This window comes from Kinneretia sp. DJ1R-11, from assembly GCF_025717595.1.
In the GTDB taxonomy this organism is placed as follows: domain Bacteria; phylum Pseudomonadota; class Gammaproteobacteria; order Burkholderiales; family Burkholderiaceae_C; genus Paucibacter_A.
Genome location: NZ_JAJIRR010000006.1, coordinates 112,896 through 169,921 on the forward strand (window position 1 = coordinate 112,896; position 57,026 = coordinate 169,921).

At 66.8% G+C, this 57,026-nt stretch carries 46 protein-coding genes and 1 other RNA gene (2 of these 47 cut by a window edge); 19 read left to right on the forward strand and 28 right to left on the reverse strand.

The genetic code is table 11. The annotated features are described in order from the left end of the window. Positions 1-422, reverse strand: partial view of an alpha/beta hydrolase family protein gene (locus tag LNV23_RS12255; RefSeq protein ID WP_263563230.1) — the 5' portion only. It extends 826 nt beyond the left edge of the window; only the first 422 of its 1,248 coding nucleotides appear in the window; its start codon is at positions 420-422; its stop codon lies off the left edge, out of view. Positions 423-454: 32 nt separating this feature from the next. Then, positions 455-2,068 (reverse strand): carboxyl transferase domain-containing protein, encoded by a 1,614-nt coding sequence (locus LNV23_RS12260; protein WP_263563231.1) that lies wholly within the window; start codon positions 2,066-2,068, stop codon positions 455-457. A gap of 282 nt (positions 2,069-2,350) precedes the next feature. Between LNV23_RS12260 and LNV23_RS12265 the strand changes: the two genes are divergently transcribed. Together LNV23_RS12265 and LNV23_RS12270 are read left to right on the forward strand one after the other, a co-directional pair. Continuing rightward, entirely contained in the window at positions 2,351-2,983 is a 633-nt protein-coding gene (locus tag LNV23_RS12265; protein WP_263563353.1) for a TetR/AcrR family transcriptional regulator, read from the forward strand. A 180-nt stretch (positions 2,984-3,163) separates the two neighbouring features. Then, positions 3,164-4,825, forward strand: coding sequence for a M20/M25/M40 family metallo-hydrolase (locus tag LNV23_RS12270; RefSeq protein WP_263563232.1), 1,662 nt, complete (start codon positions 3,164-3,166; stop codon positions 4,823-4,825). A gap of 57 nt (positions 4,826-4,882) precedes the next feature. Here the strand turns inward: LNV23_RS12270 and LNV23_RS12275 are convergent, their stop codons facing one another. The 3 genes from LNV23_RS12275 to LNV23_RS12285 all read right to left on the reverse strand — a co-directional run bounded on the left by LNV23_RS12275 (position 4,883) and on the right by LNV23_RS12285 (position 8,257). Then, positions 4,883-6,175, reverse strand: coding sequence for a hypothetical protein (locus LNV23_RS12275; RefSeq protein ID WP_263563233.1), 1,293 nt, complete (start codon positions 6,173-6,175; stop codon positions 4,883-4,885). Between the two features lie 69 nt (positions 6,176-6,244). Further along, entirely contained in the window at positions 6,245-7,093 is an 849-nt protein-coding gene (locus tag LNV23_RS12280; RefSeq protein WP_263563234.1) for a LytR/AlgR family response regulator transcription factor, read from the reverse strand. A gap of 36 nt (positions 7,094-7,129) precedes the next feature. Further along, complete coding sequence (locus LNV23_RS12285) at positions 7,130-8,257, reverse strand: sensor histidine kinase (RefSeq protein ID WP_263563235.1); 1,128 nt, start codon at positions 8,255-8,257, stop codon at positions 7,130-7,132. A gap of 138 nt (positions 8,258-8,395) precedes the next feature. Here LNV23_RS12285 and argH point away from each other — a divergent pair, with 138 nt between their 5' ends. The 3 genes from argH to LNV23_RS12300 are packed head-to-tail and all read left to right on the forward strand — an operon-like array spanning position 8,396 to position 12,211. Beyond that, positions 8,396-9,823: an argininosuccinate lyase gene (argH, locus tag LNV23_RS12290; RefSeq protein WP_263519753.1), complete on the forward strand. Its 1,428-nt coding sequence runs from the start codon at positions 8,396-8,398 to the stop codon at positions 9,821-9,823. A 31-nt stretch (positions 9,824-9,854) separates the two neighbouring features. Next, on the forward strand, positions 9,855-11,486 hold the full coding sequence (locus LNV23_RS12295) for a sensor histidine kinase (protein WP_263563236.1): 1,632 nt from the start codon (positions 9,855-9,857) through the stop codon (positions 11,484-11,486). A 17-nt stretch (positions 11,487-11,503) separates the two neighbouring features. Continuing rightward, a complete protein-coding gene (locus LNV23_RS12300) occupies positions 11,504-12,211 on the forward strand; it encodes a response regulator transcription factor (protein ID WP_263563237.1) in 708 nt (235 codons plus the stop codon). Between the two features lie 35 nt (positions 12,212-12,246). On the opposite strand, the gene LNV23_RS12305 is transcribed toward LNV23_RS12300, so the two are convergent. After that, the gene (locus LNV23_RS12305) at positions 12,247-12,834 is read right to left on the reverse strand and encodes a metal-independent carbonic anhydrase family protein (protein WP_263519749.1); all 588 of its coding nucleotides are present in this window, start codon (positions 12,832-12,834) and stop codon (positions 12,247-12,249) included. A 322-nt stretch (positions 12,835-13,156) separates the two neighbouring features. Here LNV23_RS12305 and LNV23_RS12310 point away from each other — a divergent pair, with 322 nt between their 5' ends. After that, on the forward strand, positions 13,157-13,822 hold the full coding sequence (locus LNV23_RS12310; RefSeq protein WP_263563238.1) for a hypothetical protein: 666 nt from the start codon (positions 13,157-13,159) through the stop codon (positions 13,820-13,822). Between the two features lie 107 nt (positions 13,823-13,929). After that, entirely contained in the window at positions 13,930-14,415 is a 486-nt protein-coding gene (locus LNV23_RS12315; protein WP_263563239.1) for a hemerythrin domain-containing protein, read from the forward strand. 16 nt (positions 14,416-14,431) lie between these two features. On the opposite strand, the gene LNV23_RS12320 is transcribed toward LNV23_RS12315, so the two are convergent. The 4 genes from LNV23_RS12320 to LNV23_RS12335 are packed head-to-tail and all read right to left on the reverse strand — an operon-like array spanning position 14,432 to position 18,851. Next, positions 14,432-15,601, reverse strand: coding sequence for an ABC transporter permease (locus tag LNV23_RS12320; protein WP_263563240.1), 1,170 nt, complete (start codon positions 15,599-15,601; stop codon positions 14,432-14,434). Between the two features lie 54 nt (positions 15,602-15,655). Continuing rightward, a complete protein-coding gene (locus LNV23_RS12325) occupies positions 15,656-16,816 on the reverse strand; it encodes an ABC transporter permease (protein WP_263563241.1) in 1,161 nt (386 codons plus the stop codon). Positions 16,817-16,860: 44 nt separating this feature from the next. Further along, positions 16,861-17,568 carry an ABC transporter ATP-binding protein gene (locus LNV23_RS12330; protein ID WP_263519744.1) on the reverse strand — a complete coding sequence of 236 codons (708 nt, stop codon included), beginning with the start codon at positions 17,566-17,568 and terminating at the stop codon, positions 16,861-16,863. Beyond that, positions 17,565-18,851 carry an efflux RND transporter periplasmic adaptor subunit gene (locus LNV23_RS12335; protein ID WP_263563242.1) on the reverse strand — a complete coding sequence of 429 codons (1,287 nt, stop codon included), beginning with the start codon at positions 18,849-18,851 and terminating at the stop codon, positions 17,565-17,567. The genes LNV23_RS12330 and LNV23_RS12335 overlap by 4 nt, the downstream gene beginning before the upstream one ends. A gap of 239 nt (positions 18,852-19,090) precedes the next feature. On the opposite strand from LNV23_RS12335, the gene LNV23_RS12340 reads away from it, so the two are divergent. Further along, entirely contained in the window at positions 19,091-20,287 is a 1,197-nt protein-coding gene (locus LNV23_RS12340) for a DNA polymerase Y family protein (protein WP_263563354.1), read from the forward strand. 239 nt (positions 20,288-20,526) lie between these two features. Further along, positions 20,527-22,794 carry an ATP-binding protein gene (locus tag LNV23_RS12345; protein WP_263563243.1) on the forward strand — a complete coding sequence of 756 codons (2,268 nt, stop codon included), beginning with the start codon at positions 20,527-20,529 and terminating at the stop codon, positions 22,792-22,794. A gap of 21 nt (positions 22,795-22,815) precedes the next feature. On the opposite strand, the gene LNV23_RS12350 is transcribed toward LNV23_RS12345, so the two are convergent. After that, positions 22,816-23,214, reverse strand: coding sequence for a YbaN family protein (locus tag LNV23_RS12350; RefSeq protein ID WP_263563244.1), 399 nt, complete (start codon positions 23,212-23,214; stop codon positions 22,816-22,818). 68 nt (positions 23,215-23,282) lie between these two features. Between LNV23_RS12350 and LNV23_RS12355 the strand changes: the two genes are divergently transcribed. Then, positions 23,283-24,446: an alpha-hydroxy acid oxidase gene (locus LNV23_RS12355; RefSeq protein ID WP_263563245.1), complete on the forward strand. Its 1,164-nt coding sequence runs from the start codon at positions 23,283-23,285 to the stop codon at positions 24,444-24,446. A gap of 31 nt (positions 24,447-24,477) precedes the next feature. On the opposite strand, the gene LNV23_RS12360 is transcribed toward LNV23_RS12355, so the two are convergent. Both LNV23_RS12360 and LNV23_RS12365 read right to left on the reverse strand, forming a co-directional pair. Next, entirely contained in the window at positions 24,478-26,664 is a 2,187-nt protein-coding gene (locus LNV23_RS12360; protein ID WP_263563246.1) for a S46 family peptidase, read from the reverse strand. A 172-nt stretch (positions 26,665-26,836) separates the two neighbouring features. After that, the gene (locus LNV23_RS12365; RefSeq protein WP_263563247.1) at positions 26,837-28,993 is read right to left on the reverse strand and encodes a S46 family peptidase; all 2,157 of its coding nucleotides are present in this window, start codon (positions 28,991-28,993) and stop codon (positions 26,837-26,839) included. A gap of 181 nt (positions 28,994-29,174) precedes the next feature. On the opposite strand from LNV23_RS12365, the gene LNV23_RS12370 reads away from it, so the two are divergent. Further along, a complete protein-coding gene (locus LNV23_RS12370; RefSeq protein ID WP_263563248.1) occupies positions 29,175-30,419 on the forward strand; it encodes a hypothetical protein in 1,245 nt (414 codons plus the stop codon). Between the two features lie 86 nt (positions 30,420-30,505). On the opposite strand, the gene LNV23_RS12375 is transcribed toward LNV23_RS12370, so the two are convergent. The 7 genes from LNV23_RS12375 to LNV23_RS12405 all read right to left on the reverse strand — a co-directional run bounded on the left by LNV23_RS12375 (position 30,506) and on the right by LNV23_RS12405 (position 39,588). Continuing rightward, positions 30,506-30,847, reverse strand: a complete 342-nt coding sequence (locus LNV23_RS12375) for a hypothetical protein (RefSeq protein ID WP_263563249.1) — start codon at positions 30,845-30,847, stop codon at positions 30,506-30,508. 347 nt (positions 30,848-31,194) lie between these two features. Continuing rightward, positions 31,195-31,764 (reverse strand): dCTP deaminase, encoded by a 570-nt coding sequence (dcd, locus tag LNV23_RS12380; RefSeq protein WP_263563250.1) that lies wholly within the window; start codon positions 31,762-31,764, stop codon positions 31,195-31,197. Between the two features lie 59 nt (positions 31,765-31,823). After that, complete coding sequence (locus tag LNV23_RS12385; RefSeq protein WP_263563251.1) at positions 31,824-33,428, reverse strand: ABC transporter substrate-binding protein; 1,605 nt, start codon at positions 33,426-33,428, stop codon at positions 31,824-31,826. A gap of 391 nt (positions 33,429-33,819) precedes the next feature. Further along, positions 33,820-36,879 carry an efflux RND transporter permease subunit gene (locus LNV23_RS12390; protein ID WP_263563252.1) on the reverse strand — a complete coding sequence of 1,020 codons (3,060 nt, stop codon included), beginning with the start codon at positions 36,877-36,879 and terminating at the stop codon, positions 33,820-33,822. A gap of 13 nt (positions 36,880-36,892) precedes the next feature. Then, on the reverse strand, positions 36,893-38,092 hold the full coding sequence (locus tag LNV23_RS12395) for an efflux RND transporter periplasmic adaptor subunit (RefSeq protein WP_263563253.1): 1,200 nt from the start codon (positions 38,090-38,092) through the stop codon (positions 36,893-36,895). A gap of 141 nt (positions 38,093-38,233) precedes the next feature. Then, on the reverse strand, positions 38,234-38,728 hold the full coding sequence (gene rnhA / locus LNV23_RS12400) for a ribonuclease HI (RefSeq protein ID WP_263563254.1): 495 nt from the start codon (positions 38,726-38,728) through the stop codon (positions 38,234-38,236). A 23-nt stretch (positions 38,729-38,751) separates the two neighbouring features. Continuing rightward, entirely contained in the window at positions 38,752-39,588 is an 837-nt protein-coding gene (locus LNV23_RS12405) for a class I SAM-dependent methyltransferase (RefSeq protein WP_263563255.1), read from the reverse strand. 144 nt (positions 39,589-39,732) lie between these two features. Here LNV23_RS12405 and gloB point away from each other — a divergent pair, with 144 nt between their 5' ends. Together gloB and LNV23_RS12415 are read left to right on the forward strand one after the other, a co-directional pair. Beyond that, a complete protein-coding gene (gene gloB, locus LNV23_RS12410) occupies positions 39,733-40,551 on the forward strand; it encodes a hydroxyacylglutathione hydrolase (RefSeq protein ID WP_263563256.1) in 819 nt (272 codons plus the stop codon). Beyond that, on the forward strand, positions 40,548-42,221 hold the full coding sequence (locus tag LNV23_RS12415) for a transglycosylase SLT domain-containing protein (RefSeq protein ID WP_263563257.1): 1,674 nt from the start codon (positions 40,548-40,550) through the stop codon (positions 42,219-42,221). The genes gloB and LNV23_RS12415 overlap by 4 nt, the downstream gene beginning before the upstream one ends. Before the next feature lie 70 nt (positions 42,222-42,291). On the opposite strand, the gene LNV23_RS12420 is transcribed toward LNV23_RS12415, so the two are convergent. From LNV23_RS12420 to dnaX, 4 genes are read right to left on the reverse strand one after another with little or no spacing between them, the layout of a single operon-like run. Continuing rightward, complete coding sequence (locus LNV23_RS12420; RefSeq protein ID WP_263563258.1) at positions 42,292-42,690, reverse strand: MAPEG family protein; 399 nt, start codon at positions 42,688-42,690, stop codon at positions 42,292-42,294. Between the two features lie 28 nt (positions 42,691-42,718). Beyond that, positions 42,719-43,318: a recombination mediator RecR gene (recR, locus tag LNV23_RS12425; RefSeq protein WP_263519723.1), complete on the reverse strand. Its 600-nt coding sequence runs from the start codon at positions 43,316-43,318 to the stop codon at positions 42,719-42,721. A 10-nt stretch (positions 43,319-43,328) separates the two neighbouring features. After that, entirely contained in the window at positions 43,329-43,655 is a 327-nt protein-coding gene (locus LNV23_RS12430) for a YbaB/EbfC family nucleoid-associated protein (protein ID WP_263519722.1), read from the reverse strand. 41 nt (positions 43,656-43,696) lie between these two features. Then, positions 43,697-45,817 carry a DNA polymerase III subunit gamma/tau gene (gene dnaX, locus LNV23_RS12435; RefSeq protein ID WP_263563259.1) on the reverse strand — a complete coding sequence of 707 codons (2,121 nt, stop codon included), beginning with the start codon at positions 45,815-45,817 and terminating at the stop codon, positions 43,697-43,699. Between the two features lie 80 nt (positions 45,818-45,897). Here dnaX and LNV23_RS12440 point away from each other — a divergent pair, with 80 nt between their 5' ends. From LNV23_RS12440 to ffs, 5 genes are all read left to right on the forward strand, one after another. Further along, positions 45,898-47,031, forward strand: a complete 1,134-nt coding sequence (locus tag LNV23_RS12440) for an AIR synthase related protein (RefSeq protein WP_263563260.1) — start codon at positions 45,898-45,900, stop codon at positions 47,029-47,031. A 58-nt stretch (positions 47,032-47,089) separates the two neighbouring features. Continuing rightward, on the forward strand, positions 47,090-47,752 hold the full coding sequence (locus LNV23_RS12445; RefSeq protein ID WP_263519719.1) for a response regulator: 663 nt from the start codon (positions 47,090-47,092) through the stop codon (positions 47,750-47,752). Then, complete coding sequence (locus LNV23_RS12450; RefSeq protein WP_263563261.1) at positions 47,749-49,107, forward strand: sensor histidine kinase; 1,359 nt, start codon at positions 47,749-47,751, stop codon at positions 49,105-49,107. The genes LNV23_RS12445 and LNV23_RS12450 overlap by 4 nt, the downstream gene beginning before the upstream one ends. 72 nt (positions 49,108-49,179) lie before the next feature. After that, positions 49,180-50,382 (forward strand): serine hydrolase domain-containing protein, encoded by a 1,203-nt coding sequence (locus LNV23_RS12455; RefSeq protein ID WP_263563262.1) that lies wholly within the window; start codon positions 49,180-49,182, stop codon positions 50,380-50,382. 74 nt (positions 50,383-50,456) lie between these two features. After that, an RNA gene (gene ffs / locus LNV23_RS12460) (signal recognition particle sRNA small type) lies at positions 50,457-50,553 on the forward strand. Between the two features lie 555 nt (positions 50,554-51,108). On the opposite strand, the gene LNV23_RS12465 is transcribed toward ffs, so the two are convergent. Beyond that, positions 51,109-51,465 (reverse strand): hypothetical protein, encoded by a 357-nt coding sequence (locus LNV23_RS12465; RefSeq protein WP_263563263.1) that lies wholly within the window; start codon positions 51,463-51,465, stop codon positions 51,109-51,111. Positions 51,466-51,505: 40 nt separating this feature from the next. Between LNV23_RS12465 and LNV23_RS12470 the strand changes: the two genes are divergently transcribed. After that, positions 51,506-52,258: a LamG domain-containing protein gene (locus tag LNV23_RS12470; protein WP_263563264.1), complete on the forward strand. Its 753-nt coding sequence runs from the start codon at positions 51,506-51,508 to the stop codon at positions 52,256-52,258. 34 nt (positions 52,259-52,292) lie between these two features. On the opposite strand, the gene LNV23_RS12475 is transcribed toward LNV23_RS12470, so the two are convergent. The 3 genes from LNV23_RS12475 to LNV23_RS12485 all read right to left on the reverse strand — a co-directional run. After that, positions 52,293-54,164: a glycoside hydrolase family 35 protein gene (locus LNV23_RS12475; protein ID WP_263563265.1), complete on the reverse strand. Its 1,872-nt coding sequence runs from the start codon at positions 54,162-54,164 to the stop codon at positions 52,293-52,295. Positions 54,165-54,172: 8 nt separating this feature from the next. Beyond that, positions 54,173-55,555 carry a Gfo/Idh/MocA family protein gene (locus tag LNV23_RS12480; protein WP_263563266.1) on the reverse strand — a complete coding sequence of 461 codons (1,383 nt, stop codon included), beginning with the start codon at positions 55,553-55,555 and terminating at the stop codon, positions 54,173-54,175. Between the two features lie 120 nt (positions 55,556-55,675). Further along, positions 55,676-57,026, reverse strand: the 3' portion of a protein-coding gene (locus tag LNV23_RS12485) for a DUF3472 domain-containing protein (RefSeq protein WP_263563267.1). The gene runs 50 nt beyond the window's last position; only the last 1,351 of its 1,401 coding nucleotides appear in the window; the start codon falls outside the window, past its right edge; it ends in the stop codon at positions 55,676-55,678.

Genomic DNA, 57,026 nt, shown 5'->3' on the forward strand with positions numbered 1-57,026 from the left:
GCCTCGGCCAGCTCGCCATAGCCCAAACGCAGAGGCACAGCCACGGCAAAGCCTTTGCGCACAAAGTAGCGGGCGGCCGTCTCGAAACGCTGGCGCTTGTACTCGGCACGTTTGTCGGTCGAGCGGCCATGACTGATCAGGACCAGAGGGAAGGGCCCCGGGCCAGCCGGCCTGAAGGTGGTGACCAGCAGATCGCCCTTGCTGGGCTTGCCAAAGGCATCCTGCACCTCGACCGGCACGCGCAGGATCTGCTCGCGCACATCGAGATGCAGGCGCTCGGCGTCCGCAGCGGGAGCTGTGACCGCAGTGTCGCTGGCTTGCGAATGCACAACGCCCACGCCGACCAGCAGCGGGGCCGCCAAAAGGCACTTCAGAGCGGCCGGCAGAAAAGCGATGCGGCGCAGGCGTTCTATCAAGGTCATGGGGGTCAGGTCTTGCCTAGCCTTGCGGCCCATCACATGCGGAAGACGCCGAACTTCGTCTCGCCAATCGGCGCATTCATCGCCGCCGACAGGCCCAGAGCCAGCACCCGGCGGGTGTCGGCCGGGTCGATCACGCCGTCGTCCCAGAGTCGGGCGCTGGCGTAGTAGGGGTGGCCTTGGTCTTCGTACTGCTGCCGGATTGGCGCCTTGAAGGCTTCTTCTTCCTCGGCACTCCAGCTGCCGCCCTTGCCTTCGATGCCGTCACGCTTGACCGTGGCCAGCACCGAAGCGGCTTGCTCGCCGCCCATCACCGAGATGCGCGCGTTCGGCCACATCCAGAGCCAGCGCGGGCTGAAAGCACGGCCGCACATGCCGTAATTGCCGGCACCGAAACTGCCGCCAATGATGATGGTGAACTTGGGAACACTGGCGCAGGCCACCGCCGTCACCATCTTGGCGCCCGCGCGGGCAATGCCTTCGTTCTCGTACTTGCGGCCAACCATGAAGCCGGTGATGTTCTGCAGGAACACCAGCGGGATCTTGCGCTGGCAGCAGAGCTCGATGAAATGCGCGCCCTTGTTGGCGCTCTCGGCAAACAGGATGCCGTTGTTGGCGACGATGCCGACCGGCATGCCCTCGATGTGCGCAAAACCGCAGACCAGGGTGGCGCCGTAGCGGGCCTTGAACTCGTCGAACTCGGAGCCATCGACGATGCGGGCGATGACCTCGCGCACATCGAAGGGCTTGCGCGTGTCGGTGGGGATCACGCCGTGCAGCTCGGACGCGTCGAAGAGCGGCGCGCGCGGCGCTTGCAGGCGCTGCTGCTGCGCGCCTTCCTTGCGCCAGTTCAGCGCCGCCACCGACTGCCGGGCCAGGGCCAGGGCATGGGTGTCGTTGTGAGCCAGATGGTCGGCCACGCCCGAGAGCCGGGTGTGCACATCGCCGCCGCCCAGGTCTTCGGCCGTCACCACCTCGCCGGTGGCTGCCTTCACCAGCGGCGGGCCGCCCAGGAAAATGGTGCCCTGGTTCTTGACGATGATGGTCTCGTCGCTCATGGCCGGCACGTAGGCGCCGCCGGCCGTGCAAGAGCCCATGACCACGGCGATCTGCGGAATGCCCTGGGCACTCAGGTTGGCCTGGTTGAAGAAGATGCGGCCGAAGTGATCACGATCCGGGAAGACCTCGTCCTGGTTGGGCAGGTTGGCGCCGCCCGAGTCGACCAGGTAGACGCAAGGCAGGCGGTTCTGCGCCGCGATCTCCTGCGCGCGCAGATGCTTCTTGACCGTCATCGGGTAATAAGTACCGCCCTTCACCGTCGCGTCGTTGCAGACGATCATGCAGTCCACACCCGAAACTCGGCCGATGCCGGCGATCATGCCGGCGCCAGGCGCAGCGTTGTCGTACATATTGAGCGCAGCCAAGGGCGCCAACTCAAGAAAAGGCGTTCCCGGGTCCAGCAGCATCTCAACGCGGTCGCGCGGCAGCAGCTTGCCCCGGGCAGCATGCTTGGCACGTGCCGCGTCGCCGCCGCCCAGCGCGATCTGCGCCAGCCGCGCATTCAAATCATCGAGCAGGCCCCGCATGGCCTCGGCGTTGGACTTGAAATCTGCCGAACGGGCATTGAGCTTGGTGGTCAGCTGGGCCATGGGGTCTCCGAAAAACAGCGGCCCGCAGCGACGATGCCAGGGCCACGGGTGAGTTCAACTCAAATTCTTCTCAGGGCCTCGCACACCAATTGCGAGAGGCAGCGAGGCGCGAAGAATAGGCCAGACCGGAAAGACTGGCAAGTCCGACTTGAGTTCTACTCAATTATTACGCAGAATCCCGCCGTGACTGCCTCAAAGCCCTCCCCCACCGCCGCCGTCACCAAAGCCGCGGCCACGCAGCCCGCCCGCCGTGCGCCCGCCGGCGCCAAGGCCGAGCAGCGCGTGCGCGACATCCTGCGCGTGGGCCGCGAGGTGTTTGCCGAGCGCGGTTTCGAGCGTGCGACGACCACCGAAATCGCCGAGCGCCTGGGTGTATCCGAGGCCACGGTGTTCACCTACTTCCGCGGCAAGCGCGAGCTGTGCATGCGCGTGATCGCCGATTGGTACGACGAGATCATTGGCGAGATCGAGGCCGGCCTGCCGCGCGAAGCCTCGGTGCGCGAGCAGCTGGAATTCATGGTCCACACCCATTTGCGCCTGTTTCTGATCCAGGGTACAGGCTTGTGTGCCCTGGTGCTCTCGGAAGGCCGGCGCAGCGGCGACGACAAGCTGGGCGACGGTTTTGTCGAGCTGCAGCGCCGCTACACCGCGCCCCTGATGGACCTGCTGGCCCGCGGCCAGGCCAGCGGCGAGCTGCGCGCCGACATCCCGCTGCGCCTGCTGCGCTCCCTGGTCTTCGGCCCCATGGAGCACATGCTCTGGGAAGTCATCCTGACCGGCCGCCAGATCGACACCGACGCCAGCGCCCGCGATCTGGTCGCCCTGCTCTGGCCGGCCTTGCAGGCCCCCGAGCAGGAGCTGCTTGGCCTGCGCGCCCTGAGGCAAGAGCTGGAAGCGGCGTTGGCACGCCATTGAACTGAGGCGAACTCAAACTTTTCTCCAGGCATTGCCAGGGAATACCCGCAAGCCGCACCGACACCACGCGCACAAACGCACACGAAAACCCTCTCGCTGCCGGCTGCGCCGCCTCCTAAGATCTCTCGTTCCAACGCAGGGCTGTGCACTCTGCGAACTACGAGACGAGGAGAACCCCCTATGAACAAACCATTTCTGGCCGCCCTGGGCCTGAGCCTGGCAGCGCTGAGCCACGCCAGCCAGGCCGGCGAAAAAATCTGGATCAGCCTGGGCGACGCCGCCCTGGCCCAGTTGCAAAAGCACAGCGACAGCGCCCGCCCCCGACTGAGCGTCAGCAGCGGCCTGAGCCGCTCCGGTGAATTCACCTCCGCCAGCGGAGCACGCAGGCCCGGCCTGAGCAGCGGTGCCGCCAGCACTGCGGCAGCCGCCCAGCCCGAATCCATCCACCTGCTGCAAATCGACGAAGACCTGCTCGGCCAGCTGTCCGATTCCATCCACGAAGAGCTGCGCCGCTGCGGTGGCTATATGTTCCACGCCAGCCTGGAAGACGGCCTGGCCACCCTGCAAGCCCACAGCGCCGAAGCTGCCAAGACCCGCGGCCAACTGAGCAGCACGGGCGACGCCACGGCGGCAGGCCGCGCGCCCCTGCTCTCGCGCCCGAGCTATGTGATTGACCAGCAAGCCCTGGTCACGCCCATGCTGACGCAGATGCAGGCCAGCCGCATCGGCCAGACCATTGTTGACCTGTCCAGCTTCACCAATCGCTTCTACAAGACCAGCTCGGGCGTGGCCGCGTCGAACTGGATCAAGCAGCAATGGGCGAATCTGGGCGCCGGCCGCAGCGACTATTCGGTGGTGCAGTTCAACCACCCGACCTGGGCCCAAAAATCGGTGATCGCCACCCTCAAAGGCAGCGACAACAGCCGCGAGGTGATCGTGCTGGGCGCGCACATGGACTCGATCAACGGTTCCAACACCACCGAAACCACGGTGGCGCCGGGCGCTGACGACGACGCCTCGGGCGTGGCCAGCCTGACCGAGATCATTCGCACCCTGATGGCCAACAACTACAAGCCGCGCCGCACCATCCAGTTCATGGCCTACGCGGCCGAGGAAGTGGGCCTGCGCGGCTCGCAGGAAATCGCCAAGAGCCACAAGCGCCTGGGCGCCAATGTGGTGGGCGTGATGCAGCTGGACATGACCAACTACAAGGGCTCGCCCAAGGACATCTACATCTACACCGACTACACCGATGCCGCGCAGAACCAGTTCGTCAACAACCTGATCCAGACCTACCAGCCCGAGCTGAGCATCGGCACCGATGTCTGCGGCTACGGTTGCTCGGACCACGCCTCCTGGACCGCCCAGGGCTTCGCAGCGTCCATGCCCTTTGAAGCCGCCTTCAACCAGGACAACCCCAAGATCCACACCGCCAACGACACCTACGCCAACACCGGCAGCCAGGCCGACCATTCGCTGAAGTTCGCGCGCCTGGGCCTGTCCTATGCGGTGGAGCTGGGCAGCGACGGCCCCGGCAGCAGCGTGCCCAGCGACAAGACCGAAATCCTCAAGGGCCGCCTGGCCACGGGCGCCAGCCAGGTGCTCGGCCCCTTCAAGGCCAAGGCCGGCGCCTTCAAAGCCAGCACCATCGGCGAAGGCGATATCGACCTCTACGTCAAGGTCGGCGCCGCACCCACGACCAGCAGCTTTGATTGCAAGTCCGACGGCAGCACCTCCAGCGAAAACTGCGCTGTGAATCTGAGCGGCAACAGCGAGGTCTATGTGCTGCTCAAGGGCTACGCCGCCGGCACTTACAAGCTGACGGTCAGCTACCAGCCCTGATGACGGTGTTTATGAATCCCTGACGAGTGAAACTTCGGCCAGCCCTTGGGTGCGAACTCAGGGCTGGCTTTTTTTATTCGTCAGCGACAAGGCATCGGCTTGGGCAGCGGAGAGCTTGCGGGCTTGCAAAAGCTGCAGTTCGCCCAGGGTCGCCAGATCGGCAAAGTACTGCACGAAATCGGGCCGACTTGAGCATTCCAGAGGCTGGCCCGCGGCGGCTTCGTAGAGCTTTCCACCTTCAGAAAGTGCGCCGGCTTGAAGACCCATGCGCTCCTGCCCACGAGCAATCCAGTCGGGTGTGGCACCGTCCGCACGCCTGCCGAGAGCTTCGGCCAAGGCGAGTGCGCCGAGGTCCTCACTCTCTTTCCAAAGTTGCTGCGCCAGGGTCGAGCAGGCCTGCTTCAACTCTAGGTCCGCCGCAGCTTCTTGCACTGTGCACAAGCGCATCAGGCCGCTGCGATGAAACAGCCCCGTGTCAACGGCGAACAGCACCCACAGCGATTGCTGCGCCGCCTTGCGCAGGCCTAGGGTCTGAATCAAGGGCAGGCTCAGCAAGGACTGCAAGGCGTGGCGGCCGTATTCGATGGACCGAGGCGCTTGTACAGCCCGCATCAAGGCCGCACGCTGGGCGCTCGCCGCGGGCATTTCTCCCAGGGCCGCCAGCCAGGCCAGGCGATTGTCCGGATCGACCTCCGCCCACAGGGACGCCGGGACACGTGTACAAGCCGCCGCACCCGAGCAATGCGCCTGCAAGGCCTGATACACGGCGAAGGGCTGGCGACTCTGACGAGCCAGCTCTTGCAGCCGGGCCTGGGCCCGAGTTTTCATGGCCTCGTCGGCCGGGTAGCGAAACTGCAGCCACTCCGCCACCACCTGAGATTGCGTATCAGCCCGCAAGCGAAGCTGCCGCGCCGACTCGTCGACCAAGCGACGCATCGCACGACTGCGGCTGCTGTCGGCTGAAGCGTCCTCGCCTTCGCCCTGACGCCAAGCTTCATCGGCACACCAGCGCGCATCGACCCGCCGGGCTTCCCACTCCACTGCGTCGATGCGCGAGCCCGGCGGCGGCGTCAGCGTGGCCACACCGGCACGACGGTATTGCTCGGCCAGCACCTGGTCCTCGGCTTCGCGAGCCAGGCTCCAGAAAGGGCTGATCGACGCGCCCGAAGCCGCAGCGGACTGGGCTGTCGCCGTGCGCGCAGCGAGCTCAGCCGCCGCCTCAGCCGGCGCGTGCACGGGCCAGTACAGCCAGGCGACCAGGCCCAGCCCGGCCAAGCCGACCAGCAGGCCGAGCCAGCGGCGCCGGCGATATGGATGACGATGAATTCGAACGCCTGGCTCTGTGGCCATGTTTCCCCTCCCCGGGTCCCTCTGACGATTTTGTCTGTTCAGTCGGGACGCAGATGATAGGGGCCTAACTCAGCTGCCTCGGTCGGCCAGCGCTTCCCGCACGGCCGCCACCTGGCGGCGCGAGACCGACAGCCATTCGTTGACATGGGCAATGCGCACCGCCCAGCCATCGGCCACCTCGGCGTTCACCAGGTCCAAGCCGCCGAGCTGGGTATCGCTGCCATCGTCCGGGCTGGCTTGGCTGGGCGCATGGCGCTCCAGCTGGCGCACCGCCGACTTGGCCACCAGGGCATTGCGGTGCACGCGCAGAAAGCGCTCGCCCAGGCGAGGCTCCAGCTCCGACAGGCTGCCGTCCATCACCAGGCTTTGGGTGGCGGTGCGCAAGGTCAGGTACTTCAGCTCGGCCTTGAGGTACAGCACTTCGTTCAGCGGCACGCGGATCAAACGGCCTCGGTCGCTGACCACAATGACCGGCTGCTCCGGCTCCAACTCGCCGGGCTGGGTGGCCTGGAAGGTCTGCATGGCCGAGCGCTCAGCCAGGCGCTGGGCGACACGGGTCAGCGCCGCCTGCAAACGCTCGCGCCGCACCGGCTTGGTCAGGTAGTCCATGGCCTCCAGCTCGAAAGCTCGCAAGGCATGGCCGGCATGGGCGGTGACGAAGACGATGGCCGGTGGCTGGGCCATCTGCTGCTGCAGGCTGTCGGCCAGCTGAAGGCCATCGGCACCAGGCATCTGCACATCAAGCAGGATCAGGTCACAGCTGTGATCGCGCAACCAGTGCTGAGCCTGGGTGGCGCTGCCCGCCTCGGCCACCACCTCGGCGCGCGGGTCCACACAAGCCTCGAGCAGGCTGCGCAGGCGCAAGCGGGCCAGGGGTTCGTCATCGACGAGAAACACAGTGAGGGCAGCGGACTGCATGGCGTAAAACTGAAAAACGGCAAGACAAGGCAAGGGTCAAAGCGGCAGGACGATGCGCACGGCAAAGCGCCCCGGCGAAGGACTCAGCTCGAAGCTGGCCGCGACATCATGCATCAGGCGCAGGCGCTGGCGCACATTGCGCAGAGCCAAACCGTGACCAGATGTTTGCGCCACGCGGCCGACGCTGTTGCTGACGGAAATCTCCACCTCGGCTCCGCGCCGGCGCGTTCGGATCTCGACGTCACCGCCCTCGTCATTGGGTTCGACGCCGTGGCGCACGGCGTTCTCGACCAAGGGCTGCAGCAGCAGGGGCGGCACGCGCGCGCCGCTGGCGGCGGGGTCCAAGTCCCAGTGCAGGCGCAGGCGTTCGCCGAAGCGCACCTGCTCGATGTCGAGGTAGCGCCGCGCCAGCTCGACCTCCTCATCCAGGCGCACCACCGTGGTGGCATCGGCCAGGGCGACACGAAACAGCTCGCTCAAGTCTTCCAGCAAGCCCTCGGCCTTGAGCGGGTCCAGGCGCACCAGAGCGATGGCGCTGTTCAAAGTGTTGAAAAGAAAGTGCGGGCGGATGCGTGCCTGCAGCTCGACCAGCTGGGCCAGGGCGTCGGCCGGGCGCTGCGAGCGCTCGCGCAGCTTCATCCAGGCCAACATCAGGGAAGCCACGGCGGCGCCGGCCACGAAAATGCTGACCAAGCGAAACAGCGTGCTCGCCTCGAAGGCCGCAAAGCTCAGCAGCTGCCAGCCCATGGACGAACACAGGCCGCCCAAGCTCAACAAGCTCAGCCACTGCGCGGGTTCGCTGAAGCGGGCGAGCAGACGTTTGCTGGCACAGACCAGCAGCAACCAGAGCAGCACGGCCGACAGCGTCACCACCGTGCCGCTGGCCACCCAGCTCATCCACTCGTCCAGATTGCGCGCCGCCAGCGCCAGGCCCAGGCCCAGCAGCCCTTGCACGCCCAACACCGCGCGCAGCACCAGGCCGACATGGCAGACATCAAAGACCCGCTGTGGGTCGAACAGAGGCAGGACCTCGGTCTCCTCGGCCGGCTGGGTGGGCAGGCCGAGGATGCTGGTCAGGCTGGTGGTGTCCGGCCAGACGCTGACGCGGCTGGGCGTGCCGCCTTCGGCATCGGTGGAGGAAGGCTTGGGGCGAGGCGAGGACACGAGGGACACAGCTCCTGAAGTCATGCGAGCCGCGCGGGGCTGCGGCCGGTGCGGCTCGATAGAATCGGGCGCCCTCGGATTGTGCGTCAGCCCCGAGGGCCCCAGCCTCTTCTTCAGCAGCAAAGCGCCCTTCTGCCCATGTCCTCCTCCGCCCAAGCCCCCGGTCAGCCCAGTGACAACCAGCTCGCCAACAAGGCACAAGCCTGGTCCGCGCTCTTCTCCGAGCCCATGAGCGATCTGGTCAAGCGCTACACCTCCAGCGTGTTCTTCGACAAGCGCTTGTGGGCGGCCGACATCCAGGGCAGCCTGGCGCACGCCGAGATGCTGCATGCCCAGGGCATCCTGGCCGCCCAGGACCTGGCCGACATCGAGCGCGGCATGGCCCAGATCAAGAGCGAGATCGAAGCCGGCCAGTTCGACTGGCAGCTCGATCTGGAAGACGTGCACCTCAATATCGAAGCCCGCCTGACCGCCCTGGTCGGCCTGGCCGGCAAGCGCCTGCACACGGGCCGCAGCCGCAATGACCAGGTCGCCACCGATGTGCGCCTGTGGTTGCGCGGCGAGATCGACGAACTGCTGCTCCTGCTCAAGGCCTTGCAGACCGCCTTGGTCGATGTGGCCGAGAAGAACGCCGAGACCATCTTGCCGGGCTTCACCCATCTGCAAGTGGCCCAGCCGGTCGCCTTCGGTCACCACCTGCTGGCCTATGTGGAAATGTTCGCCCGTGACGCCGAGCGTCTGGTCGATGCACGCCGCCGCGTCAACCGCCTGCCCCTGGGCGCGGCCGCCCTGGCCGGCACCAGCTACCCGCTGGATCGCGAGCGCGTGGCCCGCACGCTGGGCATGGAAGGTGTCTGCCAGAACAGCCTGGACGCCGTGTCCGACCGCGATTTCGCCATCGAGTTCAGCGCCGCCGCCTCGCTGGTGATGGTGCACATCTCGCGCCTGTCGGAAGAACTGATCCTGTGGATGAGCCAGAGCTTCGGCTTCATCGACCTGGCCGACCGTTTCTGCACCGGCTCGTCCATCATGCCGCAGAAGAAAAACCCCGATGTGCCCGAGCTGGCACGCGGCAAGACCGGCCGCGTGGTCGGTCATCTGATGGGCTTGATCACCTTGATGAAGGGCCAGCCCCTGGCCTACAACAAGGACAACCAGGAAGACAAGGAACCGCTGTTCGACACGGTGGACACCTTGAAAGACACGCTGCGCATCTTTGCCGAAATGGCCGGCGGCATCACGGTCAAACCCGAGGCCATGGAGCGCGCGGCCCTGAAGGGTTATGCCACCGCCACCGACCTGGCCGACTACCTGGTCAAGAAGGGCCTGGCCTTCCGAGATGCGCACGAGATCGTCGCCCACGCGGTCAAGACCGCGATCGCCAGCGGCGTCGATCTGTCCCAGCTGCCCCTGGCCGAGCTGCAGAAGTTCGATGCCCGCATCGGCGACGATGTGTTCGAGGTGCTGAGCCTACGCGGCTCGCTCAACGCCCGCAACATCCTCGGCGGCACGGCGCCGGCCCAGGTGCGGGCCCAGGTGGCCCGCCACCGCGCCCGCCTGGCGTAAATCCGAGCGAGCCAGCACCGAGACCTCGTTCATGTTTAAAGCCCGCTTGAGCGTCTGGCTGGGCGTGCTGGTGGCCGTGGTGGCCACCCAGTTCGCCGTGGTGGTCTGGCTGGTCAACCAGTCGGAGCTGGAGCGCTCGCGCAGCCTGCGCGCCAAAGACGCCCTGGTCCAGTACCTGGACCTGGCCGCCAACAAGCAGCGGCTCAAGGTCTGGTTTGCCCAGTACCTGCTGACCGATGCGGCGCCCGTGCCCTTGCGTGACAGCTATCTTCAGCGCATGCAGGCCAGCCTCACCGAGCTGGAGCGCTTGCACGCCTTGGAGTCCTCTGACCCTGGCGACCGCGCCATCGAAACCGTGTCGCGCCAGACTCTGGCCGCGCTGCAAACGAACTTCGAGGCCTTGCGCGCCCAGATCCTTCAGGCCCAGCCACACACGCCCCACCCCAACCCGAGCAGCGAACGGGCCACGGTCTGGGACGAGATGCTGGGTGTGTTCGACATCTCCCAGGGTCAGGACATGCGCACCCTGATCGCCGAGGCAATCCGCCTGCAGGAGGCGCACAGCCGCGCCACCGAGGCCGCCGCGCAGACCGCGCTGGAGCGCTCGCGCCGCCTGGCCATCTTCAGCATCCTGTCCACCATCGCCCTGTCCATGGGCTTTGTCGCCTACTTCGCCTGGGACATACGCCGCCGCATGGCGCCCTTGCTGGATGGCACCCTGGCCTTGCAGGCCGGCCGCATGGAGCACCGCATCGCCGTGCATGGCCGCGACGAATTCGACCGTCTGAGCCTGAGCTTCAACCGCATGGCCGAGGAGATCCAGCTGCACCGCGCCAACGAAGCCAGCCAGCGCCAGCGCCTGGAAGACGCCGTGGCCCAGCGCACCCAGGACCTGCACGCCGCCAACCAGCAGTTGCTGGAGATCGACCACTCACGCCGCCAGTTTTTCGCCAACATCAGCCACGAGCTGCGCACGCCCACCACCGCCATCCTCGGCGAGGCCGAGATCAGCCTGCGCCGCAGCGGCCATGCCGAGAGCGTCTACCGCGAGGCGCTGGAACGCGTGGCCGCCACCGCGCGCCAGCTGGGCGCTCGCATTGCCGAGCTGATGAGCGTGGCCCGCCAGGGCGAGGACAGCCTGCAGGGCGAGCGACAGCCCATCGATGTGCCGGCCCTGCTGCAGCAAGCGCTGGAGCAGCAACGCGGCGCGGCGGCCGCGCAAGGCCTGGATCTGCAGCTGCAGGGCGATGCGCTGGAGCTGCTGCAGGCCCTGCCCGGTCAAGGCCTGCAGCTGCGCGGCCAGGCCGCCAAGCTGGGCCAGGCCCTGACCATCTTGCTGGACAACGCCCTGCGCTACACGCCCGCGCCGGGCTCGGTCTTCCTGGGTGCCAGACTGGATCTGGCCACGCCCCAGCCTCGCCTCGTGCTGTGCGTGGAAGACAGCGGCATCGGCATGGCCCCCGAGGAACTGGGCCGCGCCCAGGAGCGCTACTGGCGCGCCGAGGCCGCGCGCCGCCTGCGCCCCGAAGGCATGGGCCTGGGCCTGGCGATCGCCGCGGACATTGCCGCCGCACATGAGGGCCGGTTGGAATTGCAAGCCCGGACCGAGGGCGGCTGCCGTGCCTGCCTGATCCTGCCGCTGGATGCGGCGGCGCAAGACTGAGCAGCAAGGCCCACGACATGCCCCATCTCCTGATCGTCGAAGACGACCGCCGGGTCTCGGACTTTCTCAACCGCGGCCTGCGGGCCGAGGGCTACCAGATCACCGTGATCGAGCGCGGCGACCTGCTGCAAAAAAGCGTGGAACAGCTCGAGCCCGATCTGATCCTGCTCGATGTGATGCTGCCCGGCATCAGCGGCGTGGAAGCCTGCCAGCGCCTGCGCGCCGCGCGCTGCCGCACACCGGTGCTGATGCTCACCGCCATGGATGCGCTGGAGGACAAGGTCAGCGGCCTGCGCTGCGGTGCCGACGACTACCTGACCAAGCCTTTTGCCTTCGAGGAGTTATTGGCCCGCATCGAGGCCTTGCTGCGCCGCGCCGAAGCGCCCGGCGAAGACGCGGGCGGCAGCAGCGTCCGCCAGCGCCAGCTCAGCCTGGCCGATCTGGTGCTGGACCTGGAGCGCATGCAGGTGCGGCGCGATCAGCAGCTGGTGGCCATGACGGCGCGCGAGCTGGCCTTGCTGGAGCTTTTGATGCGCCACCCGGGCCGGGTGTTCAGCCGCGAGCGCATCCTCAACGCCGTCTGGGGTTACAGCGAGGATCCACTGACCAATGTGGTGGATGTCTACATCCGCCGCCTGCGCGCCAAGCTGGACGAGGGCCGCGAGCAACCCCTGATCCAGACCGTGCGCGGCCTGGGCTACAAGATCGACAACGAGCCGGCCTGAGCCTTTTTGCTTCTGGCCGGACCCGCTGCCGCGCCTCAGTTCGCCGTGTAGGGCAGCGAGGAGTGGTGCAGCACGATGCGGATCACGCCGCTGTCGTCCTTCTTGAAGGTCCAGGTCTTGTCCACGGTGGTGACCTTGCCGTTCTTGTCGGTCATGCTGACCTTGCCCATGGTGTTGGCCACATCGCCATTGATGTGCACAGCGGCGTTGCTGACCTCGACCTTCTTCCAGCCCTTGAGCGCGAAGCCGCTGTCCTTGGGGAAGTTGGCGTCGCCGCCGACGAAGTAGGACAGCGCGCCCTCCTTGGTGGTGCGGAAGGTTTGCGGCTCCACCGTCAACGTGGGCTTGAACAGCACCGGGCCCAGCTTGTAGCCGTAGGCGCCGTCCAGCACAGCGCTGGCCGTGGCCTTGGCCTTGGCGAGGCCACCGCTTTGGTAGTCATCGCTGATCTTGACCAGGGCCTCGCCCCAGGCCTTTTGTGCGGCCTCGACCTCGGCCAGGCTGATATTGCTGTTGTAGACACGCGCTTCGCCGGTCTGGGCCAGGGCGGCGTTGGTGCCGAACAGGGCCAGCGAGGCGGCCAGGGTCAAAACACCGGTGGAGAGCTTGGATTTCATATTCATGGCGAGCTTTGCGGTCGCGCTGCAGACGCAGGCGGGTTGAGGGGAGTGGTTGGCATCGTGAGCGAGGCCGACCGGTCGATTTCTCTGCTTCATTCAGCGCCGCACCCTGGGGTGCTGCACGGCCTCCATTCCATCAAGCCGGCCTGATCGCTCCATGAACTGCAGATGAACCGCAGCGCACGCGCAGATGAACCTCAGATGAACAGCCTGCCCGGCGCTACCCCACGGCGCGGATGCCGCTACGGCCACGGGCTGGCAAGGAGCCGCTGCACGCACGGCCACAATCGCGCGCCATCACCACCCGGCTTCGGCCCCACGCCCCATGCCACGCGCACTTCTGCTCGCCCTGTCCCTGGCCCTGCTGCCGGTCCTGCAACTGCTGCCCCAGAGCAGCCAGGCGGCCGACCCGCTGTGGCTCAAGACCCTGGCCCACCTGGAAGCGCAAAAGCAGGTCGTGCCCGATGAATCGAGCACCCGCATCGAGGCCACCAGCAACTACACCGACACCACGCTGACCCGCCGCAAGCTGGACCATTGGGAAGGTGGCAAACCCATCTACCGCATCACAGCCGCCGAGCCGCCACTGGCCCCGGGCGACGCCGAGCGCGAAGGCCAGAACCAGCAGATCAGCGAAACGATGGGGCGCGGCCAGGAATGGCTCAAGCCCGACACCCCGGTGCGCCGCAGCGAAGGCGTCATGCTGGACGGCAAGGCCTGGACCCTGTTCGAGGCCGAGGACAAAAGCTTCACCCGCAAGGTGCAGTTGCGCGCCTGGGTCGACCCCGAAACCGGCCGCCCGCAGCGCATCGACATCCAGGGCCGTTTCATGATGGTGATCCAGCTGGACGTCAGCTCGCGCTACCAGACCGACGCTCGTGGCCGCAGCCTGGCCCAGAACGTGGCCGGCACCCTCAAGGTGGACACCCTGGGCAAGGGCATGAATCTGCGCTTTGACATCGCCGTTGATTCCTGGGCCGAGCGACCCTGAACCCAGGACCGCAGCGGCAGGGCCCAACGGCAGTCTGATTGATTTGCGACAAGAAAGCCGCGAACCGGCCGCGCCCGAGCCGCCAAATGCGCTACCCTGCCGGCCCTATGAGCACCACCCTTGCATGGACCGACGCCCTGGTCCTGAACCAACCCCAAATCGACCAGACCCACCAGGAGTTCGTCGCCCTGCTCAATGAGCTGGGCGAAGCCCTGGCCCAGCCCGAGCCCGATCCCCTGCCCTTGTATGCGCGTCTGCTGAGCCACACCGAGGCCCATTTCGCCATGGAGGAAGGCTGGATGGCCGCCACCGGCTTTGCCGCCGACAACTGCCACAGCAAGCAGCACGCCATGGTCTTGGATGTGATGCGCCAGGTGCTGGCTCACACCCATGCCCATGCCGACCTGGAGCCCATGCGCAATCTGCTGCCCGAGCTGGTGAACTGGTTTCCGGCCCACGCCGACATGATGGACGCGGCCCTGGTCTTCCACATGAGCCAGGTCGGTTACGACCCGGTCAGTGGTGCGATCGCCCAGCCCCTGGCCACCGAAGCCAGCGGCATCAGCTCCTGCGGCAGCCAGGGCTGCAGCTGAGGGGTCGGCGGCCGCTTCAAGCGGCGCGCAAGCAGTCGACGATCTTGAGCCGGGCCGCCCGCCAGGCGGGGATGAAACCACCCACAAAGCCCATGAACAGGGAGAACAGCAAGGTCTTCCAGACAATGGCGGGCGTCAGGCGAAACTGAAACGCCAGCTCCGAAAAGGTCTGGAAATTGGTGGTGCTGATGTTGACGGTTTGCATCAACGAGGCTGCCGCCAGGCCGAGCAGCCCGCCGATCAAGGACAGCAGCATGGCCTCCAGCAGGAAGGCCAGCAGCACCGCACCGCGGCGAAAACCCAGCGCGCGCAAGGTGCCGATTTCGCCAATGCGTGAGGCCACGGCCGCGAACATGGTGATCATGGCGCCGACGATGGCGCCGATCGAGAACACCACCGACAAGGATGTGCCCAGGATGCTGATGAAAGTGGCCAAGGCTTCGCTCTGCTCGGCGTAGAAACGGATCTCGGGCTTGGCCTCCAGCTGCAGGCGCGGGTCGGCCTCGATGGCGGCGCGGATCGCCTCGAACTGGGCCTGGTCCTGCAAGCGGAACACCACACTGGAAAAGGCGTCGCGCCGGAAGGCCTGCAGCATCTGCTCGCTGTCGCCCCAGATCTCGGAATCGAAAGCGCTGCCGCCGGCATCGAAGACGCCGACCACGGTCCAATCGCGCCCGGCGAAGCGAAGCGTCTCGCCCAGGCCCGCACCCTGGAAGCCCTGAGCGACCGCGCGGCCAGTGATGATCTCGGAGCTGCCGGCCCGGAACATGCGCCCCTCGATCAGGCGCAAGCTCGGGCGCAGCTGCAGGCCCAGCTCAGAGCTGCCACGCACGGTCACATTGCTGGGCTTGCCGCTGCCGCGCTTGGGCAGGTTGTTCAACACCACAGGCTCTTTGCTGAGCAGCGGCAAGCCGGCGGCGTCCGTGGCGATGCCGGGCAGGCTCTCGACGATGGCGGCCTGGCCACGCGAGATTCCGCTGTTGATCTCGGCGCCGGCGCCCTTGCGCAGCACGATCACATTGTCCGCCTGCCCGGTGGCCACCAAGGTGCTGCGTATGCCCTCGCTCATCATCAGCACGGTGGCGAAGACATAGACCACCAGGGCCATGCCGCCGGCCGTCAGCAAGGTGGTGACGCGGCGCACCCAGAGGTTGCGCGCGATGTAGCTGAGTGGAATGGCTTTCATGCAGCCGGATCCCGCCGATTCAGGCGCGCCCCCATGGCCGAGCCCGGCTGCGCCTCAGCCCACATGGCGCAGGCCCTGAACAATGTCGATGCGGCTCATCCTCCAGGCCGGCCAGGCAGCAGCCACCGCACCCACGACCAGGGCCGCCGCCAATTGCAAGCCCATGGTCAAGGGCGAGACCTGGAACACCGGGAACAAAGTGCCTGCGGCCTGAGCAAAGGCAGCGGCCATGGGCAGGGTCAGGGCCACCGCCAGCAGGCCGCCCGCCAGGGCGATGGTCAGGCTCTCGCCGAGCAGCAGCTTCACCACGAAACCGGGGCCGAAGCCCAGGGCCTTGAGGGTGGCGTACTCGGCCAGCCGCTCACGCGCCGTCATGCTCATGGTGTTGGCCATCACCGCCATGATGATGATGACGATGATGTAGCTGACCGCCTGCACCGCCACCAGGATCGCCTCGCTCATGGACACAAAGCTGAGCTGAAACGCACTCTCGGTTTCGGTCAGAGTTTCGGCCAGCGAGTTTTTGAACTGGGCGTCAACGCGCTGCGACACCAGCGGCGCCTGCTGCGGCTCCTCGATGCCCAGCACATAAACGCCGACGAAATCAGCCCGGTTGCCATAACGCTTGCGTAGGCTCTCGTTGATCAGGCCCCAATGGAACAGCATCTGGCTTTCGTCGGTCTTGGCCTCGGCGCCGTCCCAGATGCCGCGCAGGGTGAAGCTCCACGTGCCCGGATAAATCGTGCCGCGCAGCGGAATCTGGTCACCGATCTTCCAGCCGAACTTGTCCGCCAACTTGCGCCCGACAACGGCGCCTTGCCGATCGCGAATGAAGGCCAGGCGCTGCTCATCGCTGAGGCGGTACTCGGGGTAGAGCGCCAGGTAGCTGGCGGGCTCGACCGCGAACTGGGGGAAAAAATTGCGCTCGGTGATGTAGATGCCACCGAACCAGTTGGCCCAGGACACCCGGTTCACCCCCTCCACCGCCTTGAGCCGCTGGGCATAGGCCAGGGGCAGGGGGAAGGTCAGCGAGATCGCGCTGCGCGAGACCAGGCGCGTGCTGCTGGAGGCCTCGACACCGGCATACCAGGCGTCGACGATGGTGCGTAAAAGGCCAAAGGCCGACAGTGCCACCACCAGACCGACCAAGGTCAGCAGCGTGCGCAAGCGATGCCGGAAGGCATTCTTCAGCAGGAGCTTGAGCAGAAAGGGCATGGCAGGCGGCTGAACTCGAGGGCGGACGCGGTTTCGGGCTCGGCTTAAGGCGCAGGGGCGCCGGCCACATCGGGCACCAAGACGCCCTTTTCCAGATGGATGAGGCGCCGGGCCCGGGCTGCGGCCTTGGGGTCGTGGGTCACCATGACGATGGTCTTGCCCAGCCGGCGATTGAGGTCCTCGAGCAAGTCCAGCACCTCCTGCCCGGTCACACGGTCCAGGTCGCCCGTGGGCTCATCGGCCACGATCAGGCTGGGGTCGCTGACCAGGGCGCGGGCGATGGCCACACGCTGCTGCTGGCCACCCGACAACTCGTTGGGAAAGTGATCCATGCGGTCATCCAGCCGCACCAAGGACAAGGCCGCTTCGGCATGCAGGCGGCGTTCGCGGGCCGACAGCCCCGTCAGCAACAAGGGCAGTTCGACGTTCTCCAAGGCCGTCAACACCGGCATCAGGTTGTAGAACTGGAAGATGAAGCCCACCTGCGCCGCGCGCCAATCGGCCAGCGCGCCTTCGCCCAGGGTGGCAATGTCCACGCCCCCGATCACGATGCGGCCGCTGCTGGGCTGATCGATGCCAGCGATCAGGTTCAACAAGGTGCTCTTGCCCGAACCGCTGGGGCCCATCAAGGCGACGAACTCGCCGGCCTGCACATCGAGGCTGACATCGAGCAGCACCGGGATGTCCTGCTGGCCGCGTCGGTAGGCCTTGGACAGGGCCTCGATATGAATCAGCGGGGCCTTGTCGCTCATGGCTTGGCTGACAGGGTGACCTGGCTGCCCGCGGCCAATTTGGGCCCTGGCTCCAGCACCACGCGGTCCCCGGACTTCAAACCCGCCGCGCTCACTTCCAGGACATCGCCCAGCACCCGCCCCTTGCGCACCTCCAGCGCCTCCAGCAACTCCTTATCGCCCTGGCGGCTGAGCCGCAGCAACCAGAACTTGCCGTCCTTTTCCTGCAGTGCCTTGGGGTTCACGGCCAGCACCGGCAAGAGCTCCGCAGGCGCGGGCTTCTTGGACAGGAACACGACCTTGGCGCTCATCTCGGGCAGCATGCGCGCGTCGAGTTGGTCGAAGCGCACCTTGGTCATCACCGTGGCCTTGGCCCGGTCCACGGTCGGCACAATGCCCACGACCTGGCCTTGAAAGCGCTGGCCCGGCAAGGCATCCAGGCTGATCTCGACCGGCTGGCCGCTGGCGACCTTGGCCAGGCTGGACTCGGACACATCCGCCTCCACTTCCAGCGTGCCGAGGTCGGCCATGGTGACCACCGCGCCCTGCGAACCGGCGGCGTTCGAGAAGGGCGTGATGATGTCACCCACATTGGCGTTCTTCACCAACACCACGCCATCAAATGGCGCCCGGATCTCGGTGAACTCCCGGTTCACCTGCTGCAGATTCAGCTGCGCCTGCGCTTGCTGCACGGCCGCCTGGGCCGAGGCCACGCCCGCTTGGGCTGAGACCTGGGAGGCGCGCGCGGCGTCGAGGCGGCGCTGGGCGGCGTCGAGCGCCTGGCCGGAGACAAAGCCCTGCTTTTGCAAGCTGAGGCTGCGCTGGTACTCGGCCTCGGCATTGTTCCACTCGACCTGCGCCTGTTGCACCGCACTTTGAGCCTGGCGGGCACCGGCCTCGGCCAGACGCACGCCGGCCGCGGCGGCAGCGATGGACGCCTGCACATCCGAAGCATCGATGCGGGCGATCAGCTCGCCTTTTTTGAGCACCGAGCCCTCGCGCACATTCAGCTCCATCAGCCGGCCGCTGGCCTTGGAGGCCACCGCCGCACGCCGCTGCGCAACCATATAGCCCGAAGCGGTGAGCTGCGCATACTGGGCCGCCGGCGTGCTTTGCAGCACCGAGCTGACCCGCACCTCGGTCGGGCGCGGCATCAGGGCCACAGCGGCCACCCCCAGCAGCAAGAGCAGAGCGAGGATCCAGCGCCAAGGCAGGCGGCGGCGCTTGCCCGAGGCCGGCGCTACCGTTCGGTCGATCTTCAATTGAGCCAGGCCGGCAGCGGGAGCAGGAGAAGAATCAGCCATGGTGTGGAGCGTCGCCTCTTGGTGATACAGCCCTGAACTCTCGGGCTCGCGCATTGTGCACAAACTCCATGAAGCCCAGATTTCACCGGACCCATTGCTGCCACGGCCTGTCAGTACCCAGGGCGGACAATGCCGGCATGGCTGCCGCCCCCGATCCTCGTCCCTCCGACGCCTCCGCCCTCGCCGCACTCCAGGCCAACTCTGGTTCCTTGCCCGAGCGCCTGATCGCGCATCTGGACATGGACGCCTTCTATGCCTCGGTTGAGCTGCTGCGCTACCCCGAGCTCAAAGGCCAGGCGGTGGTGATCGGCGGGCGGCGCATGCACGAGCCGCGCACCTTGGCCGATGGCACGCGCGAGTATTCACGGCTGCGCGACTACACCGGCCGCGGCGTCATCACCACTTCCACTTACGCCGCGCGCGACCTGGGCGTGTTCTCGGGCATGGGCATGATGAAGGCCGCCCTGCGCGCGCCCGATGCCATCCTTCTGCCCACCGATTTCGAGGCCTACCGGCATTACTCGCGCCTGTTCAAGGCGGCGGTGGCCGAGATTGCGCCGGTGATCGAAGACCGCGGCATCGACGAGATCTACATCGACCTGGGCGAGATCGCCGGCATCCGCGAAGCAGTCGGCTTCGACCCGCTGGGCGGCGTGCGGGCGGTGGCGCGGGAGATCAAGAACTCGGTGCTGCGCGCCACCGGCCTGACCTGCTCGATCGGCATCACGCCCAACAAACTCTTGTCCAAGATCGCCTCTGAGCTGGACAAGCCCGACGGCATCAGCCTGCTGCTGGCGCCTGACGACTTGCAGACCCGCATCTGGCCGCTGGGCGTGCGCAAGATCAATGGCATCGGCCCCAAGGCCGGGGCCAAGTTGCAAGCCCTGGGCCTGGAGACCGTGGGCCAGTTGGCGGCGGCCGAGCCGGCCATGTTGATTACGCAGTTCGGCAAAAGCTTCGGCGCCTGGCTGCACGAAGCAGCCCATGGCCGCGACACCCGGCCGGTGGTCACACACAGTGAGCCGGTGTCCATCAGCCGAGAGACCACCTTCGAGCGCGATCTGCACGCCGTGCATGACCGCGCCGCCCTGGGCGCCATCTTCACGCGCCTGTGTGAACAGCTGGCCAGCGACTTGCAGCGCAAGGGCTACCTCGGCCGCACGGTCGGCATCAAGCTGCGCTTTGAAGGCTTCCACACCGTCACCCGCGACCTGACCCTGGAGCTGCCCACACAAGATGCCCAGGCCATACGCCGCGCTGCCGGCGCCTGCCTGAAGCGGGTGGCGCTGGACAAGCGCATCCGCCTGCTCGGCGTGCGCATGGGCGGCTTGAGCCGCCCGGGCCAGGCCGGCCAAGCTTCCGAAATGCGCGCCCGCTCCAAGCGCGCCCCAGCCAGCGCTGGCCCGGCGCCGGCCGAAAACCTGAGCCTGTTCTGAACGCCAGCCAGGCCGGAACAGGCGCTGCGCTGCTATCCTTCCGCTCTGAGGCCGCAGCATCTGCGCGCCCTGCGCCTCGCAGGGCCAAGCAGGCGGTCTGAAGGAGAGCTGCCCTGCTGAACCAGCCCGCCCCAGCCCCTATCGGCCCAATCGGCCCAACCGGCCCCGCCACGCGAGGACGGAGCGGCCCTACCCTGCAACGTCTGGCACGGCTGGCCAGCCGCCACCCCCACTGTGCGTTGCCGCGCCACGCGCGCTTGGTCCAGGCTCTGCGCCAGGCCGGCGAGCTGGCGGAGGCTCTCGACGCCCTCTATGCCCAGTTCTACCTGGCCGAGCGCATGGGCCAGGCCCTGAGCCTGCAGCAGGAACTGAACAGCGCGCTGAACGAAGCGGCGGAAGCCCACCTGACCCCCCAGGCGGCCTGCCTGCACGAAGCCCTGGGCCGGGTCGCCTACCAAAAAGGCGAGTACTTCGAGGCCACCGAGCAATGGTCGCGCGCGCTGGACTTGGCCAGCCTCGCGCAAGTCAGGAGCGGGCCGCTGGCAGAGGCAGAGGCCGAAACACAGCTGCGGGCATCGCGGCAGGCCGAGCAGTTGCGCGTCGGCGTGGCAGCCCGCATCGGCCTGGGCCAGATCCACTACGCACTGGGCGCCTGGGACCGCGGCCGGCGCTTTCACCGCGATGCGGCCGAACTTCTGGGCCAGCTGGACGACCCCTATCTGGCAGCCAAGCTGGCGCTCAATATGGGCGTGGGGCATTTCGAGAATGCCCAACTGGCCGACGCTGAGGTGCAATTCCGCCTCGGCCTGGAACAGGCCCAACGCGGCCCCCACCCGGAGTTCATCGGCGAAGCCTATTGGCAGCTGGCGCGCACGGCGCTGGCCCGACGCCAGGTCGAGGCGGCCGCCGAACCCTGCCAGCTGGCCCTGGCCTGGGCGCGCCGCCTGGGCCACCAATGGCTGGAAGGCATGGCCTGCCAGACCTGGACCGAGATCGCTTTGGCCCGCGGTGACCGCGACCAAGCCCTGCACAGCGCCCGGCAGGCGCTGGCCTTGGCACGCCAGATCCAGTCGCGCAGCGGCGAGAGCCAGGCCCATCTGCAGCTGGCACGCCTGCTGCAGGCCCAGGGCGATGCGCAAGCGGCGCTCGACCATCTCTGGCAACACCAGGCCTTGCGCGAAGAAATCGAACGGCTGAGCCTGCCCGAACGCCTGCTGCGCCTGGCCCATTACGACTTGACCCGCAAGCCGCCCGAGGAACTGCTGCTGGAGCTGTCGAACCGGCACTGGCGCATCGAAAGCGAAGCCGATGTGGTGTTCGCCGCCTCGGAAATGCGCAGTGCCGCCCTGCAGATCATGCAGCTGGACACCGTGCATTTCTGGTGGGCCAGCGAGAGCGCCGGCGTGCTGCGCCTGCATGACGAGCCGGCCGAAGATGGCACAACACGGCTGCTGCTGCGCGCACCGGCACAAGCCGCCTACCTGCAGTTGCTGGCCGGCCGCAGCGAGGCCCTGGCCCTGCATGATCTGCGCCTGCATCCCTGCGAGGCCGAGCTGGCCCTGTTGTCGGGCCTGGCACCCGCCGTTTCACGCATTGAGATCCCGCTGTTTGTGCAGAACCGCTTGGTCGCCCTGCTCTGGCTGGAACAAAAAAGCAGCCGCAACTGGAGCCGCCAGGACATGCTGCAGGCCAGCCACCTCGGGCGCTTGTTCGAACGTCTGCTGGTCGGCCACGACCTGGCTTGCGCCCAGCACGCCCAATGGCTGATGGAGCAGGAAAAAGCCGACGCCCTGGGTCGCCTGGTGGCTGGCGTGGCGCATGAGGTCAACACGCCCATCGGCGTGGCCGTGACGGCAGCCTCCAGCGTGGCCGAGAACGCTCAGAAACTGGGCGCGGCCCTGCGCGGCGAACGGGTCAGCCGGGTCGAACTGACCGAGCTGTCCACCCGCCTGATCAGCGGCAGCGATCTGGTCGAGCGCAATCTGCAGCGCGCGGCCAGCCTGATCGGCAACTTCAAGAAGGTGACCGTGGACCAGGCCTCTGAGGAGGTCAGCGACTTCGTGCTGCTCGACTATCTGCGCAGCATTGCCTCGGTGTTGGGCCCGGCGCTGCGCAAGGCCATGGTCTCGGTGCAGCTCGACGTGGACGCCGCGATCGAGCTGCGCATGGCCGCCGGCCTGCTCACGCAAGTGGTCTCCAATCTCATCATGAACAGCATCAACCACGCGTTTCCAGAGGGGCGCGGCGGCCAGATCCTGATCAGCGCGCGCCTGGAGGGTCGCTATGTGCTGCTTGATGTGGCGGACGACGGTTGCGGCGCCAGTGCCGATGTCCGCGCCCGCATGTTCGAGCCCTTCTTCACCACCAAGCGCGGCAAGGGCGGCTCGGGTCTGGGCCTCTACATCGTGGCCTCGCTGATGGAGCGCCTAGGGGGCGACGTTGAATTGCCGGCCAGCGAGCGCGGCCTGTGCGTGCGCCTGCGTCTGCCGCGCGGCCGGCCGAGCTGAAGAACAAGCAGCACAGGCCGCTCAAGGGCGGCGCGTGGGCAGGCTCCACAACCAGGCCGCCACGCCGGCGCAACACGCCGCGGGCAACCAAGCCAGATGCAGCGGCAGCTTGAAGGCCGCCATCACCGAGCCGAAGGTCATCATGACGCTGGCCAGCTGCTTGGCTCGCAAGGGCACGGCGCGATTGGCACGCCAGTCGCGCACCATGGGGCCGAAGACGCGGTGGCCCAGCAACCAGCGCTCGCAGCGGCTGCTGCCGCGCGCAAAACAGAAGGCGGCCAGCAGCACAAAAGGCGTGGTCGGCAACAAGGGCACAAAGATGCCGATGATGCCCAGCACCAGGCTCAGCACACCGCCCAGCAGCCACAGCAGGCGCAGCCACATGGGATGGGTCGGTGCAGGCGGCGGGCTTGGGTCCATGGCGCCGCAGTGTAGGTGATGTGTTCCGGGCTAGGATGGCCGCGTTCTCAATGACCCACCGGTTCGCCATGCCCGTCATCACCTGCATCGAAGACCTGCGCCTGCTGGCCCAAAAGCGCGTGCCGCGCATGTTCTACGACTATGCCGATTCGGGCAGCTGGACCGAGAGCACCTACCGCGCCAACTCAGCGGACTTCCAGGCCATCAAGCTGCGCCAACGCGTCGCCGTGAACATGGAGAACCGCAGCACGGTGGCGCGCATGGTGGGCGTCGATGTGAAGATGCCGGTGGCGATCGCGCCGACGGGCCTGACCGGCATGCAGCATGCCGACGGCGAAATCCTGGCCGCCCGCGCGGCGGAGAAGTTTGGCGTGCCCTTCACCTTGTCCACCATGAGCATCTGCTCCATCGAGGACATTGCCGCCCACACGAAAGCACCGTTCTGGTTCCAGCTCTATGTGATGCGCGACCGCGACTTCATCGAGCGACTGATCGACCGCGCCAAGGCCGCCCGCTGCGGCGCCCTGGTGCTGACGCTGGACCTGCAAATCCTCGGCCAGCGCCACAAGGACATCAAGAACGGCCTCTCGGCGCCGCCCAAGCCCACCCTGGCCAACCTGATCAACCTGATGACAAAGCCACGCTGGTGCTTAGGGATGCTGGGCACCTCACGGCGCCAGTTCGGCAATATCGTCGGCCATGTCAAAGGCGTGGAGAACATGGGCTCGCTGTCGGAGTGGACGGCCAAGCAGTTCGACCCAGGCCTGAACTGGGGCGATGTCGAGTGGATCAAGAAGCGCTGGGGCGGCAAGCTCATCCTCAAAGGCATCCAGGATGTCGAGGACGCGCGCCTAGCGGTGAACTCGGGTGCCGATGCCTTGATCGTCAGCAACCATGGCGGCCGCCAGCTCGACGGCGCCGAGTCCAGCATCCACGCCCTGCCCCGCATCGTCGAAGCCGTGGGCCGCGAGATCGAGGTGCATATGGACGGCGGCATCCGCTCGGGCCAGGACGTGCTCAAGGCTTGGGCCCTGGGCGCGCGTGGCACCTACATCGGCCGCGCCTTCCTCTACGGCCTGGGCGCCATGGGCGAGGCCGGGGTGACGAAAGCCTTGGAGCTGATCCACAAGGAGCTGGACCTGACCATGGCCTTCAGCGGCCATACCCGGTTGGAGGGCGTGGACCGCAGCATCCTGCTGCCGGGCACTTACCCGGGCAGCAGGGATCGCTGACAGGCCGGCCCCAGCAAGGGCTGGCCGCGCTTCACAGCGCCTTCATTTCCTTCAAGAGACGCGCGGCCTTGTCGACCACCTTCATCTGCCAGAGCATGTAGCGCGCATCCAGGCAGATGCTGCGCGTGGTCTTGGGGTTGAAGTCCCAGTCGGAGATCACGGCGTCCAGCGTGCCGTCGAACAACAGACCGACCAGCTCGGCATTCTGGTTCAGCACCGGCGAGCCGGAGTTGCCGCCGGTGGTGTCCAGGGTGGCCAAGAAGTTGACCGGCACCGAGTCGAGTGCCTTGACCCCGTACTTGTCGAACTGGCGCGCCTTGATGGCAGCCAGCTGCTCAGCCGGGGCATCGAACTCGCCCTCACCCTTGTGCTTGGCCACGATGCCCCGCAGGGTCGTGAAGGCCGACCAGGCCGTGCCATCGGCGCCCTCGGCGCGGCCGGCCACCTTGCCGAAACTGACGCGCAGCGTGCCATTGGCGTCGGGGTAGACCGCCTTGCCCTGGCTGGCCTTGAAGGCAATCAAGGCCTTCATGGTCTCGGCATAGGCGCGCTGAACCTGGCCGCCCAATTCCTTGTCACGGTCCTCGCGGGCACGGTCGTCGTCGTACAGGGCCACGGCGGCGGCGATCAGGCTGTCGCTGCTGGCCTTGAACTCATCCACACTGCGCGACAACCAGGCCATGCGCTCGGTCTTGTCGGCCATCTTGCTGCCGGCATAAATGGCGTCCAGGCGAGCGCGCACCGCGCCTTCGCTCATGCCTTGCTGCAGACCCAGGGCCCGCAGCAGCGCCGGGTTCAGCTGCGCCGCCGGCTGGGCCAGGTACTGGGCGAAGAAATAGGCGGCCACGCGCTTGTCGACTTGCTCGTCATAGCGGCGCTCCATGGCCTCGACGGCCTGGCGGCGGCGCTGCTGGTCGCGCTGCTGGAAACCGGGCTTGCGCTCGGCATCGGGCTTGAGGTTCTCCTGCGCCTGCTGGTAGAGCGTGCGCGCACCGCTGAGCAAGGTGGTGGAGGCGAAGTTCAGGAGCAGCTCACGGCGGGTGATGGCCTGGCGCTCGTCGAGCAAACGCTCGACCTCGGCCAGGCCGGCTCCGTACTGGGCGCGCCGGCCAGCGTCACCATTCACCCAGGCCTTGAGGGCGGCGAAATCGGCCTGCTTGCGGGCCAGGATGTCGCTGCCTTGCCAGCTCTGGAGCTGACCTTGCAGGTTCTTGTAGTAGTTGCCGATGCCGGCCACGGTGTTGGCCAGCTTGATTTCGGCGTCGCGGCGGCCGGCGGTTTCTTGCTTGATCAGGTCCAGCTGCTGGGCAAAGGCCTTGACCAGCTCGGGCGCTTCCCAGTCGAAGTTGAAGGCCACTTCGGTGGGCAGGCGGTGGCGGTCGGTGCCGCCCGGGTAACCCGTCACCATGACGAAGTCACCGTCCTTCAAGGGACTGCTGGCCAGCTTCAGGTGGTGCTTGGGCTGGTAGGGCTTGTTGTCGGCGCTGAAATCAGCCGGCTTGCCGTCCGGGCCGACATAGGCGCGGTAGAAGCTGTAGTCGCCGGTGTGGCGCGGCCACATCCAGTTGTCGGCGTCACCGCCGAACAGGCCCACGCCCTGGGCCGGCGCGTGCACCAGGCGCACGTCGCGAATTTCCATCTGCTTGATCAGCTGAAACACCAGGCTGCCGTAGAAGCGCGCGACGCGGCAGCGGTGGCCGGCATCCTTCTCGCACTCGGCCACCAGGGCTTTTTCCTTGGCTTCGATCGCATCGCTGCGGGCCTTGCCCTTGAGCGCCGAGGTGGCGCTGTCCATGACTTGGGCGCTGACATCACGCACATCGACGGTCACCAGCACGCGGCTGCCCGGCGCGGCCGGCAGCTCGTCCTTGAAGTCGGCGGCCAGGAAGCCCTTCTTGAGCAGGTCGCGCTCGGGCGTGGAGTTGAACTGGATGCTGCCGTAGGCGCAGTGGTGGTTGGTCACCACCAGGCCTTGCGGCGAAACGAAAGAGGCCGTGCAGCCGGCCAGGCTGATCACCGCGCCCATGGGGAACTCGGTCAGCTGGCTGAGCTTGGCGGGGTCCAGCTTCAGGCCGGCCTGCTTGAGCGCCTTGCTGATCTGGGGCAGCTGTTGCGGCATCCACATGCCTTCTTCGGCCTGGGCGGCGCCCAGATTCAGCAATGCCAGCGATGCCAGCACAGGGACTGCGGCCCGATGGGGCCAGGTCTTGAGTTTCATGCGAGGGTCTCCGCCCGGGTATGGGAAGCCGGCACCATACCTGTTTTTACGCGACTCTCGCAGTGTGAGGAGGCACTCAGACAAACCCTGAGTGCGCCGCAAGAGAGCCTAAAAAGAAGGCCCATGAAAAAGGCCCTCCAGCGGAGGGCCTTGAGAGCAGGTACGGCGGCGATCAGAGCGCGTTCATTTCCTTGAGCAGGCGGTCGGCCTTGTCGACCACTTTCATCTGCCACAGCATGTAGCGTGCATCCATGCAGATGCTGCGGGTCATCTGGGTGTTGAAGTCCCAGTTGGAGATGACGGCGTCCAGCGTGCCGTCAAACAGCAGGCCCACCAGTTCGGCACGGCTGTTCAGCACCGGCGAGCCGGAGTTGCCACCGGTGGTGTCCAGCGTGGCCAGGAAGTTGACCGGCACGGAGTCCAGGGACTTGACCGCGTACTTGTCGAACTGGCGCGCTTCGATGGCCTTGCGCTGCACCTCGGGGGCGTCAAAGTCACCGGTGCCGGTGTGCTTGGCGGTGATGCCGCGCAAGGTGGTGAAAGCCAGCCAGTCGTTGCCATCGGTGCCCGGCTTGCGGCCTTGGACATGGCCGTAGCTCACGCGCAGGGTGCCGTTGGCGTCCGGGTACAGGGCCTCACCCTTGCTGGCCTTGAAGGCCATCAGGGCGGCCATGGTGTTGGCATAGGCCTGGTCGATGCGGCCTTCCATTTCCTTGTCGCGCTTCTCGATGCGCTCGTCTTCCTCGTACAAGGCCACCGCGGCGGCGATGTAAGCGTCCTTGCTGGCGGCAAAGTCGGCGACGCTGCGGTCCAGCCAGGCCAGGCGGCTGGCCTTGTCGCTCAGCTGGGTGGCGGCTTGCAGTTCGAGCAGGCGGGCCTTGACAGCCGCTTCATCCATGCCGGCCTTCAGGCCCATGGCCTTGAGCAGGGGTTGGCTCAGTTGCTCGGCCGGCTGGGCCAGGTACTTGGCATAGAAGTGCGAAGCGAGGCGGATGTCGGTCTGCGCGTCGTAGCGGCGGTCTTGCGACTCCAGGCCTTGGCGCAGGCGCAGGGCGTCGCGCTCCTGGTAGCCGGGCTTGCGCTGGGCATCGGGCAGCAAGCGCTGCTGGGCGTTTTGGTAGAGGCCCCGGGCGGTGCCCAGCAGGCGCGGCGAATAGGCGCGCAGGCTGGATTCGGTGCGGGCCAGGGTCTGACGCTCGGCCAGCAGACTTTCCACGGCGGCCAGGTCGGCGCCGTACTTGGCGCGGCGAGCGGCGTCGCTGTTCACCCAGGTCTTGAGATCCTCAAAAGCCTTGCGCTTGCGCTCCAGGATGTCGCTGCCGGCATAGCTGGCCATCTGGCCCTGCATGTTCTTGGAGGCGTTACCCAGGCCCTGCACGGAGCCGGCCAAGGCGATCTCGGCCTCGCGACGGCCGCTGGTTTCCTGCTTGATCAGGTCCAGCTGGGTCAGCATGTTCTGAATGCCGGTGGGCTGGGAAAAGCTGAAAGCGAAATCCACTTCCTGCGGCAGGCGGTGGCGCTGGGTACGGCCGGGGTAGCCGGTGACCATGACGAAGTCGCCTTCGTTCAGCGGCGTGCTGGCCAGTTTCAGGTGGTGCTTGGGCTGGTAGGGCTTGTTGTCGGGGCTGAAGTCGGCGGGCTTGCCGTCCGGGCCGACGTAGGCGCGGTAGAAGCTGTAGTCACCGGTGTGGCGAGGCCAGATCCAGTTGTCGCTGTCGCCACCGAAGCGGCCCACCATATCGGCCGGCGCATGGACCAGACGCACGTCGCGGATCTGCATCTGCTTGATCAGCTGGTACTGCAGGCCGCCGTAGAAGCCGGCCACACGGCAGCGGTAGGCCTTGTCCTGCTCGCAGGCGGCGACCAGGGCTTTTTCCTTGGCTTCGATGGCGTCCACGCGCGCCTTGCCCGAGAGCGCGGCAGTCTTGGCGTCCAGCACTTGGGCGGTAACGTCCTTGACCTCTTCGGTCACGAAGATGCGGCTGCCCGGGGCGGCCGGCAGTTCGTCCTTGAAGTCAGCGGCCAGGAAGCCGTTCTTCAGCAGGTCGCGCTGCGGCGTCGAGTTGTACTGAATGCTGCCGTAGGCGCAGTGGTGGTTGGTGACCACCAGGCCTTGCGGCGAGACGAAGGAGGCGGTGCAGCCGCCCAGGCTGACCACAGCGCCCATGGGGAACTCGGTCAGTTGGTTGAGACGGCTGGGGTCCAGCTTGAGCCCGGCGGACTTGAGCTGCTTGGCGATCTGCGGCAGTTGCTGCGGCATCCACATGCCTTCGGCGGCATGGGCGGCGGTGATGGCCAGCAGCAGGCCGGCAGGGATCAGTCGTTTCATGGGAGCTGGGCGAGTTTTTGACGAAGTCGTGACGATACACAGCCACACCCAGCATGACGAAAGACACCCCAAGCATTCACCCAGTCACATGTCCTTATTTACCCTGATTTGCCGAGCACAGAGGCCCAAACCTGGGCAAACTGAACGGATTGCACCGTGCGCGCCTTGTCAGAGGAGCCTCATGCCGACGTCCGCCCCGCCGCTCGCTCCCTCAGCCACAGGTGCAGACCTTGCTGCGGCCGGTGTTCGGCTGGCGGACTTTCAGCTGCGCTTCGTCCAGGCTCACTTCGAGGAGGTGCTGCAAGCGCTCGAACCCTTGCTCGAGGAATTGCGCCACAGACACCCGCCCAGCGCCGAACTGCACCGGCTGCACGTGCGCGGCCTGCTGCTGCGCATGCGCAGCTTGAGCAAGTTCGACCGGCTGGAAGACATTCTGCACAGCGGTGCCGAGGCCCTGGAGCTGCTGGCACACGACGGGCCCACGGTCGAACGTGCCGAGGTGTTTGTCTTCCAGGCCTTCGCCTACAACCTCTTGGCCTGGCCCCAGCCTGCCCTCAGCGCCACCCAGCTGGCCTTGCAAGATGCGCTGGCCTTGGGTTCAACCGAGTTCTCGGCACAGGCGATGGAGCGCGCCGCCATGTGCTACCTGAGCATGGGCGATGGCCTGCTGGCCGAACGCTTCATGCTCGAAGCGATCGGCTTTGCCGAGCAATGCACGGCCTCGACGGCCAAGCAGCTGCGCTACTCGAATGCCCTGCATCTGGCCTGTGTGCTCTTCGATGCTTATCAGGATTGCGGAGAGGCCAGCGCCGCAAGCCAGTTGCTGCCGCGCTTTGGCCGGGTGCAGGCCCAAGGCGAGCACCATATGGCGGCACTGGCCCACAGCTGCTACATCGATGCCATCTGGCACGGCAATCAAGCGCGCTGGCTGCGCCGCGCGGGGCAGACTGAGCGTGCCGGGAGGCTGCTGCGCGAGGTGCTGGCCCTAGCGCTGGCGCGCGATTGGCAGGGCTTGATCCGGCCGATGCGGCTGGAGCTGAGTCTGGAGCTGCAGGCTGCCGGCCTGCACGCGCAAGCCTTGCAGGAGCTGCAGCGCCTGTTTGAGCCCCTCGACCTGCCTCTGCGCGAAACCCAGGCGCTGCGCGGCCTGCAGGCCATGGCGCGGAGTCAGCAAGCCCTGGGGCAGTCAACACAGGCCGAGCAGACCCAAGCAACGCTGGCCTTGCGCCTGCATGGCCAGCGCGAGCGCATCGCAGATGCGCAGCGCCGCCTGGCCGGCCTGGACCAGCGCCTGGTGGACATGTTGCAGGCGGCTGACCGAGCCCGCATCGAGCAGGACCTGCAAAGCATGGGGCAGCGTGCCCAGCAAGCCCGAGTGCTGCGCGTTCCGGGCATGGATTGGCTGCCCGTGGCGCTGCCGGCCTGAGCGGCGGAGCCTGCCGCAAAGCAAGAAGCCCTCACGAGGAGGGCTTCAGCGGGGAGGGAAACCTCGTCCTCGCACGGGGCGGCCGTTCAGTGCATCAAGCCAATCCACTCACCCGCGCGCTGGTAGTCGCTGAACAGGCGCAGCGCCAGCGCGCGCAAGCCCGGGTTGGCGCAGGCATGAGCCCGAGCCAGGCATTCAAAGGCATAGAGCCGGTCATACAGCATGCGGGTGGGCTGGAGTTGCTCGCCCTCATCGGCCATCAAGGCCTGGAAGCAATGCAGATCAGACAGGGCCACCGGGCCGACGATGGGCGAAGTGAGTTCGCCCAGCGCCTGATTCTGCTGCGGCAGTTCACGAGGAAGCGAAAAATCCAGCGGGATCGGCGCGCCTTGATTGAACTCGGGCAGAAGATGCAGCGGGATGATCATATGGGCCTCGCGATTCCGGCCTGCACAGGACCGGGATGGCGCCATGATGCCGGCCGCTGGCGAAACTTAAATGCGAAACAGCCGGTGATTCACCGGCTGTTTTCACTCAAGTTTGGCCGTTACGCCCGGCCACCTGATCGCTGAGCAGCCACTTGTTTTCGTCGCGAGCGGCTGGCAGGCTAGGCTGAGCCCAGACAGATTCAGTCCTGAGGACTGGATCTGCCTGGCGAAGGCCAAGGCCTCTGACCGCGGCGGCCGAAGCGCAGGGACCGGAACGTACTTCTTGTACGTGAGGATCCCGAGCGTTCGGCCAACAACGCATGGCAGCCGCGCAGCAGAAAACCGCCTCAGGTCTTCGGCAGGGTCACGCCGCGCTGGCCCTGGTACTTCCCGCCACGGTCCTTGTAGCTGGTCTCGCAGACTTCATCGCTCTCGAAGAACAAGACCTGCGCGCAGCCTTCGCCGGCGTAGATTTTGGCCGGGAGCGGCGTGGTGTTGGAGAACTCCAGGGTCACATAGCCTTCCCACTCTGGCTCGAAGGGCGTGACGTTGACGATGATGCCGCAGCGCGCGTACGTGCTCTTGCCCAGGCAGATGGTCAGCACATTGCGCGGGATGCGGAAGTACTCGACCGTACGCGCCAGCGCGAAGCTGTTGGGCGGGATGATGCAGTGGTCGCCTTCCATATCGACAAAGCTCTTTTCGTCGAAATTCTTGGGGTCGACGATGGAGCTGTAGACATTGGTGAAGACCTTGAACTCGGGCGCGCAACGAATGTCGTAGCCATAGCTCGAAGTGCCGTAGCTGACGATCTTCTCGCCCGCGGCGTTCGCGCGGATCTGGCCCGGCTCGAAGGGTTCGATCATGCCGTGCTGTTCGGCCATGCGGCGGATCCACTTGTCGCTCTTGATGCTCATTGCTGCAGGTCCCTCATTGGTATGCCGGCCATTTTAGGCGCGCTCATCCGGGCCGCCCCTCAGGGCTTGATCGTCACGCCGTCGAAGCGGTAATTGCCGTCCGGCGCCAGCTTGAAGCCCTGCACCCGCTGGCGCACCGCCACCGCGATCTTGCCGTGGGCGATCGGTGTCCAGGGCAGTTGTGCCAGCACCATGCGCTGGGCCTGGCTGTAGAACTTCCTGCGTTCCGGAATGTCCAGGGTCTGGCGGCCCTTGGCAAGAAGGGCGTCGTAAGCGGGGTCGCACCAGAAGCTGCCGCTGGCGGCACCGCAGCTCAGCTGGCCCAGGGTGGAGGCCGGGTCGGCCTCGCCGTTCCAGCCGATCATGGCGGTGTCGTGCTCGCCCTGGTCCACGCGCTTCAAATACTCGCCCCACTCATAACTGACGATTTTTGCGGTGACACCGACCTTGGCCCAGTCGGCCTGGATCATCTGCGCCATCAGCTGGGCATTGGGGTTGTAGAAGCGCTGCACCGGCATGGCCCAGAGCGTCAGGCTCAAGTCCTTGACGCCGGCGCTCTTGAGCAGCTCGCGCGCCTTTTCGGGCGAATGCGGCGCCGCCTTGAGGCTGGCATCAAAGGCCCAGCTGGGCGGCGCGACCAGAGAGTTGGCCAGCTCACCGGCGCCGCCGAACACCGTCTTGACCAGGGTGTTCTTGTCGATGGCCATGTCCAGGGCCTGGCGCACGGCCAGCTTGTCCAGCGGCGGCTTCTTGGTGTTGTAGGCGAGAAAGCCGATATTCAGGCCGGGCACGCTGTGGATTTGGATGGCCGGGTCGCGCTCCAGCTCGATCAGATCGGCCTGGTTGGTCAGCGCAGCGATGTCGCATTCATTGCGGCGCAAGCGCTGGGTGCGCACATTGCGATCGGTGGTGATGGCGAAGACCAGCTGCTCGACCACGGCACGATCGCTGCGGAAAAATTCCGGGTGGCGGCTGTAACGCAAGATGCTGTCGGGCTGGTAGCTCTTGTAGACAAAAGGGCCAGTGCCAACAGGCAGGCTGTTGATCTGCGCCGCCTTGCCGGCCTTGAGCAACTGCGCGCCGTACTCGGCCGACTGTATGGCGGCAAAGGCGTAGGTCAGCAGGTTCAGGAAGGTGGCGTCGACGCTGTGGAAGCGGATCTGCACCTCGTCATCCGCGATGCGATCCACGCCGGCGATCAGCTGTTTCCAGCCGGCCGAGATCACATAGGGCGAGACGATGGGATGCGCCTTGGAGAATGGATGCTGCGGATCCAGCAGGCGCGCGAAGGTGAAGATCACATCTTCGGCATTGAAGTCGCGCGTCGGCTTGAAGTAGGCCGTGCTGTGAAACTTGACGCCATGGCGCAGCTTGAAACGAATGCTGCGGCCGTCGGCCGCCACCGTCCAGCGTTCGGCTAAGGCCGGGATCAGGCGATCCGTGCCCGGCTCGTTGTCGATCAGCCCGTCAAAGATCGGATAAGTCGCCGCATGGTCAATGCCCGAGTCGCTGTTGGCCGGGTCGAAACTCTTGGGGCTGCCTTGGGCGCAAAAGCGTAAGGTGCCGGGCACGCGGACGGGGCCGGCCAAAATCGGGCCGACGGCGGACAGTGCAACGCTGGCCAGCAAGGCCCGACACAGCTGCTTCAGAAACTTGCTGGGCATATGCCCCTCCCGAACGAAATCAGACTGCATCGTCGCACGGCCTCCCCTTGCACCGACCCAATAGGTGCACCGAGTCACGGAGGAAAGCACTCTTGAAATCCTCGGAGCTTTCGTGGCTCAGCGTCCTGGCTCGCTCTGCGGAGGAACTGGTTCTTCGTCCATCAGCTTGCGGCTGCAATCGACACTGAGCCGTCGTTCGCGAAGAAATTTCAGCACGCAGAGCTCGCAGAGGACGCTGAGAACACAATCCTCGCTCTTCTTCTCTCTCTCTCTGCGATCTCTGCGAACCTCCGCGCACTCTGCGTTCGTACTCAAATCTCAGCGAACGACGGTTCTGTGCCGAATCCAGCCATCAATCCCGCCTCAATCGGCGGTGCAGCGAGTGCCCCTCTCAGCCCGCCAATGCCGGCGTCGTGATCTCGCCCGGAATGCTCTTGCGGGCAAACAAGGTGTACATGGTGGGCACGACGAAGATGGTGAGCAGCGTGCCCAAGCTCATGCCGCCGACGATGACCCAGCCGATCTGCTGGCGGCTCTCGGCGCCGGCACCGGTGGCCAGGGCCAGGGGCAAGGCGCCCAGCACCATGGCGCCGGTGGTCATGAGGATGGGCCGCAGGCGCAGGGCCGAGGCCTCGACCACCGCCTCCTTCGTGCCCTTGCCCTGCTGGCGCAGCTGGTTACTGAACTCGACGATCAGGATGCCGTGCTTGGTGATCAAGCCCACCAGCGTGATCAGGCCGATCTGCGAATAGACATTGAGCGTGCCACCGGCCCATTGCAAGGCCGCCAACGCCCCCACCATGGACAAGGGCACGGACAGCAGGATCACGAAGGGGTCGATGAAGCTCTCGAACTGCGCCGCCAGCACCAGGAAGATGAAGAGCAGCGCCAGCACAAACACCAAGCTCAAAGCACCGCTGCTGGACTTGAACTCACGCGACACGCCGTTCAGCTCGGTCGCATAGCCGGCCGGCAGAATCTGCTGCGCCGTCTTGTCCATGAACTCCAGCGCCTCGCCCAGCGAATAGCCCGGGGCCAAGCCAGCGCTGATGGCCACCGAGCGGCGTTGGTTGAAGTGGTTGAGTTCACGCGGGCTGACCGCTTCTTTGACCGTCACCAGACTGGACAAAGGCACCAAGGCATCGCCCTTGCCGCGCACATAGAGCTGCTCGATCTGCTGAGGCGTCGTGCGATTCTGGCTTTCTGTCTGCACCAGCACGTCGTACTGCTCGGCATCGCGCTTGTAGCGCGTGACCGCGCGGCTGCCCAGCATGGTCTCGACCGTACGGGCGATCTGGTCCACCGGCACGCCCAGGTCGGCGGCGCGCTCGCGGTCCACCTCGAGGAAGAGCTCGGGCTTGTTCAGACGCAGGTCGTTGTCGATCTGCACCAGGCCCGGGTTCTTGGCCAGGGCGGCGCTGAAATCGGCTGTGACCTTGGCCAGATTGGCGTAGCTGTCACCGGTGACGATGACGAAGTTGACCGGCCGCGAGGTGAAGCCCTGACCCAGGCTGGGCGGGGTGATGGGAAAGGCGCTGACGCCGGGCAGCAGATTCATCTGCGGCAGCAAGGCACGCGCCAACTCGGCGCTGGAACGGCTGCGCTGGTCCCAATCCACGGTGCGGAAGATCGCCAGGCCGCCGGCCACATTGCCGCCGCCGGAAAACACAAAGCGACGATCGAACTCAGGGTAAGTGGCGGCGATGTCCTCGATGGCATCGAGGTAGCGCGAGGTGAAGGCCAGGGTCGAGCCGTCGGGCGCGCTGATGGGCAGCACGATGACGCCGCGGTCTTCCTGTGGCGCCAACTCCGACTTGGCGTTCATGTAGAGCCAGCCCGTGCCGCCAGCCGAGGCCAGCATCACCAGCACCACCACCCAGCGCTGGCGCAGGGCCAGGCGCAAGGCGGCGGCATAGCGCTCGCTGATCCAGACCAACACCCGCTCCATGCCGGCATCGAAGCGTGTGGGCTTGGCGTTATGGCGCAGCAGCTTGGAGCACATCATGGGCGTGAGCGTCAGCGCCACAAAGCCCGAGACCAGCACGGCGCCGGCCAGGGTCAGCGCGAACTCGACAAAGATGCGGCCGGTGCGGCCCGGCGTGAAGGCCAGCGGCGCGAACACCGCCACCAGGGTCAGCGTCATGGCCACCACGGCGAAGCCGATTTCCTTGGCGCCCTTGAGCGCCGCCTGGAAGGGCTCCAGCCCTTCCTCGATGTGGCGGAAGATGTTCTCCAGCACGACGATGGCATCGTCCACCACCAGGCCGATGGCCAACACCAGGGCCAGCAGGGTCAGGGTGTTCACCGTGAAGCCGGCCGCGGCCATGATGGCAAACGAGCCGATCAGGCTGACCGGAATCGTCACCAGCGGGATGATGGACGCGCGCAGGGTGCGCAGGAACACAAACACCACCAGGGCCACCAGCACCACCGCCTCGGCAATGGTGTGATAGACCGATTCGATCGAGCGCTCAATGAAGAGCGCGTTGTCGCTGGCCGGGCGCACGGTGATGCCGGCCGGCAGGTCTTGCTGCAGGCGCGGCATCATGGCCGTGACGGCCGCCGACACTTCCAGCGGGTTGGCCGTGGCCTGCTTGATCACACCCAGGGAGACCGAAGGCAGGCCATTCAAGCGCACACGCGAACGCTCGCTGGCGGCTGCTTCCTCGATGCGGGCGACATCGCGCAGCTTGACCCCATAGCTGCCGACCTGGCGCAAATTCACCTCGGCGAACTGGGCCACGGTGTTGAGGTCGGTGCGAGCGGTGACGTTGAACTCGCGCTGCTGGCTCTCGATGCGGCCGGCCGGCACTTCCAGGTTCTGGCGGCGCAGCGCGTCTTCCACATCCTGCACCGTCAGCTTGTAGGCGGCCAGGCGGGCGGCATCGAGCCAGACGCGCACGGCATAGCGGCGGTCACCGCCGATTTCCACATCGGCCACGCCGGGAATGGTTTGCAGGCGCGGTTTGACGATGCGGTTGACCACATCGGTGACCTGCAGCGGGTCCAGGGTCTCGCTGGTGAAGGCGATGCGCAGCGTGGGCTGGGCATCGGCCTCGACCTTGGCCACCACCGGCTCGTCCACGGCCGTGGGCAGGCGGCCGCGCACGCGGGCGACGCGGTCGCGCACATCGGCGGCCGCGTTGTCGGGGTTCTTCTCGAGCTTGAAGCGCACCGTGATCTGGCTCGACTCCGAGCGCGAGATCGAGGTGACGATGTCGACGCCCTCGATGCCGGAGATGGAGTCTTCCAGCGGCTTGGTAACCTGGCTCTCGATCACCTCGGACGAGGCGCCCACCAGGCGGGTGCTGACGGTGACCACCGGCTCGTCGATGCGCGGGTACTCGCGCAGCGAGAGCTTGCCGAAGGACACCAGGCCTACCAGCAAGAGCAGCAAGGACATCACCGTCGCAAAGACCGGGCGACGGATGGAAGTTTCAGAAATCTTCATGGCCGGAGGGCTTTCAGCGGCTGGCGGCGGAGGACGCTGCGGTCGGTGCCGATGCCGATGCGGCTGGCTTGGCCGCCTTCTTGTCCACATCGACCACCTTGACCACCTGTCCATCGCCGCGCAGCAGCTTGGCCTGGCCGGCGGTGACGACGCGCTCGCCCTCCTTCAGCCCTTCCAGCAGCTCGACCTGGCCGTTCAGGCGCAGGCCCAGCTTGGCTTCGATGCGGCGGGCCTTGAGCTGACCTTCTTCTTCGACCAGCTTGATCACGAACTGCTTGCCAGCCAGCGGCACCAGCGCTTCTTCCGGCACCAGCAAGGCGCCGGCATGGGTGGCCAGCACCACCCGCACGCGGGCGAACAGGCCGGACTTGAGCTCCGGTGCCGCGCCCAGGACGCGCGCGCGCACCAGCAGGGAGCGGCCCGCAGCGTCCAGCGCCGTGTCCAGGGCCTCGATGCGTGCCTTGAAATTGCGGCCCGGCCAGGCGTCCAGCGAAACCTCGACCTCTTGGCCGGCCTTCAGGCGCGGCACATAGCGCTCGGGCAGGCGGAAGTCCACCCACATCGAGGACGCATCTTCCAGACTCAGCAGATCGCTGCCGTCCTTGACGTAATCACCGAGGTTGACGGCGCGGATGCCGACACGGCCCCCAAAAGGCGCGCGCACCTGCATGCGCGCCAGCTGCGCCTTGTTCAGCGCCACCTGCGCCTCGGCCACCTGCAGCGCAGCCTGGGCCTGGTCCACCACATTGGCACTGACGAAGTTCTGCGCCAGCAGCTCGCGGTTGCGCTGCAGCTGGGTGCGGGCAATGCCGGCTTGCGCCTCGGCTTGCTGCAGCTGGGCCAGCTGCAGGGCGTCGTCCAGCTGCACCAGCAGCTGTCCCGCGCGCACCATCTGGCCGTCGCTGAAGCCCAGCTTGACGATGCGGCCGCTGACCTCGGGCTTGAGCACCACGGCCTGGGCCGCACGCAAGCTGCCCACCGCCTGCGCCTCGTCCGCCAGATCGGCGCGCTGCACACGGCCAGCTTCCACCGGAATCGGGCCGGAGGGTTTGGCATCTTTCTTGTCGCCAGGCTTGCCGGAAGCAGCCTTGCCATCGGCCGGCGCAGCCATGGCATCGGCCGCCGGCACGCGGTGCTGCCACCACCAGGCAGCGCCACTCAATCCCAACAAGGCCGCAATGGCCACGACACGGTGCAGTTTTTTCGAGCTCATGGGTTCTCCGAGCGTGCACTCTAGCGGCTGCACAAGGCGCCCGCTGGCCTCAGGGCATGAAGCACGGACTGGATGGCATCAGTGACGGTGGGCGGGCGGCAATCGCACGGAGCGCGCCTGCCGCTGCCGCTGCGGCCAGATTCAGCGGCCGACCGAGGCCACGCCGCGGTTGGCCAGGGCATCGGCGCGCTCATTGCCGGGGTCGCCGGAATGGCCCTTGACCCAGCGCCACTCGACCTGGTGCAGCTTGCGCAAGGCATCCAGCCGCTGCCAGAGCTCGGCGTTCTTGACCGGCTTGTTGTCCGCCGTTTTCCAGCCGCGGCGCTGCCAGCCGCCGATCCATTCGGTCATGCCTTTGCGCACGTACTCGCTGTCGGTGTAGATGGTGATCTGGCAGGTGCGCTTGAGCGAAGCGAGGGCCTCGATCACGGCCGTCAGTTCCATGCGGTTGTTGGTGGTGTCGCGTTCACCACCAAACAGCTCTTTCTCATGGCCGCCGGCGCTCAGCCAAGCGCCCCAGCCGCCCAGGCCCGGGTTGCCCTTGCAAGCGCCGTCGGTGTAGATGACCACCACCGGCTTGGCGATGCTGACCGGCGCCTTGGCCTCGGGACTGGACGGGGGAACTGCTGCATTCATGGGTCGGGGGTCGCTGGTGAGATTCAAAGAGAAGAAGACGAAGGTGGCGCTGCAGCGGCCAGAGCCGGTGGCTCGGGCTGCCGCAAGGCCGGCATGGGGCTTTGGCTGGCTTGCGTCAGCACGGCCGGCGCCCCAGCCCGAGCGAATTTGCGCGAGCGCCGCAGACCGATCAGGCGCATGCCGTGCACGCGCTTGACCGCCTGGATGAAGTAGACCGCGCCCAGCACCGGCCACCAACGTCCGCCGATGGGCTCGATGCCGCTCCAGCGCTCCAACCAGACCTCGCTGCGCAGCGGCGGGCTGTAGCAGCCAAAACGGGCAGCTTCCACCTCAAAGGTCAGCAAGCGCAACCAATCGCGCAAGCGCCAGTAGCCCAAAAACTCACCCGCCAGGGGCAAGAAGAGCTTTTGTTCGCCCGGCAGCAAGCGACCGAGATTCTGCCTCAGGCCCCAGAGGCTGGCCGGATTGAGGCCCAGAATCACCAGCCGCCCCTCGGGCCGCAAGACCCGTTCGACCTCGCGCAAGGTCTGGTGCGGGTCGGGCGCCAGCTCCAGGCTGTGCGGCAGCACGACCAGATCGAGGCTGTTGCTCTCAAAGGGCAAGGCGTCAAATTCGCTCAGCAAGACCGGGCTGGCGAGCTGCGCGTGGTTGCCGCCCGCTTGATCCAGCGCCAGCCAGCGGTGCGGCATGCGGTTGGCGCGCAGGGCCGGCAGCTCGGGTAGGCCCAGCTGCAAGGCATGGAAGCCGAAGATGTCGGCCACGGCCGCGTCAAGCTGCCGCTGCTCCCACTGCAGCAGGTACTGGCCGGGCGGCGTCTGCAGCCAGGAGGCCAACTCTATAATCGAAGCTTCGCGTGTCATGCCAGGCTCGCTTCACGAGCCGCGCAGCGGAGCCGCAGCGGATGGCGGCATGGGGTCAGGTCTTGCAGGCCGACACCGGCCGGCCAGTCAGCGCACATGGAATGGAGTTCCCGGAATGAAGAACGGCGGAATGAAAACCTGCGCATGGAACTGACAGCCCTCCCCGCTTTCACGGACAACTACATCTGGATGCTCAGCGACGGCCGGGACGCCGTCGTCGTCGACCCCGGTCAGGCCGAGCCGGTGCTCGCAGCGCTGCAACAGCGTGGCCTGAGCCTGCGGGGCATTCTAGTGACGCACCACCATGGCGACCATGTCGGTGGCATCGCAGCGCTGCGCCCCCTGCTCGATGGCCAGGTCTGGGGCCCGGCGAACGAACACATACCCGAACCCTTCACGCCGCTGCGGGAAGGCCAGCGCCTGCAGCTGCTGGGCCTGGACATCGAGGTGATGGACGTGCCCGGCCACACCGCCGGCCACATCGCCTATGTGATCCGGCAGCCCGCGGCCGGCCAGAGCCCCTTGCTGTTCTGCGGCGACACCTTGTTTTCGGGCGGCTGCGGCCGGCTGTTCGAGGGCACACCGGCGCAAATGCAGGACTCGCTGGCGCGGCTCAGCGCCCTGGCGGCCGACACCCGGGTCTGCTGCACGCATGAGTACACCCTGGCCAATCTACGCTTCGCACGCGAGATCGAGCCCGACAACCGCGCCCTGGCCGAATACCAGGTCTGGTGCGAGGCGCAACGCGCCCAAGGTCAACCGACCCTACCCTCCCGCCTTGGACTGGAGCTGCAGATCAACCCCTTTCTGCGCTGCGCTGAGCCCAGCGTTCAGGCTGCAGCCCGTCGCCACGCCAGCTTCTCCGCCCTCGAGCCCTCGGCCGCGGGCGAGTTGCAAGCTCCGGCCGCCCCATCCCTCGCTGTCTTCGCCGCCCTGCGGCAATGGAAGAACGACTACCGATGACTTCACGCCCCACTTTGAGCTGCGGCCTGCAGCGCCTGTCCGCACTGGCACTGGCCGCCCTGCTCTGCGCTTGCGCCAGCAGCCCGACACAGACCGGCGAAACCAGCCCTCCCAGCGAACGCAACGCCTTGCCACGCAGCTTCGGCAGCCAGGCGGCTCCACCGGCCACCCCCGAGGCTCCGCTCTTGCTGAGCATGGGCAGCCAGACCGGGGCCGATGCGCTCGGCGCACCGACCGTGGAAGACAGCCTGCGCCCAGGCATGAAGATCGACCTGGACGCCCCGACCGCGCGCCGCGACCTCTGGGACCGCCTGCGCGCCGGCTTCCAATTGGAAGACCTGGAGAACGAGGGCGTGCGCCGCGCCGAGGCCTGGTACAGCGCCCGGCCCGACTATGTGCAGCGCATGACCGAGCGCGGCAGCCGCTATCTGTTCCACATCATCGAAGAGGTCGAGAAGCGCGGCATGCCGGCCGAGCTGGCCTTGCTGCCTTTCACCGAGAGTGCCTTCAACCCGCAAGCCATGTCCACCGCCAAGGCCTCTGGCATGTGGCAGTTCGTGCCGGCCACAGGCCGCGATTTCGCGCTCAAGCAGAACCTGTTTCGCGACGACCGCCGTGATGTACTGGCCTCGACCCGCGCCGCGCTCGACTACCTGGGCCGCCTGAACAAGATGTTCGGTGGCGACTGGCGCCTGGCGCTGGCCGCCTACAACTGGGGCCAAGGCAATGTGGCCAAGGCGATTGCGCGCAATCAGAAGGCCGGCCTGCCGACCGACTACGAGAGCCTGCGCATGCCTGAGGAGACGCGCTACTACATCCCCAAGCTGCAAGCGGTGAAGAACATCGTGCAGAACCCGGAGAAGTACGGCCTATCCCTGCCGCCGGTGGAAAACCACCCCTATTTCCTGAGCGTCCACATGGACCGCGATATCGACCTGGAAACCGCCGCCCGCCTGGCCGGCATCTCGCTGGAGAAGTTCAAGCAGTTCAACCCGCAGATGAACAAGCCGGTGATGTTGGCCGCCGGCAGCAACCAGCTGCTCCTGCCCTACGACAACGCCAAGGCTTTCGCCCAGAACCTCAACGCTCACCGTGGGCCGCTGGCCAGCTGGACCGCCTGGGTCGTGCCCAAGACCATGCACCCCTCGGTGGCGGCCAAGCAGGTCGGCATGGACGAAGAGCAGCTGCGCGAGGTCAACAAGATTCCGCCCCGCATGCTGGTCAAGCAAGGCTCCACCCTGCTGGTGCCGCGCACGGCCAAGCGCAGCGAGGACGTCTCCAGCCATCTGGCCGAAAACGCCTCGATCACTCTGGCCCCCGATGTGCCGGCCTTGCGCCGACTCAAACTCAAGGCCGGACGCAACGACAGCGTGACCACGGTGGCGGCGCGTTATGGCGTCAGCCCGGCGCAGCTGGCGCAGTGGAACAAGGTGGCAGTGGGCGCCAAGTTCAAACCCGGCCAGGCGCTGGCGGTGTACCTGCCCAACAAGCCGGCCGCCACGAAGCTCGCCAGCAACAAGGCCGCGAAACCGGCAGCCGCCAAGACCCGGGCCAGCAAGAACACCCGGGTGGCAGCGGCGGCCAAACCGGCCAGCAAGAGCAGCAAGTCGCGCCCGCTCACAGTCGCAGCGGCGCCCGAGACTGCGATGCGCACATCGATCAAGCGCTGAGTCTTCACGGCGCCAGCGCCACAAAGATCAACGGGGCCCGAGGGCCCCGTTTTCCATGCCGGCAAGCGCCTTATTTTGCGCCGACGAAGAACAGCGCAATGCTGCAGCCCAGGCCGACGAACCAGATCAGAGAGCGCAAGGCCGCCAGGTCGGCCAGATAAACGCCGATATAGCCGACCCGCGCGGCGATGAAGCCCATGGCCAGCGCATCGACCGTGGCCTGCGGCGCCTGCATTTGCTGCGCCGCCAGCACGCCAGCGATGAACAGAGGCAAAGCCTCGAAGCTGTTGGCCTGGGCGGCATTGGCGCGCGCCTGCCAGCCACTGAGGGTCGCCAGCCAGGCTCGGGGCTGGTGGTTGTCATAACCGCCTTCACGGCGACGCTTGCCAAAGCCCTTGGACTTGGCCAGACCGGCACAGACGATGGGCAGCAGGCTGGCGACGATGATGCAGGTGTTGGCGAGAGTCATGACTTCCTTGGGGTGAGGGCCGGGCCGATCAACGCCGATCGACCAAAGCGTGAGCGATGGTACCGAGATCCACATATTCCAGCTCGCTGCCCACCGGCACACCGCGCGCCAGGCGGGTGGCGCGGATGCCGCGCGAGCGCAGGGCCTCGGCCAGCACATGGGCGGTGGCCTCGCCTTCGGCAGTGAAGCTGCTGGCCAGAATCACCTCTTCCACGCCGGCCTCGGCGGCGCGGGCCAGCAACTCGGCCGCGCCGATCTGCTGCACGCCCACACCATCCAGCGGGCTCAGGCGCCCGAGCAAGACAAAGTAGTAGCCGCGGTAGGAATTGCTGCGCTCCAGCGCCGCCTGGTCGGCCGGTGTCTCCACCACGCAAAGCAGGCGCGCATCACGCTCGGGGTCGGCACAGACCCGGCACAGCGCCGTTTCGCTGAAAGTGTGACAACGCTCGCAATGGCCGATGTCCTCGGCGGCCGCGCGCAAGGCCCCGGCCATCAGGCGGGCGCCTTCACGGTCGTGTTGCAGCAGGTGGTAGGCCATGCGCTGGGCCGATTTCTGGCCCACGCCGGGCAGGCGCTTGAGCGCCTCGATCAGCGCGTCCAGCAAGCCGGCGGGCGACGATTCCGTCAACGTGCCGCGCTCAGAAAGGGAACTTCATGCCCGGGGGCAGAGGCATGCCTGCGGTCAGCTTGCCCATCTTCTGGGCGCTCACCTCTTCGGCGCGGCGCACCGCGTCGTTGAAGGCCGCGGCGACCAGGTCTTCCAGCATGTCCTTGTCGTCCGCCAGCAGGCTGGGGTCGATGGTGACGCGCTTGACCGCGTTCTTGCAGGTCATCAGAACCTTGACCAAGCCGGCGCCCGACTGGCCTTCCACCTCGACATTGGCCAGTTCATCCTGGGCCTTTTTGAGGTTGTCCTGCATGGCCTGGGCTTGCTTCATCAAGCCGGCGAGTTGACCCTTCATCATCTTCAATACTCCTCAATCAATGGTTCGGTGTTCGTTGGTTTTCAGTGGGACCGGATCGATCCCGGCACGATACGTGCGGTCTTGAACTGGGTCATCAAGGCCTGGGCAATCGGGTCGTCCAGCACGATCTGTTCGACCTGACGTTGGCGCGCCTGGATGCGGGCCAGATCGCGCAGCGCCGGCGAGTCCTGAGGCACGCCGGCCTCCAACTCGATCTGCACCGGCTTTTGCAAACCGGCCTCGAGGGCGACCTGCAGCTTGTCTCTCAGGGCCGGCTGACGCAGCGACTCACGCTCGACGCGCAGGCGCAGCTTGCAAAGGTCGGGGCCGTTCTCCAGGGCCACGCACTCGCTGCGCACGGCCAGCTCGCGGGTCAGGGCCAAGAGACCCATGGGCGCGATCAGCGCCGCCCATTGCGCACCGAGTTCGGTGGGCTGCAGGGGCACATCTTCACCGGCGGTGGAAGCATAGGACTGACGACCGGCCGGCTCGCGACTGCCACGTGGGGCCTGAGCCGGCTCGCCTTCGTCGAAAGCGGCCCCGCCTGCATACGAGCCAGCTGCGCCGTCTTCATCGCCCATCGGTGCATCGAGCCAGGGCGGCGGCTCACCGTCATCGCTGGGCCGGCCGTCGCCGGGCTCGTCCTCTACCACCGCCGCATGAACGACCGGGCGCGGGCGGAGGCGCGCACTGTGGCCATTTCCGCCGGCGGCTTGGGCTTCGGCTGGGCGAGTACGAAAGGCGGGCGCTGCGGGCTCAGGTACAGCTTCGGGCACGGGCTGTTGCGGCTGATAGGCAGCAGCCACTGGCTCCTGCGCCTGCGGCACCCGGATGGGCCGCGCTGGCGGCACTAGCTCGACACCAGCAAGCTCCGCGAGCGGAAGCTCGGGTGCCGGCAGCGGTTCTGGCGCAAGGACTGGCGCAGCAGCTGGCGCAGGTACAGCGGCAACAAGGGGCGCGACAGCCGGTGATACCGCGGGTGCCACGGCAGCCGCCGGCGGCGTCGCCCGCACCGGCCGAGCCAAGGCCGCGGCGGGCCTATTCAGCGTCTGGCCGGCCGCACCGGCGGGACGAAAGCTGAGCATGCGCAACAGCACCATCAGCAGGCCGGCGTATTCATCAGGCGCCAGGGCCAGCTCGGCGCGGCCGTGCAAGGCCATGCTGTACATCAGCTGGATTTCATCGGCCGGCAACAGCGCCGCCAGTCGTTCGGCCTCAGCCGTGTCCGGGTCGGTCTCGTCCAGAGCGCCGGGCGCAGCCTGGGCCACGGCCATCTGCTGCAACAGGCCGGCCAGGTCTTCCAGCGTGCCCGCAGCCGACAGGCCCAGGGCGCGCAGGCCGTCGGCCTGAGCCACCACGGCCGCACCGTCGGCGGCGGCCAGGGCATCGATGATGGCGACCACATGGCCACGGTCCACCGTACCCAGCATCTGACGCACGCCCTCTTCCACCAGCGAGCCGGCGCCGAAAGCGATCGCCTGGTCGGTCAGCGACAAAGCGTCGCGCATGGAGCCGCGCGCAGCGCGCGAGAGCAGGCGCAGCGCGCCCGCATCGGCCGGCACGCTTTCTTGCTTCAGCACTTGCGTCAGATGGCTGAGCACGGTCTGAGGCGCCATCGGCCGCAGATTGAACTGCAGGCAGCGCGAGAGCACGGTGACCGGCACCTTCTGCGGATCGGTGGTGGCGAGCACAAATTTCAGGTAGTCCGGCGGCTCCTCCAACGTCTTCAACATGGCGTTGAAGGCGGTGTTCGAGAGCATGTGGACTTCGTCGATCATGTAGACCTTGAAGCGGCCCATGACCGGTTTGTAGACCGATTGGTCGAGCAGCTGGCTGATCTCCTCGACCCCGCGGTTGGAGGCGGCATCGAGCTCGATGTAGTCGACGAAACGGCCGGCATCGATGGCCTGGCAAGCATCGCAGACGCCGCAGGGCGTGGCGGTGATGGTGCCCATGCCGTCGGGCCCGGTGCAGTTGAGGCTCTTGGCCAGGATGCGCGAGACCGTGGTCTTGCCGACGCCGCGGGTGCCTGTGAACAGATAGGCGTGATGCAGGCGTTGCTGGGTCAGTGCATTGGCCAGGGCCTGCACCACATGCTCTTGGCCCACCAGCTCTTCAAAACTGTGGGGGCGGTACTTGCGCGCGAGGACCTGGTAGCTCATGCGCGGCATTCTACGGGCCACCAGCCGCCCCGCCGGGCACCAGGGCCGGCCGGTGACCGGACAGGCGATAATCCCGGCCCATGAGCACGCCCGCATCCCACACCCCCTCCTCGCCCGACACCCTCAGCTACGAACAAGCCGGTGTCAATTACGACCTGATCGACCCGCTGAAGATCAGCGCGCAGCGTGCCGCGGCCGCCACCGGCGCCCATCTGGCCGCACATGGCTTCACGGAAGTGCTGGCCTCGCGCGGCGAGTCGGCCTATGTCGTGGATGTGGGCCCGTTCTATATCGCGTCCATCGTCGAATGCCTGGGCACCAAGACCCTGGTGGCCGACGAGATGCGCCAGCTGACCGGCAAGAACTACTACGACGGCATCGCCCAGGACACCATCGCCATGGCGGTGAACGACCTGATCACCGTCGGTGCCACGCCCCTGGTGGTGCAGGCCTACTGGGCCGCGGGCGGCTCGGACTGGTTCGGCGACAAGGGCCGGGCGCAAAGCCTGGTGGAAGGCTGGAAGCGCGCCTGCGACACCTGTCAGGTGGCTTGGGGCGGCGGCGAGACGCCCGCCCTGGCCGGCATCGTCGAGAGCGGCCGCATCGACCTGGCCGCCTCTTGCACCGGCCTGATCAAGCCCAAAGAACGCCTCTCGGTGGGCGACGAGCTGGGCGCCGGTGACGCCATCGTGCTGCTGGCCTCCAGCGGCATCCATGCCAACGGCCTGAGCCTGGCTCGCAAGCTGGTCGAGCGCCTGCCGCAAGGCTATCTGACCGAAATCGAGCCGGGCCTGAGCTATGGCGACGCCCTGCTCGCCCCCACCGTGCTGTATTCGCCGGTGACCGAAGCGCTCTACAAGGCCGGCATCCAGCCGCATTACTGCGCCAACATCACCGGCCATGGCTGGCGCAAGCTGCTGCGCCATCCGGGCCAGTTCACCTACCGCATCCACACCGTGCCCCCGGTCACGCCGGTGCTGAAGTTCATGCAGGAGCACGCCAAGCAGGATGACCGCGAGGCCTACTCCACGCTGAACATGGGCGCCGGCTTCGCCATCTTCGTGCCCGCGGCCGACGCCGCCCGCACGGTGGAAGTGGCCAAGGCCTGCGGCATCGAGGCCTGGGTCGCCGGCAGCCTGGAAGTGGGCGAGAAACAGCTGCTGATCGAGCCTCTGAACATCCGCTTCAGCGACGACGACCTGCAGCTGCGCTGATTCCGGCGCGCCGCGCATCGACACAGGGCGGCTGCGGCTGCCCTTTCTTTTTCCAGCCATGCACATCCTGCTGATCGAAGACGATTTATCGCTCGGCGCGGCGCTGCTGGAGGCGCTGAAGCTGGACGGCTTCAGCGTCCAGTGGCTGCGCCGGGCCGGCGACGCGCCACACCGGCTTGCAGATGCCGGCTGCGAAGCCGTGCTGCTGGACCTGGGCCTGCCCGATGGCAGCGGGCTCAGCTTGCTCAAGGCCTGGCGAGCCCAGAACGACGCCACAGCCATCCTCTTGATCACCGCGCAGGGCGAACTCGACGAACGCCTGGCCGGGCTTGACGCTGGCGCCGACGACTATCTGGTCAAACCCTTCGCAATTCCCGAGCTGCTGGCGCGCCTGCGTGCCGTGCGGCGGCGGCAAGCGGCGCAGACCGGCAAGGAGTGGAAATTCGGCGCACTGAGCTTGCTGCCGCAACAGTCCTTGGCCCGCATCGAGGGCCGCAGCCTGGAACTGACCCCGCGCGAGTTCCAGCTGCTGCTGGCCCTGGCCGAAGGCGGCGGTGAGGTGGTCGGCAAACACAAGCTGGCGCAAAAAATGGAGCCGCTGGGTGAGGCCATGGACAGCGCTGCGCTGCAAGTGCATCTGAGCAATCTGCGCCGCAAGATCGGTGCGCAACGCATTGGCACCCTGCGCGGCGTCGGCTACTGGCTGGAGTCCCTGCCATGAGGCGCAGCCTGGGGCGCCGCACGGTGGGCGCCTTGCTGCTGGCCTTCGCCCTGATCGCACTGGGCGTGGTGAGCCTGAACTATTGGTCGGTGCGCCAGGACATGAGCCGGCAGTCGCAAGCCAATCAGCTGGGCCGCCTGCTGGCCCGCAGCCTAGACGGCCTGGAGAATGAAGACAGCGCGCGCGCCGTTCTGCGCGGCTTCCTGGCCGAATTTGATCAACTGCGCGAAGAGGCCGCCTGGGAAGCCGGGCAATTGAGCGTGGAACTGCTCCGGCGCGACGGGCAGCGGGTTTTTCACAGCGGCCCCGAGCTCGGCGACAGCCGGTGGCCCGAAGGCATGAGTCAGCTGAATCTGGCCGGCAGGCCCTATGCCACCTTCCGGGCCGAGGGCCCGCTCTGGACGCTGCGAATCGCCGACCCGCTGCCCAGCGATGCCATGCTGCTGCAATGGCTGGCCTCGGAGGTGGGGCCGTCCCTCGCCCTGGCCCTGCCGGTGCTGCTGCTGACGCTCTGGCTGGCTGTGCGCAGCGGCCTGCGGCCCTTGCGCGAGTTCACCGCGCGCATCGCTGCGCTGGACCTGCGCCGCGATCTGGCGCCGCTGCAGCTGGATCTGCGCTATGCCGAGCTGCAACCGCTGGCCCATGCCTTCGACCGCCTGCTGAGCCGCCTGAGTGAGCAACGGGCCCATGAGCGGGCTTTCGTCCACGACGCCGCCCATGAGCTGCGCACGCCGCTGGCAGCGCTGGGCGCCCACACCCATGTGCTACTGCACAGCCCGGACGAAGCCGGCCGGCAAGGGGCAGCCGCGGCCTTGCTGCAAGGCGTCGAGCGCACCGCTCATCTGTCGCAGCAGCTGCTCGACCTGGCACGCCTGGACCCAGCCGCCGGTCCCGCCCCGAGCGCCGACTTTGACCTGGTCGAGCTCTGCGCCTGGGTGCTGCAACAAGCCCACCCGCAGGCGCGCCAACGCCAGGTCAGCTTGGCGCTGGACGGGCCTGAGCATTGGCCCTGGCACGGGCCCCGCCACGCGTTGCAATCGCTGCTGCAAAACCTGGTGGACAACGGCCTGCGCTACGGCGCGCGCGAGGTGCAGATCGAACTGAGCCCGCTGGGCCCCGCAGCGCTGCGCCTGGCCGTGCGTGATGACGGCCCGGGGATTGCGCCCGAGCTGCGCGGCCGCATGTTCGAGCGCTTCTGGCGCGGCGAGCATGCCCAAGAGCCCGGCAGTGGACTGGGCCTGGCGATTGCGGCCCAGGCCGCGCGCGGCCTGGGCGTCGAGCTGCGCTGCGGGCCAGGCCTGCATGGCCGCGGCATCGGCTTCGAACTGGACTTGCCCAGCCAAACACCGGGCTGAACGAGCTTTAGACGTTCTTTAGCACCCGCTGCCAAGAATCGCCGACTTCACACCTTGGAGTCACTGCTCGCCATGTCCGCCCCGCTCTTGCGCCGCCGCGCCTTTCTGCCCCTGCTACCCGCCTTCCTTATCTTGCCTGCCGCCGTCTTGAGCGCTTGCGGTGGCGGGGCGGAGCGCGAAGAAATTCGCCATCCCGAGTTACTTCAAGAAGCCGCACGCCTGAACGATGTGGCAGGTGCAGCGGTGGCAGCCGGCCTGGTCGGCGCCGTCTTCGGCAGCCAGCCTGAAGGACTGCAAAAGCTCTACCTCGGCAGCGCCGGCCTGAGCCAGCAGTCGCAAGGCCCGGCCCTGTCCAGCGAGCAGCCCTTTCAGCTCGGCTCCTTGAGCAAGTCGATGACGGCCGCCTTGGCCGCTGAGCTGGTGCGCCAGGGCAAGCTGCGCTGGGACAGCCGCCCGGCCGAACTCCTGCCCGAGCTCATCGCCCTGCAACATCCGGAATTCGCTGCCATCACCTTGCGCCAGCTGCTCGACCATCGCAGCGGCCTGCCGGCTTTTCAGGATCCCAGCGAACTCGAAGAGCTGGCAGACTACCTGGCCATCCAGACGGAGCCCCTGCCGACGAGCGACCGCGAGCGCCGACGCCTGCTCGCACGTTGGATGCTGGCACGCAAGCCCGCGCTGCCGCCTGGGCAGGAGCTGCTCTACTCCAACGCCGGCTACACCTTGGCAGGCGCCATGATGGAGGCCGCCACCGGCCAGGACTTCGACAGCCTGCTGCTGAACTGGGCCCGTGGCCTCGGCCTGGAACTCAGCTTGAATCCACCACCTCGCGCGCCGCAAGGCCATGTGGGGCCCACGCCGCAGAGCTTGAAGCCCTTCGAAGCGCTGGCGCCGGAATGGGCGGTCTGGGTGGACGGCGCGCTGCGCCCCTCGGGCAATGTCTGGATGACCCCGGCCGCCTACGGCCGCTGGCTGGCGGAGCATCAGCGCGCCCTGCAAGGCCAGAGCCATGGCCTGGCACCCGAATATGTTCAGCGCCTGCGCCAATTGCCCGAAGGCGAGTACGGCCTGGGCTGGGTGGCCATGCAGGCCCAGGGCCAGCGCGGCTTGGTCCACACCGGCGCCTACCTTGGGTTCATGGGCATGGTCTTTGTGCAGCAAGGAGGCAAGCAAGCCTACTTCGGCTTGAGCAATACCGAAGGCAATAACGAAGATGGGAACAGTTGGGTGCTGAATGTGCTGACCCAGGCCGTGCTGCAACTGGCCAGCCGCTGAACTTGGGCGCTGCTTGAGCGCCTGCGCATGCCCCTCGGCTCGAGAGCCCTGAGGCATCGACTACAATGCGTCCTGACGGGCCTCCTCGCATGGAAGCGCGGCCAACCGGGTCAGGTGGGGAACCAAGCAGCCCTAGCCGTTGTGACCAGTGCCGAGGTCGGGCTCGTCAACCCCAATTCTGAATTCAAGCCCGCCGAGCCCACTGCTCGGCGGGCTTTTTTCTGTGTGGTCGACAGGTGGACTGAGTCGGCAATCGGCACAAAGCAACCAGCTCGTCCTGCCTCGTGCGGCCCTGCAGTCCGGGCCGCCGCCGAGCTCATGGTTCCGGGGTCGGCCCTGCCGGGCCGACTGCCTTGCGCTGCTCGCGCCTCGGGGCTGGCGCATAACTCACTTCACTCACTGCGTTCGTTCCGTTCAGACAGACGCGCCAAGTCAGAGCTTGAANAAGCTTGCATCGCGGTCGATGTGCCCCTCGACGGTGGAACTCGCCACACTCGGAGGTGGCTCGGCCCGCCGACGGGTGATTTGTGCGCGGCCGAGGGCGCAGCGGAGCGGGTCAGGCGGGCGCGTCAGCGAACGCTTCAAGCTCTGACTCGGCGCCACTGTTTGACCACAGTGAGCGCAGCGAACGGAGGGAGTTTGGCGCCGCTGAGCCGCGCAGTGAGCACCGAGGGCAGTCGGCTCGCAGAGCCGACCCGGGCACCATGAGCGCGGCGGCGGGCAGAGTCACCGCAGCGCGAAAACCTGGCCATCGAAGTTCGGCGATGTGCCGTCTGCTGACCCTTTTGCATGATGGCGCTGAGTACGCCCCAATGTCTGCAGGGCAGAACAGAGCCACTGAGCGAGCGATCTAAACGAGTGAACTGTGGAATATGTGTCGAGCCGTCCAAGGCGTGAAACGCCGCGCCGGGCCAGCGCTTGTATTCTGAAATCGGCGAGCAAGGTCTCACACGACACGCTCCGTTCCACACCAAAAGGCGGCCCGGTTGGCGTCAGCGACGGTACCCAGTCCGATTCATCAACACTGAGCGCAACCATGCCAAAGCCGACCACTTCACCCACGCGAACTTCCCAATTCAGCAAGTCAGTGCGAGGCCTTTCCCTCGCCTGCGCATTTGGCGCCATGGCCGCCCTCGCACAAGCTTCGCCGGTCTTGCAAGGCCTCTACCTGCTGGACGGCAACGGAGTCAATGCCGCCGGTTCGGGGCCGAACCTCACAGCACCCGGTGCCGCTGTTTCCTTCGTCACCGGCTTGAGCGGTCAAGCAGCCTCCTTCGACGGCAGCGGCCGGTCCTGGCTGCGCGCCAATATCAACTCCAGTGGCAACACCAACCCCAGCTTCTCCTGGGGTGCCTGGGTCAAGCTGGCCGACCCCAATGCCTGGAACATTTTCTTGTCCAACGACAACGGCGGCTGGGACCGCTTCACCCAGGCCAACGGTGGCCGCTGGTCGGTTTCACACAATGGCGTCGTTCGATCGGGGGCGGCGAGCAGCAATGAGTGGACCCTGATCTCGCAGACCTTCGACGGCATCAACCAATCGCTCTACGTCAACGGCGTGCTGGCGATGACGGTGGCGGACAGCCCCAACGCCTCCCAGAGCTTCATCGACATCGGCCGCAACGCCAACGGCGCATATCCGCTGCGTGGGCTGATGGACAGCGTGTTCTTCTTTGACGACACCCTCAGCGCCCAGCAGATGGCGACCATCAACGCGGGCGGCGCCAAAGGAAGCGGTGTGCTGGCTGTGGCCGGTCTGGGCGGCACCGTTCCTGAACCTTCGAGCCTGATGCTGGTTGGCATCGCCGGCCTCCTGTTGCTGCGCAGCCAGGCCCAGCGCGGCCGACGCATGCAAGATGCCAGCACGACGAGCTAAAGCCTCGGTGGGCCATCGCTCACCGGCGACGCGGTCAGGGATTCATCGCTTCGAAGCCCCTGACCTCAGGGCCCTGCCCTGCAGGAGCATTCTGCGTTTCATGCGTGTCGCGCAGATCCAGCACGATCAGCTCATTGCGACCGCGATGCAGCCAAGGTGCGGGCAGGTAGAGCCGCTGCTGGGGGCCGATGTTCCAGTAGCGGCCAAGGTTGTGGCCGTTGACCCAGACCATGCCTTTGCCGAATTGAGAGAGGTCCAGGAAGGTATCGGCCGGCCTGCCGGTGATCTCGAAACTGGCCTTGAAGAAACGGCCCGGTCGTGGGTCCAGCGCCGCCACGGATGCCGCGGCCGGCAACCCCTGCACCCAGCGCTCGCGCAGAGGCAGCGGGTGGTGGTCCCAGCCCAGCAAGGTCATGCCGTTGAGGCTCACGCGTTCGGTGATTCCTTTGCGGTCGACCAGCAGCGGGCCGAAGTTGATGCGCCCCATGGCCTCAACCAGGATCTCCAGCAGCGGCTCGGCCGCATCGCTGGCGGGCAGTTCCAGGCTGTTCTCGCCCAGGCGGCGGTCCAAGTGACCGATCAGGCGGCCATCGAGGTACACACTGGCCAAGTCATGCAGACCATGCAGGACCAGCTTGCCGCTGCGCGCGCCGACCAGGCGGGTGCGGTAGAGCATCAAGCCCTGCTCATGGCCCAATGCTTCGAAGGTTTTGGGATGCGAGCTGCGCAGCGCTGGAGGCAAGTGTTGCCAGAGCGAGGCATGCGGCTCCAGCTGCATGGCTGGCAGGCTCATCACCGGGATCGGCGCGGGCAACTCGGGCAAAGGGTTGCGATCCTGGCGCAAGGCCGCGATGCGCTCGCGCAGCTGGAAGTACTTGGCGCGCGGCCGACCTTGCTCGTCGATCGGCGCGTCGTAGTCGTAGCTGGTGACATCGGGCTCATAGCCCTTGCCGCCTGAGTTGGCGCCAGCGGTGAAGCCGAAATTGCTGCCACCATGGGCGACGTAGAAGCTGAAGGACTTGCCCGCGCGCAGCAGGAAATCCACCTCCTTCAACAAAGGCTCGACTTCAGGCCGGGCCCAGGCCTCGCCCCAGTGGGTCAGCCAGCCGGGATAGGTTTCGCTGCTGAAGACCGGCACGCCGGGGTTGAGGCGCTGGGCCAGCTCGAAGTGGGCCGGCTCACTGCCCGAATCCAGGCCCACGGCCACGCCGGGCAGGCTGCCGGCGCCCAGCATCTGGGCGGTCGGGCCATCGGCGGTGTAGAACGGAATCTGCCAGCCCTCGGCGCGCCAGAGCGCAGCCAAGCGCTTGAGATAGCCGCGGTCATTGGCATAGCTGCCGTATTCGTTTTCGATCTGCAGCATCGCAATCGGCCCGCCGCGCTGGATCTGCAGCGGCGCCAGCGCTCGGGACACAGCGCGCACATAACGCGTCACCGCCTGCAGATAGCGCGGGTCCTGGCCGCGCAGGCCAATATCGGCATGGGCCAGCAGATAGGGCGGCAGGCCGCCCAGATCCCATTCACCACAGACGTAGGGCCCGGGGCGCAGCAGCAGCAGCAAGCCCTCGGCCTGGGCCAGGCGGGCGAAGCGGGCGATGTCGCGGCTGCCGGTCTTGAAATCAAAGCGGTCCGGCCGCGCCTCGTGTTGATTCCAGAACAAGTAGATCGGCACCGCATTGCAGCCCATGGCGCGCGCCATGCGCAGGCGGTGCTGCCAGTACTCGGGCGGGATGCGCGCAGGGTGCATCTCACAGCCGATCAGCTGGGTGGGCTGGCCATTCAGCAGGAACTCGTCCCTGCCCAGCTCGAAGCGCGCGGGCGCGCTCCAGGCTGGGGCGGAAAACGAACCGACCAGGACCAGCGCCAGCAGGCCGGCGATCCAGGAACTGCGACGCGGATTGCTCATGCTGCCGCTCAGTACTTGTCGTCGAAGGCGAAGATGGGCTTGCGCGTCTTCCACAGGCCTTCGGTGAAGTCCGGGAAGGCCAGGGTCTTGAAGCCCTCGGCGATGGACTGCTCGGACAGCGGCGTGATCGCGCTCCAGGCCACAGCGTCGTAGATGTCAATGGGCATGGGCGCATTGGCCTTGAGTGCTTCGACAAAGGCGTGAACGACGAAGAAGTCCATGCCGCCATGGCCGGCGCCTTCGGCCTTGGCCGCGTACTTCTTCCACAGCGGGTGTTCGAACTTGTCCTGATAGGCCTTGAAGTCCTCCCACTGGTGGGGCTTGCTGATGCCTTCGATGTGGATGGAGTGGTTCAAGTCCATCCACAGGCCATCGGTGCCTTGCACGCGGAAGCCCAGGGAATAGGGGCGCGGCAGCGAGGTGTCGTGCTGCAGGATGATGGTTTCGCCGTTCTCGCAGGCCAGGGTGGTGGTGACCACATCGCCGAGCTTGAACTTCACCTTGGCGCTGGGGTGGTCCTTGGCGCCCATCTTCTTGCCCACGTAATCGCTCAGGCCACGGGCCTTGCTGGCGAAGGCATTGATGTGGGTGAAACGGTTGCCGCGGTGGATGTTGGCGTACATGGCGCAGGGGCCGATGCCGTGGCTGGGGTAGAGCTCGCCATTGCGCTGTACCGAATGCTCGGTGCGCCAGCGCGCTTCGCTCCAGCCCTTCTCGCCGAACTCCACGCCGCTGCCGTAGGGCTTGGCCGGGTCACCGTTGTTGAACTTGACCGCACGCAGATCGTGCTGGTAGCCGCCCTGCAGATGGACCAGCTCGCCGAACAGGCCGGCGCGCACCATTTGCAGCACCGCCATCACATCGCGGCGGAAGCAGACGTTTTCCAGCAGCATGTATGGCGTGCCGGTGCGCTGCTGGGCGCGCAGCACGTCCCAGTGGTCTTGCAAGGTGATGCCGGCCACCACCTCGCAGCCCACGGGCACCTTGGCATTCATCGCATCGATGGCCATGGAGGCATGCAGCTCCCAGGGCGTGGCGATGATGACGCCGTCCAGGCCTTTTTGCTCCAGCAGCTTGCGGTAGGCGAGCTTGTCGCCGCTCTCGCCGTAGGTCTGCGGCTTGGCTTTCTTGAAGCGCTCCACCATGGCCAGCGCGCGGCCCAGCATGATGGGCTCGATGTCGCACAGGGCCACCACCTCGACATCGTCGCGGCGCAGCAGCTCGGTCAGCAAGACCTGGCCCCGCATGCCGGTGCCGATCAGGCCCAGGCGCAGGCGCTCACGGCCGGCCGCGCGGGCCGCCGCAGGCATCAAGGTGCTCAAACCCGCGGCGCCCAGGGCAGCGGAGCTGGTGGAGAGGAAATGTCGGCGTTGCATGGTGCGTGCGTGCATGAGGAAGAAAAAAGGGGGAAAGGACGAAAAACTGCGAGCTTGAACTTCAGCAGACGGCGCCGGCGCATTGTGGCGCCGCGCACCCGAGCGCGAAAGCCCGGGCGCGAAGCGGCCTGCCGATCAAGGCAAGGCGCTCAAATCCACGTTCGGCTTCTTGCCGGTCAACGGGCGGGTGAAGCTCTGGTTGGCCGGCACGGTCTCGTTGAAGAAGCCGCCGTTGCGCAGATAGAACTGGCCGCTGGCGTCGACACCGCCGGCAAAGTCCAGGCGCTGGCGGGTGCCGCCGGTCGGGTCGACGGTGAACCAGCCCTTGTTCAGCTCGGTCCAGGCGCCGCTCTTGTTGACGGCCCATTGCTGGCCCATCAGCATCTTGCGGCCAGCGAAGCCGTTGGTGTCGATGAAGTTCTCGCAGAAGGAATAGGGGCCGGTCAGCCAGGTGTTGGTGTTGGGCCGCTTCCAGGTGGCGATGAAGCGCCACTGCCCCTGCTCCACCGCGTAGAACCAGGAGGAATACAAGGTGTTGCCCTGGCCGTCCGGGCGCACCCGGGTGATGAAGGGATAGGTGGTGCCGGCCTTCCAGGGGTAGACCAGATAGCTCTGGCCGCCCGTGCCCTCGCCGCCGAACTCGTTGCTGACGACCTCGGGACCTTTGTTCACCAAGGTGGTCTTGCCGCTGTCGGCATCCCAAACCGAGAACAGCACCCAGCGTTCTTCTTCCTTCACCTGGATGCCGAAGTAGCCCTCGCCAAAGCCATTGGCCATGAAGTAAGACCCGACAGCGTCTTCGCCCACCGGAATGGTCAGCTCGTTGTAGAGGTACTCGGTGTTGGCCGGCGCGCTGTAGCTCATGTGCACCGAGGGGCCGCGGCGTGACCAGTAGTAGCCCCAATCGGCCTCGACATTGGCAAACACCAAGCCGGCCGCAGCCGTGCCCGTCAGCTCGATGGCCTGCAGCTGCGCGAACTCGGCGCCGGTGCGGCTCAGGCCCTGCACATCGATGCGCACATAGCCGGCCTGCGGCACATCGACCGTGGCCTGGGTGGTGAAGGGGCCGGCCGTGGGCGTCAGGCGCAGATTGAACTTCTTGCCCAGGGCAGAGACGCGCACCTGGCTGACGCTGCCGGGCGGCACCGTGCCCTTGAGGCTGATATTGAACTTGCCGGGCTGGGCCACGCGCACCCAGCTGCTGATGACGGTGCGGGCATCGCTCCAGTCCATCAGGCCTTCGTTGTAAGAGATCCACTCGGGCGCATCGGGCGCTGCGCTGGTGATGAAGGCATTGCCGGCCAGGGCCACGCGGGCGGGGCCTGGCTTGGCGGCAGTTGCGCCGGCGGCTGCGACGCCTTCGCCCCGGGCAGCCGCCTGCGCGCGCAGGCTGCTGGGGGCTGAATCGGCAGCGTCGGCGGCAGCGCGGGCGAGGCTGGGCTCCTCCGCCAGCGAGGCCGCGCCACCGCAGGCACTCAGGCCCAGC

Bases quoted from the DNA above. Each gene is read 5' to 3' on its own strand.
- LNV23_RS12470 (WP_263563264.1), top strand. From the start codon at position 51,506: ATGGCCGCCCTCGCACAAGCTTCGCCGGTCTTGCAAGGCCTCTACCTG.
- LNV23_RS12385 (WP_263563251.1), bottom strand. From the start codon at position 33,428: ATGCCCAGCAAGTTTCTGAAGCAGCTGTGTCGGGCCTTGCTGGCCAGC.
- LNV23_RS12320 (WP_263563240.1), bottom strand. From the start codon at position 15,601: ATGAAAGCCATTCCACTCAGCTACATCGCGCGCAACCTCTGGGTGCGC.
- LNV23_RS12390 (WP_263563252.1), bottom strand. From the start codon at position 36,879: ATGAAGATTTCTGAAACTTCCATCCGTCGCCCGGTCTTTGCGACGGTG.
- LNV23_RS12315 (WP_263563239.1), top strand. From the start codon at position 13,930: ATGAGCACCACCCTTGCATGGACCGACGCCCTGGTCCTGAACCAACCC.
- LNV23_RS12355 (WP_263563245.1), top strand. From the start codon at position 23,283: ATGCCCGTCATCACCTGCATCGAAGACCTGCGCCTGCTGGCCCAAAAG.
- LNV23_RS12375 (WP_263563249.1), bottom strand. From the start codon at position 30,847: ATGATCATCCCGCTGCATCTTCTGCCCGAGTTCAATCAAGGCGCGCCG.
- dnaX (WP_263563259.1), bottom strand. From the start codon at position 45,817: ATGAGCTACCAGGTCCTCGCGCGCAAGTACCGCCCCCACAGTTTTGAA.
- LNV23_RS12430 (WP_263519722.1), bottom strand. From the start codon at position 43,655: ATGATGAAGGGTCAACTCGCCGGCTTGATGAAGCAAGCCCAGGCCATG.
- LNV23_RS12405 (WP_263563255.1), bottom strand. From the start codon at position 39,588: ATGACACGCGAAGCTTCGATTATAGAGTTGGCCTCCTGGCTGCAGACG.
- LNV23_RS12445 (WP_263519719.1), top strand. From the start codon at position 47,090: ATGCACATCCTGCTGATCGAAGACGATTTATCGCTCGGCGCGGCGCTG.
- LNV23_RS12420 (WP_263563258.1), bottom strand. From the start codon at position 42,690: ATGACTCTCGCCAACACCTGCATCATCGTCGCCAGCCTGCTGCCCATC.
- LNV23_RS12310 (WP_263563238.1), top strand. From the start codon at position 13,157: ATGCCACGCGCACTTCTGCTCGCCCTGTCCCTGGCCCTGCTGCCGGTC.
- LNV23_RS12260 (WP_263563231.1), bottom strand. From the start codon at position 2,068: ATGGCCCAGCTGACCACCAAGCTCAATGCCCGTTCGGCAGATTTCAAG.
- LNV23_RS12270 (WP_263563232.1), top strand. From the start codon at position 3,164: ATGAACAAACCATTTCTGGCCGCCCTGGGCCTGAGCCTGGCAGCGCTG.
- LNV23_RS12360 (WP_263563246.1), bottom strand. From the start codon at position 26,664: ATGAAACTCAAGACCTGGCCCCATCGGGCCGCAGTCCCTGTGCTGGCA.
- LNV23_RS12455 (WP_263563262.1), top strand. From the start codon at position 49,180: ATGTCCGCCCCGCTCTTGCGCCGCCGCGCCTTTCTGCCCCTGCTACCC.
- LNV23_RS12415 (WP_263563257.1), top strand. From the start codon at position 40,548: ATGACTTCACGCCCCACTTTGAGCTGCGGCCTGCAGCGCCTGTCCGCA.
- LNV23_RS12300 (WP_263563237.1), top strand. From the start codon at position 11,504: ATGCCCCATCTCCTGATCGTCGAAGACGACCGCCGGGTCTCGGACTTT.
- dcd (WP_263563250.1), bottom strand. From the start codon at position 31,764: ATGAGCATCAAGAGCGACAAGTGGATCCGCCGCATGGCCGAACAGCAC.
- LNV23_RS12335 (WP_263563242.1), bottom strand. From the start codon at position 18,851: ATGGCTGATTCTTCTCCTGCTCCCGCTGCCGGCCTGGCTCAATTGAAG.
- LNV23_RS12340 (WP_263563354.1), top strand. From the start codon at position 19,091: ATGGACGCCTTCTATGCCTCGGTTGAGCTGCTGCGCTACCCCGAGCTC.
- LNV23_RS12305 (WP_263519749.1), bottom strand. From the start codon at position 12,834: ATGAATATGAAATCCAAGCTCTCCACCGGTGTTTTGACCCTGGCCGCC.
- rnhA (WP_263563254.1), bottom strand. From the start codon at position 38,728: ATGAATGCAGCAGTTCCCCCGTCCAGTCCCGAGGCCAAGGCGCCGGTC.
- LNV23_RS12350 (WP_263563244.1), bottom strand. From the start codon at position 23,214: ATGGACCCAAGCCCGCCGCCTGCACCGACCCATCCCATGTGGCTGCGC.
- LNV23_RS12325 (WP_263563241.1), bottom strand. From the start codon at position 16,816: ATGCCCTTTCTGCTCAAGCTCCTGCTGAAGAATGCCTTCCGGCATCGC.
- LNV23_RS12450 (WP_263563261.1), top strand. From the start codon at position 47,749: ATGAGGCGCAGCCTGGGGCGCCGCACGGTGGGCGCCTTGCTGCTGGCC.
- LNV23_RS12395 (WP_263563253.1), bottom strand. From the start codon at position 38,092: ATGAGCTCGAAAAAACTGCACCGTGTCGTGGCCATTGCGGCCTTGTTG.
- LNV23_RS12370 (WP_263563248.1), top strand. From the start codon at position 29,175: ATGCCGACGTCCGCCCCGCCGCTCGCTCCCTCAGCCACAGGTGCAGAC.
- LNV23_RS12475 (WP_263563265.1), bottom strand. From the start codon at position 54,164: ATGAGCAATCCGCGTCGCAGTTCCTGGATCGCCGGCCTGCTGGCGCTG.
- LNV23_RS12275 (WP_263563233.1), bottom strand. From the start codon at position 6,175: ATGGCCACAGAGCCAGGCGTTCGAATTCATCGTCATCCATATCGCCGG.
- LNV23_RS12365 (WP_263563247.1), bottom strand. From the start codon at position 28,993: ATGAAACGACTGATCCCTGCCGGCCTGCTGCTGGCCATCACCGCCGCC.
- LNV23_RS12295 (WP_263563236.1), top strand. From the start codon at position 9,855: ATGTTTAAAGCCCGCTTGAGCGTCTGGCTGGGCGTGCTGGTGGCCGTG.
- LNV23_RS12440 (WP_263563260.1), top strand. From the start codon at position 45,898: ATGAGCACGCCCGCATCCCACACCCCCTCCTCGCCCGACACCCTCAGC.
- gloB (WP_263563256.1), top strand. From the start codon at position 39,733: ATGGAACTGACAGCCCTCCCCGCTTTCACGGACAACTACATCTGGATG.
- LNV23_RS12330 (WP_263519744.1), bottom strand. From the start codon at position 17,568: ATGAGCGACAAGGCCCCGCTGATTCATATCGAGGCCCTGTCCAAGGCC.
- LNV23_RS12280 (WP_263563234.1), bottom strand. From the start codon at position 7,093: ATGCAGTCCGCTGCCCTCACTGTGTTTCTCGTCGATGACGAACCCCTG.
- argH (WP_263519753.1), top strand. From the start codon at position 8,396: ATGTCCTCCTCCGCCCAAGCCCCCGGTCAGCCCAGTGACAACCAGCTC.
- LNV23_RS12480 (WP_263563266.1), bottom strand. From the start codon at position 55,555: ATGCACGCACGCACCATGCAACGCCGACATTTCCTCTCCACCAGCTCC.